This is a genomic window from Halomonas sp. AOP43-D1-4, assembly GCF_052446175.1.
Taxonomy (GTDB): domain Bacteria; phylum Pseudomonadota; class Gammaproteobacteria; order Pseudomonadales; family Halomonadaceae; genus Vreelandella; species Vreelandella citrativorans.
Map to the genome: position 1 here is coordinate 57,173 of NZ_JBQSVY010000010.1, position 51,323 is coordinate 108,495.

Below are 51,323 nucleotides of genomic sequence, written 5' to 3' on the forward strand. Positions count from 1 at the left end.
TTCGGCATCGTCCAGGCGAATCAGTACTTGCCCCTGTTCAACCTGGGCGCCATCCTCAAAATTGATCTCGGCCACAATATCGGTAACCGTCGCAGAAAGCGTAACGCTCTCATCGGCACGCAGGGTGCCCAAGGCTTCCAGTGGGTCAGACCACGTCATTATTTCTGCGCGGCTGCCAATTACAGAAGGTGCAGGCTGCGCTGCGGTTTGCCCTTGGGCGGGGCTTGAGAGTAAAACAAAGAGCAAAACAAGCAAATACGGTCGGGCATACGCGGACATAGGTTTCTCGGTATCAGGCGTGGGGGTAACCCTGGTTAGCACTCTTATATGATGTCATGAAACGTGAAGAAACATTTTCTCTTGGTCTTGAACTGTTAAAATGCGGGTCTTCTCCCCCCAAGAGCAATTCTCTATGGTTTATGATGTCGTGGTTATCGGCGCCGGTGCTGCAGGCCTAATGTGCGCTGCACAGGCTGGCTATGCAGGCCGACGCGTGCTGGTACTCGACCACGCCAACAAGGCAGGTAAGAAGATACTGATGTCCGGCGGTGGCCGCTGCAACTTTACCAATCTTGGCACCACACCTCAGCATTTTTACTCTGAAAATCCGTATTTTTGTATTTCCGCGCTTAAGCGCTATCGGCCGGAACACTTTGTAGAACTGGTTGACCGGCATGGCGTCGAGTACGTGGAAAAAGCCCCTGGACAGCTATTCTGTGCAACGTCGGCTAAAGAGATTGTGCGAGTGCTATGGACAGAGTGCGAGTGGGCGGGTGTGGAAATAGCGCTAAACACCCAGATCAATAAAGTCGCCAGGCAAGGCGACGCCATGCGCCTGATGACATCCATGGGGAGCATTGATGCTGGGATTGTAGTGGTGGCGAGCGGTGGCTTGTCGATTCCCACGATGGGCGCCACCGGGTTTGGTTATGAGCTGGCACGCCAGTTTGGCTTGGACGTGTTACCTACTCGACCTGGGCTAGTGCCTTTTGCCCTGAGTGATTTCTGGAAGGAGCGCAGTGCTGCGCTTTCCGGACTCAGCTTGCCTGTCGCGGTGAGCTGTGCAGGGCGGCGGTTTGTTGAGCCGATGCTGTTCACGCACCGGGGCTTGTCGGGCCCCTCTATGCTACAGATATCCAGCGTATGGCAACCCGGCTCATCCATAGAAATTGATACATTGCCGGGCGAGGATGCCGCCGCGTCACTGCGTGAGGCGCGTCAAACAACGCCCAAACGTCAGCTATCCACCTGGTTGGGAGAGCGCTTTCCCAAACGCTTTGCTCAGGCACTTTTAGAGTGGTACCCAGACTCGAATCAGGCAGCGCCGCTTGCTCAATACAGTAACGATGAAGTAGATCAATGGGCCTATCGGCTTAACCAATGGCAGCTTAAACCAGCGGGCACTGAAGGGTGGCGTACGGCAGAGGTAACCATGGGCGGGGTCAATACAGACGCTATCTCATCGAAATCGTTTGAGGTAAAAGATGTGCCTCAACTGCGCTTTATAGGAGAAGTGCTGGACGTGACTGGTGAGCTTGGAGGGTATAACTTTCAGTGGGCGTGGGCGAGTGGGGTTGCTTGTGGGCAAGCTTGCTAGGCCGCATGTGCGGCCCGGCAATTAAGTAACAACGTTAGAAAGCAGCTTCAGTTTGCGAAATAGCATATAGCCTGCAAGCGCTTTTCTACCGGCTGCCATTACTCCGCCCGGTCTGCGTACAAATTTGTAGGCGAGCAGACCGCCAGCGGCGTAAAGCGGTAACTTGATGCTGCGCCACTTTTGATCAAGTGGGGAGGCCGAACGCTGTAGATAGTCGCTGCATACCAGAATATCAATGCGCTGCTGCTCAAGCTGTGCAAGTAATGCTGCTTTGCGCTCAGCACGGCTTATACGCTTAGAGCGGTTGGGCGGCTTAACGCTCTTGTTGGTTTGCTTCATCGCCTTTCACCTCAAGCAGAGCACGATCAGCCGCTAGTTGTTTAAGCGTTTCTTTTAAAAACGTATGCCGTTTGGCCTGACGAATAGCAATGGCTGCCAATAATAAACTGGCTGCTATTAGGACTCCCGCGCTGACACCAATCGCCAGCAGCCTGTAAGAGTCCCAAAAAACCACGATGACTAGCGCGGTAAGCGTTATTACACCCAGCAATAAAAGTAATAAGCTGGCGCCGGTCAAAAGAAACAGGGTGACTAAACGAGCGCGCTCTTCTTCGAGTTCTAAAACCGCCAAACGCAGTCGGGTTTCACTGTTAGCAACCAGTGACCTTACCAAGCGCTTGGCGGCAGAAAATACGCGTTGGGTTGGCCCCAAAGACATTAGCGGCGTCCGAGCAGCATACCTACCAATAGACCGACGGCCGCGCCGATACCGATGCTGGACCACGGGTTTTCGCGTACATAACGATCACAGCAGTCAACTTGATTTGAAAGCGTTTCACGGGTTTCATCATAAATTCGCTCGCCGCGAGCTTCCAGGCGTTCACGAGCATTTTTAAGGCGGCTTTCAGCACGGGCGCGAAGGTCGTGCATTTCGCTGCTGGCATCCTTGGACGTTGCGTTAACCAGTTCTTCTATGGTGTCGCTTAAGTGGCGCAGATCTTCTTTCCACTGGTCAGCGCGGTGCTCAGTATCGAATTGACGCTTAGCCATTTTGTCTTCCTTTGACGAATGAATGAAATAATTAATCTATATCAGCATAGCAGCCGACACATGATAGACAAGGCCATTTTTTAGCGGTTCAAACCCGTCGCACTAAACAGGGGATTTAAACTAAAACCAATGCTTAGACGGTTAACACGATCATCGTAGTCAATCATGCTTTCACCATAGCCATAGTAATACTGGATGTGCCCGCGCAGGTTGCCAAACGTAGGCCAGCTGTAGTCAATTTGAGTGCCGTAGTTACCTGCGCCCGGGTTGCCTCGAAATAACGCGCTGATTTCATGATTGTTATTGAGCCGCTTGGCAATATGGATATCGCCATAGCCCATATAACGTTCAATATCAGGATTATCATCATTACTGGCAGACTCAGGAACGCGCCAAAAAGGAGCGAATGTCACTGCCCAATCGCCACGTTGGAATGTGCTTTCCAGGTAGACGCGGTTCCAACTGCGCGAGAGAGGGTCTGAGCGGCCATTCGATTGGTGATTAAATGCAACGCGATTGCGTGTATTTACCCAGCCAAGCGCATCCCAGGCGTTATCGAAGTCGATAAACAGCTCGGGTTCGTAATTGGTTTCTCTAAACGGGGAGGAGGCATCGGTATTGTAAGCCTGCCACCAGCTGCGCTGGGTATAGCCAAAATAGAGATCCCCTGCATCGCCGAAAACACCTTCTACCAGGTTGGCTTTAACGCTTAATTGGAACTTGATTTCGTAGCGATCCGCGTCTGAATCAGTGGTGATTTCCCGAAAATTCTCAGCATTCGGTTTTGCGTTATAGCTGACAGGGAACAAATAGTTAAGGCGGTGTGTGGTGATCGAAAAGGGATTGCGTGTTGATTCTTGCTCAAGCAGCCGGCGTTCGATGATATCTTCACGAGCGGCGACTTCGGGTGGTTGCTTTACCGTCACTTTTGCAGGCGTGTCGCCAAGTGCTGTCTGGTTATTTAGTTGTTGTTGAAGCTGGTAGAGTTCACTCTTGAGCTCACGAATACGCGCTTCAATTTCTTCCTGGGAGTCGGCTAAGGCAGGGCTACTGTACGTTACTGTGCTTAGCAAGGCTATTACGCTTGCATACAGCAGTTTTCGGGTGACCATTTTTCGGGTGACCATTGAAGCGACTCGCAAATAATAAAGGGGAAGGATCAATTATCAGAGTCGTTTCTATACATGCCAAGAGAGTAAGTCAACCTCTTCGTTGCGCAGGTCAATGGAACCCCTGACAATGTCTGGTATTTAATTTTTACCACTATCAATTTTTTCTGAGGGTATATCAACCGTGGTTAGATGTATCTGTAATTATACCTTGAAGGTGCTCTTGGCGCTTTATTTGATGACGGTGTGCGTTAGCGTTCAGGGCGCCTTTGACGTTGATCAAGTACCCTCACAAGAGACAATAGCGGAGCGCTTGGCAGCGTTCGATTCAGTAGACGGTGAGCTAACCGCGCAGCAGGTTAGCGAGCAGACCAATTTAAGGGCCGCGCTGGAAATTTACCAACGTTTGGATGCTAATGATGAACGTTTAAAGGTACTTAATCAGCGGGTTGATGAGGCGCCTGAACAGTTGTACCAGTTAGAGCTTGCGTTGGGTGAGGTGGAGGAGAGTTTTCAGCAGTTAACTGCCCAAACATTCGCCGATATGTCGTTGGACGATTTAACGTCACAGCAGGCAGATGCTGTCCTTGAACTGCAGCAGCTGCAAGGGGAATTGACCGATGTGAACTCGCAGTTACTGGCCTCGATTACGTTACCCGAGCGAGCCCAGCAGGCAATCTCCAATGCCCTGCAACGTGCTGAAACGCTACGCCGTGAGTACGACGATCGCGAAGCGCTATTAACGGATAGCCAGCTCTCACTCTCAAAGGATGCGCAGCTCATACAGCTTGGCTTGGCACGTCTCTTGGCGGAACGAGATGCCGCTTATAACCAACGAGAGTTAAGTGTTAACAGTCGATTGCGTGAACTCGCGCAACAACGGCGCGACCTCTTTTCGTTGCAAATTGATTACCAGGAAAAGCGCTTGGGTTTACTTGAGAGTGCCATTGATCTTCAGCGTACCCTTGAGTCTGAGCAAGTGGCGGCCGAAGCCATCGTGGATAATTCGCTTTTGGCTGAGGGCAACCCTGTCATACTTGATGCCCAGCAAGTTAATCAACGCATAAGCCAGGAACTGCTGCAGGCAACTGACCGCAGCAACACTATCTTGCGTGAAAATTTTGAGGCGCAGCGTGATCTGGACTATGTACTCCAATTGCAGCGTAGCCTCAATGAACAGATCGATGCCATGCGTGGGAGTCATTTGTTATCACTTATTTTAAATGAGCAGCGCCAATCATTGCCTACGCCAGTTCCGCATCGACATTTGCAGGATGAAATTGCGGATCTTCGATTGAGACAGTTTGATTTAACCCGTCAGAGTGACCAGTTGCGCCACGGCAGACGGTTAGCCATTCAGCGCGTGGAGGAGGCAGGCCTTGAGGCAACCCCAAGTGTGATCGACGCATTGAACCAGATTTATAGAGAGCGTCGTGAGCTGGTAGAGCAGTTGGAGCAATCCTACAGCAGCCTTTTAAGTTCTGCGATTGAGCTACAGCTTAATCAGAAGCAGCTGCTCACCACGACACGCGAGCTACGTACCACCATTTATGAGCAGTTATTTTGGGTCGCTAACAGTCAGCCTGTGGATATTAACTGGCTGCGCCAATTGCCCAACAACATTCGCCTGGAGTGGCGAGAAGGCGAGTGGCGAGTCATTTTTTCAAACCACTGGCAGGCGCTTTCCTGGAAAATAGTGTTTGGGCTGCCATGGATGCTACTTGGCCTGTTGCTCATCGGGTTACGCGCGCGGATAAAAGAGCGCTTGGCGACTATCCATTCTCAGATTGGTCGTTTAAAAAGCGATACTCAGTTACACACACCAAAAGCAGTGCTGTTAAACGCGCTATTGGCTATTCCGGGGCCGTTGATGCTAGCCGGTGTTGGAGTAGGGCTTCGCGAAACAGACGATGCATTAACCCACAGTATTGCGCCTGCGTTAATGCAGCTCGCGTTAAGCTGGGGGGTGGTCGCGTGGGGGCGACGTTTGCTCGCACCTGATGGCGTTGCCGAACGGCACTTTACCTGGCCTGCTCGTTATAACGCCCAGATTCGTAAGCTATTACGTTGGCTGGGGTTTGCGCTGGTGCCGGTGATAGCGATTGCGACAATATCGGGGCAGGTGCAAGCACCTCTAGCCTTGCGTCCTATTGCACTGGGCCTGATGGTCGCGGGGCTGTTAGCCATGAGCTGGTGGCTAACGAAGCTGATTTTGGCACATGTTCCTTTTTTTGGGCTTCGCTTATTCCGTTTGGTGTTGGGACTCGCCATGGCTGCCATCCCGCTCGTATTGGTGGGCTTGATCGTGTGGGGGTATGAATACACCGCACTGCGTTTGGCGGGGCGGTTTGCGATCACGCTTTATTTATTGGGGCTGTGGGTGGTTGTTGAGGCGACGGTAGTGCGTAGTTTGGCTGTGGCCGCCAGACGCTTGGCTTACCGACGAGCGCTTGCCCGACGTGCTCAAGCGCAGGAGGAAGCTGAAGGGGGGGTGGAGGTGGTGGAAGAGCCGCCGCTGGATATGGAGAAAATCAATACTCAGTCGCTACGCCTCTCCAAGCTGATTTTATTAATCGGCTTCAGCTTACTTTTATATCTTGTCTGGTCGGATCTTTTATCCGTGGTGGGATATCTGGATCACGTTTCCCTGTGGGATTCTGGCGATGAAGATTTGATTGGCAGTGAACTGTCTGTCACGGATGTTATTACCGCGCTGCTGGTGGTCGCGGTCACCTTTATTATGGCGCGTAACCTGCCTGGCCTTTTAGAGGTAATGGTCTTGTCTCGCTTGGCGCTAAAACAGGGCAGTGCCTATGCCATCAGTTCGTTGCTCTCGTATGCGATTGTGGGTACGGGCATGCTGATTGCGTTGGCCACTCTGGGCGTTTCCTGGGACAAGTTACAGTGGCTGGTGGCGGCGCTCAGTGTGGGGCTGGGCTTTGGGTTACAGGAAATCTTTGCCAACTTCATTTCAGGTTTGATTATCCTGTTCGAACGGCCTATCCGCATTGGGGATACGATTACGCTGGGCAACTTGCACGGGACCGTGAACCGCATAAGGATACGAGCGACAACCGTTACTGACTTCGATCGCAAAGAAATTATTATTCCCAATAAAACCTTTGTGACGGATCAGCTTATTAACTGGTCTCTTTCAGATAACGTGACCAGGGTCGTGCTGACGTATGGCGTTGCGCATAACTCGGACCTGGCCAAAGTGCATCAGCTTTTACGCCAGGCGGCAGATGAAAACGAGCGGGTGTTGATTGACCCGGAGCCTCAGGTGTTCTGTTTGAGCTATGGCAACCATAGCTTCAATTTTGAGTTGCGCATTTTTGTTGATGACATCAAGGAGCGCTTGCCTGCGACGGATGAAATCAATTGTCGGGTAAATGAGCTGTTTCAAAAAGCAGGTGTTCGTGTGGCGTTTGAGCAGATGGATGTATGGCTGCACCGTGACCGGGGGGAGTCGGTCAAAGTGCAGTCAATTAATAAGTTACCGCCGTCTACGCATAGTTAGGCGTATGTCAGGGGGGCAGGCTTAAGGGCATGAAGAAGAAACTCCCGATTACCGTCTCCTCCGGTAATCGGGCTCTCTTGCCAGTGCTGCACCGCTAACCCACAAGCGTCACAGGCCTTGCGAATCTTTTCTTCCACTGTGTGGTAGTCGGCCGCGCGTCGAACGATGCCCCGCTTATCCAGCGCTCCAGGGGTGAGTTCAAACTGAGGTTTAACCAGCGAAATTAGCTCTCCTCCTGTTGGCAGCAGTGCGGCGATCTCCGGCAAAATCAGCGTCTGAGAAATAAAGGAGACGTCCATCACTGCGGTATCAATAGGAGTCGCGGTAATCGCTTCTTGCAGTGCTACGGATGAACTCATGTGCCTGGCGTTAAGGCCTTCGAGGCACGTAACACGCGGGTGGGTACGTAGCGATTCCGCGAGCTGGCTATGGCCAACTTCTACGCCAATCACGTGGCGTGCGCCAAAGTGCAACGCGCAATCGGTAAAGCCCCCCGTGGACTGTCCTACATCCAAAATGACATGGTCATCCAAGCGCTTATTTAAAACCGTTAATACGCTTTCAAGTTTTAAACCGGCGCGAGAGACATAACGCTCCTCAGGGTCGTCGTCGACCAATAGCGGTGTATCCTCAGGCCACTTTTCAGAGGGTTTGGTAAGCACGCGCGAAGGCGCCTCTAAACGCACACGCCCATGGCGAATAAGCCGCTGGGCACGTGTACGCGAACTGGCTAACCCTTGGCTGACCAGTAGTTGATCGAGTCTTAACATTGATGACATGGTTAATTAAACGCGTGGCTATAACGGGTTAAGTGGCGAGTGAGACCCTTCAAGGGCCTGTAACTCGGTACCGGGCAAGCGAGAGGCTCCCCAACTGCGATATAAAGACTGTTTGACGCTATCAAGCTCGTCATTCGTTACCTGCGGTACTCACAATAGCGCCATTATGAGGCGTCACAATGACCCCTTGTCCCGGTGGTCAGGGGGATTATACATAGAAGTCGAGGTCTTCCTGTCATTTTAGAAGGTCACGCAGGGTATGAGCATCATCGCCTTTAAAATAAATCAGCCCCCAGTGAGTGCCAAAGGCGGTGCGGATAACGGGTGCCCCAGGCGGCCTGCTTTATCGTGGGCCTCTTCTTTTGCATGACCGTTACTCCTGTAGGGCGAGAGTATTCCCGTTCGCTCTCTTCACCCTACACGACGCCCGCTATATCGGCTAATGAGTAGATCGTAGAGTGGGCAGTTAGCGTTTATTAACGCATTGAGTCAGGTCAGCTAAGGCTCTGCTGATAGGGTTATGGTACGCTAGGCCGGAAAATTTTATGTTCATAGGGCAAGAGGGATAGGCCAAAATGGCGGCCAAGCCGATTTATCGAGTAGTGGTTCACCAACAGGGTGAAATTTGGGATTTATACGTTCGAGAAATATTTCAAAGCGAACTCTGGGGCTTTATTGAAGTCGAGGAGTTTGTCTTTGACGACGCGTCACGGGTAGTTGTTGATCCTGCAACTGAAAAATTGCAGCGAACCTTCGAGGGTGTCAAACGTAGCTACCTGCCTCTTAATGCGATTGTGCGTATTGATGAGGTGGAGCGTGAAGGCCCTTTGAAGGCAGTAAAAAGCGATGCCCGCGTTGCTGAGTTTCCTCGTCCCTTCCCCCTACCACCACGTAGCGAAGGATAAGCGCTCAAGACAGGCGCGACGCTGTAAGCGCTGGTGGCCTCGTCCGCTATGCAGCGTTTTTTTAATCAGGACATGACGTTATGCAAGCAGATAAATTTCGTTTCTCTTATATCGCGGCCGGTGTTTTATTAAGTGTGGCCAGCGCACAAGCAATGGCACAAACCGACGGTCAAGCGTGGGTGAGCGATGAGTTGAGCACTTACGTGCGCAGCGGGCCTACGGATGGATACCGCATTATTGGCACTTTAAATGCCGGTGAGCAGGTAGAGGTACTGGAAGAGAGCGGTGATTACACCCGGGTGCGTGGCCAAAGCGGCGACACCGTGTGGGTATTGACGAACGAAATCCAGGAAACGCCTAGTGCTCGCGAGCAGTTGCCGGTGCTCCAGGCCCGGGTCGATGAGCTCACCGCAGAGCTTGATGGTATTAACGATACCTGGGAGCAGCGCACCTCCTCGATGACAGAGACGCTTGAACTGCGCGAGCAGCGCATTGCTGACCTTGAAACGCGCAATAACGAGCTTGATAACGAGGCCGAGCAGTCGCGCCAGCAGGTACGCGCGCTTCAGGCTCGGTTGGATACCCAGGAAGAAGACCTGTTAATGCGCTACTTCATGTATGGCGGCGGTGTGGCGGGTGCCGGGTTGTTAGTGGGGCTTATCGTTCCGCACTTGCCGCGTCGGCGTAAAAAGCGTGATCGCTGGTTCTAGGTTCCGGGTTTTAAGCTCCAGGTTTTAAACTCCAGGTTTTAAGTTCCAGGTTCTCAGCATCAGGACCCGTTTTTTAGGTTCTGGATTCAAGGGTAAAAGGGCGTCTAATGAGCACTTCCTGGCGGCAGCGCTGGCAAGAAGGTCGGATTGGTTTTCATCTGTCTCAGCCGCATCCAGCGCTGCTTGAGTACTGGCCCACATTGGGCGTTGAGCAGGGCACTAAAGTGCTGGTGCCCTTGTGTGGTAAAAGCCTGGACATGCGTTGGCTGGCTGATGCGGGGCATCCGGTGCTAGGCATTGAGTTGGCGCCTGAGGCAATAGCGCAATTCCTGGCCCAACGCCAGACGCCTGTATCGCGCTATACCCAAGCAGGGTTTGAAATATCACGTCAAGGTAGTGTGGAACTCTGGTGTGGGGATTTTTTTCATTTGCACATACGCCAAGCTGCCGAAGTAGGCGCGTTTTATGATCGTGCAGCACTGATTGCGTTACCGCCTGCCACGCGCGAGCGCTATGCATTCCACTTGGCCCAGCTGGTTCCGCCCGGAGCCGCTGGGCTGTTGGTGAGCATAACGCATGAGGATGAGGGCGCGGGTCCGCCGTATAGCGTGCCTGACCAGGAAGTGACTCAACTGTTCACACCCAATTTTCGCGTCACGCTGCTTGAGCAAGGAAGCCCCGATGAACGGGGCCGAACAGAGTCTGTCTGGTCATTAGAGCGGCGCGGGCCACACAAATAGCGTACCGGCGCGCTCAATATATATCAGCGGGCGAGTAGCTGACCAAGCTCTGGGTCGTTGAAGGCCCGGTTAAGGCCGTCGCTGAGCAGATCATTCAGCATACGTGTATTAGCATCTTCACCCGGCCTAACGGCATAGCCTTGTGTGCGGCGCGAGGTGTAGGTGCCGGTATACGTGGTGCCTTTATTCTGGGCGATGGCCCGGAAAACGCCCTCAATACGCGCCTCGTCTACCAAAGGCTGACCGCTGTCGCCACGCCCATACTGTAGGCTAACAAGCTCCAGGGTAAGGGTAGGTCGGCCTTGGGCCTGCTCGGTGGTGGGGTTAAAGCCCATATCGTGAACCGCGCGCTCGGCTTCTGCTTGCAGTTGGGGAATCAGTTCATGGCTGCTAACGGTAATCTGAGCCGTTGACATGCTGCCGCCAGCCCTTGTACCAATAACCTCGCTTTCTCGAGCATCAACGGCGACGACCGTGACGTGTTGGCCTGACCCGGCTTGCGGCACGTTCGTACTACGCTCCGGGCTAAGCTGAAGGTATTGAGGCCCTGAGCAGCCTGCTAACCAGAGGCCTGCCAACAGCACTCCTGAAAGACGTAAAAACTGGCGCCGAAGCATATTTTATTCCCCGCAGTAACGGTTTGTTCCAAGAACTGGTTCTAATAACCTGTTTCAGATAGTTTGTTTCAAAGCGCTTGTTTCAAAGAGCTAGTCTCAAATAGAGCTCTTTGAATAACTATGCCGCTGTTATGCGCAAAACGCCAGCAGGATAAAGGGTGGGCGCTGTTGGCTAGTTAAGCGGCTCGTGCCTGTTTTGCTGAGTCCGTTACCCCGTCTTTAAAACGGTGCCACTGGCGCGGGTGGGCATAAAGGCGTTGCCCGCGCTTCATCGCTAAACGTTCAAAATCCGCATGACGCACGGTCGCAAGCCAGGGCTTCTCCAGCCAGTCAGCTTCCAGCTCAACACGCACTTCGGCACCTACGGGGGAGATCGCCGTTATCACTACCGGTAGATGGCAGGTGTCGCTTGGCTGTTCTGCCAGGCGTACCTCGTGAGGGCGCAAAAGCAGTTCTTCGCTACCTTCGGGTAGGTCAACGTGCAAATAGGCATCGCCGCAGGTCAAAATGCCGTTACGAACGCTGCCTTCCAAGTGGTTGACGTCACCCAAAAACTCGAAGACAAAGCGATTTTTTGGCGAATGATAGAGTGTGTCCGGAGCATCAATTTGCTCAATGCGCCCATTGCTCATTACCACGACTCGGTCGGAAAGCTCCAGTGCTTCTTCCTGGTCATGGGTAACAAAAACGCTGGTAAAGTTCAGCTCGCTGTGTAGGCGACGAAGCCAGCGGCGTAAGTCCTGGCGTACCTTGGCATCCAGCGCGCCAAACGGTTCATCAAGTAGCAGTACGTCGGGTTTTACCGCTAACGCACGGGCGAGAGAAACACGCTGCTGTTGGCCGCCTGAAAGCTGGGCGGGGTAACGCTTGGCCAGGTGTTCAAGCTGAACCATTTCAAGCAGGCGAAACACGCGTGCGCGAATTTCACCGCTGGAAGGGCGCTCTTTTTTGGCCATCACCGTCAAGCCAAACGCGACGTTATCGTAAACGCTCATATGACGAAACAGCGCATAGTGCTGAAATACGAAGCCGATACGCCGGTCGCGCACATGTACATTTGTGACATCGCGTTCGCCGAACATGATTCTGGCCGACTGGGTAGCGTGGTCAGCACTTTCAAGGCCAGCAATAATCCGCAAAAGCGTGGTCTTGCCCGACCCCGAGGGCCCCAGAAGGCCGACTAATTCGCCCTCATGGATATCCAGATTGACAGGTTCAAGGGCCTGCGTGTTGCCAAAGTGTTTTGCAATATTTTCTAAGCGAATGCTCATAAGAGCGCCTCCCGGCGCGATGCGCGCCATTCCAGGCTAGCCTTGGCCGCCAGGGTAAGCAGGGCAATCAGTGCTAACAGTGCCGCGCATGCAAATGCACCAACCGCATTGTAGTCCTGGTAAAGCTGTTCAAGGTGAAGAGGAAGTGTATTGGTTTGACCACGTATCGCGCCTGAGACTACCGATACTGCGCCAAATTCACCGACGGCGCGGGCGTTGGTTAAAATAATCCCGTAAAGCAGTGCCCAGCGGATATTCGGCAGTGTGACCCGCCAAAAGGTTACCCACCCTTTGGCTCCTAGCGTGGCGGCTGCCTCTTCCTCACGCGAGCCCTGCGCCTGCATCAGCGGAATCAGCTCGCGGGCAACGAAGGGGCAGGTAACAAACACGGTCACCATCAAAATTCCAGGCCAGGCAAACATCAGCTGAATATCATGGCCATCCAGCCAACTGCCGATCCACCCATTGCGGCCGTAAAGCAGCAGGTAAATAAGCCCGGCAACAACAGGGGAAACGGCAAAGGGGATATCAATCAAGGTTTGCAGAATGCGTCGACCTGGAAAGCTAAACCGCGTAACAAGCCACGCCAGGGCCACGCCAAACACCAGGCAAATAGGAATGGTGAGCAGGGCGATGACCAGCGTTAGACCAATCGCATGCAGGGTAAAGTAATTGCTTACATTGACCCAGAAAGTCGCAACGCCCTGAGAAAAGGCCTGAGCGAAAATGGCGACAAGCGGCAGCAATAAAAACAGCGCCGAAAGGATTAACGCCGCGCCAATTAGCAGGCGCTTGACGCCCGGTGCATCACCAATTCTACGCATTATCCCTTACCTCCATGCAGGCGGCGGACAAAACGGCCTTGCCAAATGTTGATGGCAAGCAGCAGCGCGAGCGAAACAAACAGCACTACGGAGGCCACTGCGGAGGCGCCTGCGTAGTCATACTCCTGCAGCTTGACGAAAATCATTAACGCGGTAATTTCCGTTTCGTAGGGCATATTGCCTGCGATAAAGATAATCGCGCCAAATTCGCCAAGCGAGCGCACAAACGCAAGGCCTGTTCCTGTCACCAGAGCGGGCCATAAGTGCGGCATGATCACCCGGCGAAAGGCCACCCAGTCGGTTGCGCCCAGTGACATGGCGGCTTCGTCAACCTCAGCGGGTAAGTCTTCCAGTACGGGCTGCACGGTGCGTACCACAAACGGGATACTGGTAAATGCCATGGCCAGCGCGATACCGACCCAGGTGTAGGCCACTTGAAGGCCCAAAGGCTCAAGCAGGCGCCCCATCCAGCCACTGCTGGCATAGAGAGTGGCCAGCGTAATGCCCGCCACCGCTGTGGGGAGAGCAAACGGCAGGTCCATTAAAGCATCCAGCAGTCGCTTGCCGGGAAACTCGTAGCGCACCAATACCCATGCGAGTAGCAGACCGAAGACCGCATTAATTAATGCCGCCACCGCCGCTGCGCCCATAGTGACCATATAGCTTGCGACCACTCGGCCTTCGGTAATAATTGACCAGTATTGGGCAAGGCTTAGTTCGGCAAGCTGCCCGAAAAGCCCAGTGATAGGTAGTACCAGCACCAGCGAGATAAACAGCACGCTGATACCCATTGAAAGGCCAAAACCCGGCAGCACTCGCGTGCTGCCGGTTAGTCGTAAAGCGCGTTGATTCATAATGTTTTGATAACGACTGACGTCCTGTTAACGGCGCTGTAGTTGATCGAGCAGCGCGCCACCCTCGAAGTGTGTTTCCATTACTTCGTCCCAGCTACCAAATACGTCTTCTACGCTGAACAGCTCAGTTTCCGGGAAGTGGTCGGAAAGCTCTTCAACCACGGTTTCGTTATGTACGCGATAGTTAAAGTTCGCCAGCTGTCGCTGGGCATCTTCAGTGTAGAGATACTCAAGGTATCCCTGCGCTAAATCGGTATTGCCGTTGCGCTCAGCATTTTCAGTAACGACCGCGACGGGGAATTCGGCTAAAACACTCATGGGAGGAACGACCACTTCGTAGTCGTCGCTGCCATACTCTTGGCGAATATTATTCACTTCGGATTCAAAACTGATCAGCACATCACCGATACCGCGCTCTATAAAGCTGGTGGTCGCGCCGCGGCCACCAGTGTCAAAAACGGCCACATTGCCCAAGAACGTGCGCATAAAGTCTTGGATCTGCTCTTCATCACCGTCAAATTCCTTGTCGGCGAATCCCCATGCCGCTAAATAGGTGTAGCGCGCATTACCGGACGTTTTGGGGTTAGGGAAGACGACTTGAACATCTTCTTTTACCAGGTCATCCCAGTTTTCAATGCCTTTGGGATTGTCCTTGCGAACCAGAAAGGCCGTCGTGGAGTAGTAAGGCGATGCATTGTTATCCAACGCGCTCTGCCAATCCTCATTCGCCAAGCCAGCATCCGCCAGTACCTGAACGTCGGTTACCTGGTTAAATGTGACGACGTCTGCTCGCAGACCCTGCAGGATGGCACGCGCCTGAGCAGAAGAGCCGCCGTGGGACTGGTTAACGCTGATTTGTTCGTCATTCTGTTCTTGCCACCAAGCGATAAACTCAGGGTTGATCGCGCTAAATAGCTCGCGCCCAATATCGTAGGAGGAGTTAAGCATTTCGCGCTCTTGTGCCATGGCAGGGCTAGCGATGCTAGCGCCTAGTGTAATGGCAAGCAGGCTGCGACGGAAAAAGAGTGGCAGAGACATGGCAAGCTCCTTCTTTAAGCGGTAAACGATATGGATCGTAATTGGCATAAGATTAAACCTGACATTGTGGAATTACAATTGCGATTGTTATTCTTTTTAGAAATAACGGTGTGCTTGATTGATAAAGGGGCAGACACATGGTTGGAAATGATTAACTGCAATGGGTAGCCAAAACCGCGCCGTTTTTTCAATTGCTCTGTTAAAATGCCCGTTTTCCAGGGGCTTCACCAGGTTGTCGCTGCGCCACCTGGTAATCCCTCATTTCAATGGCTAGTCAGGAGTGCCCATGACCGCTGCGCATGATTTTTTAATTGCCCCTTCTATTCTCTCCGCTGATTTTGCACGCCTGGGGGAGGAGGTGGATAACGTGCTGGCCGCGGGCGCTGATATTGTCCACTTTGATGTAATGGACAACCATTACGTGCCGAACCTGACGATTGGTCCCATGGTATGTAAAGCATTGCGACATCATGGTGTAACGGCGCCTATTGATGTCCATTTGATGGTGAAGCCGGTTGATCGCATGATTAGCGATTTTATTGAGGCAGGGGCCAGCTATATTACGTTTCACCCAGAAGCGTCTGAGCATGTCGACCGCTCGCTTCAGTTGATTCGTGATGGTGGTTGCAAAGCAGGGCTGGTATTTAATCCGGCAACGCCGCTCTCTTATCTTGATTATGTGATGGATAAGGTCGATATGGTGCTTCTAATGAGCGTTAACCCAGGGTTTGGTGGCCAGTCGTTTATTCCTGGCACACTGGATAAATTGCGCGAGGCGCGTGCTCGTATTGATGCATCCGGTAAATCGATTCGTTTGGAAATTGATGGCGGCGTAAAAGCCGACAATATTGCCGAGATCGCAGCGGCAGGGGCGGATACCTTTGTGGCGGGCTCCGCTATTTTTAACGCGCATCAGGCCAGCGACCCACACGGCTATGACTCGGTTATCAAGAAAATGCGTGCGGCGCTGGCCAAGGTTTAAGACGCTTAATGTAGCTTCATGCGAGGCCTGAGGTAGCGGTTAATCTTATCGACTAGCCACGTAAGCCCGGTTTTCGGGACGCCATGGATCGACACTTGATGCATGCGATAAAGCGATGCGTAGCACTGGCGAGCAAACCAGCCTTCTAAAAAGAGGCCGCGCGACGCTGAGCTGCGCATCAGATTACCCACCGCGTCGTAGCGTGCCAGCGAAACAAGCGAGCCGTGGTCGCGGTAGTGAAATTCGTTAAGTGCTTTGCCTTCCAGCAAATGGTTGATATTTTTGGCTAGCAGTTTCGCCTGCTGATGAGCCGCTTGAGCGCGTGGAGGTACGGTGCCATCTTCACCCTGCGGGCAGCTGGCGCAATCACCCAAGGCAAAAATGCTGGGGTCATCAACACTCTGCAGTGTTTTTTCAACGTTAATCTGATTTTTCTTGTTGGTTGAAAGCCCCAGTTTGGTTAAAAACTCGGGGGCTTTAATGCCTGCCGCCCATACGTTTAAGTCGGTTTCAATGGTGTCGCCGTCGGCTGTAATGAGTTGGTTGGCGTGGGCTTCTTTAATCGCCGTGCCGATATGCACCGTTACGCCCATTTTTTCCAGTTCTTGTTGCACGGTCTGGCTAATGCGTTCGGAAAGGCCAGGCAGAAGTCGAGGGGCCGCTTCAAGGATATGCACGCTAATTTGCTGATGGTCCAGTGCGGTTACCCCGTAAGCGTTAAGTAAGCGCGAAGCGTCGAAAAGCTCGGCAGCAAGCTCAACCCCTGTGGCGCCTCCACCCACAATGCCGATGGTCAGCACGGTATGCTGACGTAATGAGGGATCGGTATAGCGCAAAAACGTATTGATCATCTCCCGTTGAAACAGCTTGGCCTGCTGGGGAGAGTCGATGAAGTGGCAGTGCTCGGCCACCCCTTGAGTACCAAAGTCGTTGGAAACGCTGCCCAAGGCAAGCACCAGGAAGTCGTATTTTAGCGTGCGCTCGGGGAGCACTTCATTGCCGTCTTCATCATAAATAGGCGATAAGTGTAGTACTTTCTGTTCGCGATCCAGGCCATGCAGTGAGCCGCGTTGGTAGCGGTAGAAATGCGCAGATGAATGCCCGCGATAATCCACCTCATCCATGCTGGAGTTTAAAACCCCCGTCGCTAACTCATGAAGCAGCGGTTTCCATACATGGGTTGCATTGCGGTCAAGCAATACAATTTCAGCGCGCTTGCGTTTTCCTAACGTATGTCCTAACCGAGTCGCAAGCGCTAAACCGCCTGCGCCGCCACCGACAATAACAATCCTGGGTATGGCCATTGGTTTCTCCTTGGCTAATCTGGCTTTAGCATAGAAGCTTCTCTCTCTTCTGACTAATGCGCTAGCGCCATGGACGCAGTAAGATGCTGAGCAATTTGGCTGGTTAAGACATTGAAAATGGTAGGCGTGTCATTGCCAATGCCTACATAAGTCAGCGTTAAGGGAGCAGGGCAGTGCACTCAATACTCGCGGGAAAACGATTAGTCGCGTTCGATTTAGACGGCACGCTGGTTGATTCCGTACCTGACTTGGCCGTTGCGGTGCAGAAAACGTTAGGTGAGCTTAATTTGCCCACACCTGATGGTGTTCAGGTGCGCGACTGGGTGGGCAATGGTGCGCCGATCCTGGTGGAGCGTGCACTTACCTGGGCGTTGGGCCGGTCTCCTGAGGAAGCGCTTCAAGCGCGCGCCTTTGATGCTTTTATGGCGTATTACGGTGCGGCACCGAATGCGTTAACGACGCTCTATCCCGGTGTAAAAACAGCACTTGAAGGGCTGCATGGCGCGGGCTTTACGCTGGTGCTTATCACCAATAAGCCAGAGCGGTTTATTGTGCCCATTCTTGATCACTTCGGGATTCGTCATTGGTTTACGCTATGGGTAGGAGGAGACACCTTGGCGGAGAAGAAGCCTTCCCCCTTACCCCTTTTACATGCCGCGCAGGCGTGCCAGTTTTCGCCAAGTGAGTGTCTAATGGTCGGCGATTCTCGTCACGATATTGCCGCGGGCAAGGCTGCCGGGTTTGCCACCCTCGCACTGCCTTATGGCTATAACCATGGCGATCCTATTGAACTCAGCCAGCCTGATTGTGTGATGGCGTCGCTGCTGGCGCTTGTCACTTAAGATTGACTGACTGAAAAAAGACTATTCCGGGCGAGCGCCACCTAATGCACCATGAATAAGCTCGGCGTTATAGTGCAGCATGGTGGGGTAGTCATCGGCTTGATCGTCTTGTGAGCTAAATGAGTCAACATGGAGTGGGCCAGCCAATGAGATGCCGGTGGCGCGTGACAACGCATCCATGTGGATACAGGAAACAGTGCTTTCATAAAATAGTGCCGGGGGGCGTGTTTTGGCCAGGCGTTCGTTCATCTCGGCCATTGCCCGGGCGCTACCCTGTGTTTCGTTATTCAGCCCCCAAATAGCGTCGTACTCAAAACCATAGGCGTGCGCAAAGTACCTAAATCCGGCCTCGCTGGTTACCAGGGAGCGGTTCGTTTTGGGGATACCTTCCAGGCGCTCGTTGATGGCCTGGTCTAACGTATCCAGCGCGCGATAGGTGTCCTCCGCACGGGCATAAAACGCCTCCGCTTTTTCGGGGTAGTGCTCGGCCAGCGTTTCAGCAATCACCTTGATGTAGGCGGCCGCACCTTTCGGGTCCATCCACATATGCGGGTCATTTGTGCCTTGGTACTGCCCTGTAATAATAGGGAGCGGCGCAAAGTCAGCATTTTCAGCCACGGCCTTTAGGGTAAGCGAATCATTTGCGATGGCCTCTACATGGCGTAGCCAAGGCTCTAGCCCAAAGCCGTTATAAAACATGATGTCGGCTTCTTCGATGGACAGCACATTGGGCGGCGTCAGTTCCCACGTATGGACATCCTCACCGGGGGGAACGATAACGTTTACGTCAATATCTTCGCCGGCAATGCGCTTGACCAGGTCTTCAAGTATGGAAAAAGAAGCGATAACGTTGAGTGTCGAAGCGCCTGCTAGCGGTGACACACTTACCAAAATTCCTAGCAAGAGCGTGCTTACCCAGCTCACTTGCTTTTGCATTTCACGCTCCCACTCGTTTGAAGGCTCAAGATAATAAAGACTGCTACGCTCTGTGGCTAGTTCCTCCCGGCTAAAAAAAATGGATATAAGTTGTTGTTCTTTTTGGCGTATGCATTGTGCAAACGCAATGTCGCTAGCGGTGCGGCTGTCTTTAGATAACTAACGTTAAAAATAGAGTGCTGGCCAGTGTTACTTGACCATTACAACCGTTTTCGCGCTGTAATAGCAAAATATAGCCTTAACGGCGAAAGTTGCTAACAGTAGCAATTGGGAAGGTTGGCTGAATGTGGTCTACCCTAGAGACTGTTTTACCCAAGGAGAAAGGCAATGAGCACGTTTTATGAGGTACAGGAGCGCAACGGTGAATTTCATGTCATTGATATACGCCCCGATGACTCTCAGGCCGATAACACCTCCGTTGTCTCCTACGCTACTCGCCAGGAAGCCGAGAGCGAGGCAAAGCGCCTCAATGAAAATTCACTTGGTTAACGGTTGAGGAAATATCGTTTCGTACCCTAACAGAAAGCCCAAAGGCTTGCTGTTAGGGGCTTGTTGTATAAGGTTATACCGTGCCTGGTATTACTTCTTTTTTTTCATAAAGGGGAGAACCCTGGCCGTGGCGTCAGCGAGCTGCTGATCAAGCGGCGTATGGTCCAGGCTGATAGCGGCTCTCGCTGCGGTATAGGTGCCTTTGTACTCCTTGGCGATCTCGCTATCGGTCATGTGGTCGGGTAGCTGTTCATTTTCTCGAATAACGTCAATGATGGCCTTATCCATGGCGCACTCCTTTTGATCGCACTTTTGTTGAACATGCTGTTGAGCATATTGTTCAGCGTACTTTTCAGCATGCTTTCCTGCATATTTTCCAGCATAGCCCAGTGCGACGAAAACGTAACTGCGCGCAACTGTCGTGGCGATTAACCTCGTCTGGCGATACAATCCAGCACACTTACGTAAAATCGCTAGCAATGGCATACCTGGCTAATAGTCTGGGTAACGATACGCTGATTGCCATGCAATAATTAAGGTAATCAATAGGCTATGCCGAAAAAAGTCTTGATGTTGGATAATAATCATAACGCTCTATAGCACTGTATATAACACCACGTATTGCAGCAGATCCCCCGCACACCCCCACCTCAACTGCATATCTCTCTATACCTCTTCATGCAAATTATCCCTCGACCCGGGTAACATTCTGGGTAACACTAAAAGAACACCCATTTTTGAAGAGCGTTACCCAGGTGCCGATCTCTGACACTAAAGCGCGCAAGGCCATGCCTGCAGATAAGCCCTATCGAATACCCGATACTGATGGGCTTTATTTGGATGTACGCACGACCGGGAAAAAATATTGGCGCGTGCGGTACTTTCTTCACGGCAAGGAAAATCTTTATACACCTGGTCAGTATCCTCATGTGAGCCTAAAGGAGGCTCGGGGTATCCGCGATTGGGTTAAAAGCAATTCTGCTGCTGGCATTGATCCCAAGGTTCTACAAAAGGAAGAGCGGGAAAAAGTTAAGCGGTCACAAGAAGACTCGTTCGACGCTATCGCGCTTGAGTGGCTGGAAAAACACTCTCCCCGGTGGTCCACGCACTACGCCAAACAAGTGCGGACAGGGGTTGAGCGTGATATGCGCCCCGCCTTTGGACACAAGCACGTTACGAAGGTTACGCCAGCCGATGTGCTTATGCTTGTGCAGAAAATTGAAGAGCGTGGCGCGCCATCAATGGCAATGCTGGTACGGCAGTGGGTGGGGCAAATATACAGGTATGCCGCAACGACCCTGCGCGCCGATCATGATCCATCAGCACCGCTGAGAGGGGCTGTTCAGAGGCCGCCGGTTAAGCACAGCACATCGCTAAGCGCTGCCGACTTAGCCACCCTGGCAAAGCAGGTTGATGACAGGGCGGGTTGGCGCATCAATGTAATCGCCATGCACGTGTTAATGAGAACAATGCTACGCACTGGTGAGCTACGGCAAGGCCGCTGGGAAGAGATAGACTTTATGCGGTGTGAGTGGCGGATTCCAGCCGAGCGCATGAAAATGCGACGCCCCCATGTGGTGCCTCTATCGAAGCAAGTCATAGTGCTGCTGCAGGAGTTGCATCGGTACACTGGGCATGGCGAGTTACTGTTCCCTTCGTATCGGCATCCCGCTAAGCCAATGAATAAAACGACTATCAACATGGCTCTTTCACGCATGGGGTGGGGTGGAAAGTTCAGCGGGCACGGCTTTAGATCCACAGCGTCAACGCTGCTTAACGAGCATGGCTGGCGCGGTGATTTGATTGAAAAGCAGCTGGCGCACATGCCAGGGGATCAAGTGCGCGCAGCATATAACCATGCGGACTACATGAAAGAGCGGCGAGAAATGCTGCAATGGTATAGCGATTTTATAGATGCACTCATGCAAGACGCAGCCGCGCCTCCTGTGCCTGAGCGTATGCACGCATGATCCACGCATCTACCTCTTCATCCAGCCACCGCACGCCGCCGGTGGCCATTTTCTTGCCTGGTGGGAATTCCCCTTCACGAATCATCGCGTAAACCTTGCTTTCACAATAGCCGACTTTCTCGGCAACCTGTTTCATTGGTAGAAGCTGTGCCATTTTAATCCCCTGTATACCGCTGTCCGTGCGGGCCGTGGCCCTGACCGTCACGCCACGCTTGCTCATTAAGTGCCGTGCTTTCGATGATTGCTTGCTGGCGCTCACGTTCGATTAGCTCCTGCACGCCGGGGTGTGCGGCAACGCGGCGCAGGTCTTCCAGTTCGTTTTGCTGGAGCTGGATGATGCTGTATGCCACGTCGGATAACTCCCACATATCCGCCGGGGTCTGGCCGTCATCGCGCACCTTGCCTAGTCCGTAGCAGTGCCCGCATGGGCGATCCTTGTTGCCCTTAATGTGGTCGTGGCCTGCACCCATACATACAGTGCAATCATTAGGCGCCACCTCGCGCCAGTTCTGCAGCCAATCCTGCCGCGTTGTCACGCTTTGCACGCTCAGACTCAGGTCGTCGTAGGCGACTAGCAACTGGCCCTCGAGCGGGCCGGTGCCCTGATATTGCTGCAGCTCGGCATATTTGCCACCGAGCTGGCGGTGGGTGTGGGTGGGCTGGGTCATGCTACGAACCTCGCTTCGGTGTAGGCTTCGATGAAGGCTTGCGCCGCTTCCGCATTGATCGCGTTGCCGTAGGCGCGCAGTCGCACCACGCGGGCGGCAGCCCCATCAACCAACGGCTGTGTGCCGGGTTCAACTGGCCGCCACTTTCCATCCCGGCAGAAGAGCCAGTCAGCATCACGCCAGAAGCCGTTAGTCGGGCAGGGCTGTCCTTGCATATCATTGCTACTCGCTGCCCTAGTGGTATCCCTGTGTCTTGCGGTCGCGGAGGTAACGTTCCTCTGCTTGCGTCGGTCGCGGTTGTTGTCGGCCATCCCGCCAGAAACATCTCGTCCTCTATCCGCGATCGAGCATTGAACATTCGGCTGGGGCTTCCGGTCGTGTGGCCGCTGTGAACTGATCGTGGCGTTCCCCACCCGCTCAGCCAAGCTGTTCGCCCCAGTAGTGAGTTTATTGGTACGTTGCTGCACTCCGTACCATCCTTCCAGTCCCTGGTCGTTGGTGTCGGCCACCCAGAAGGCGCGGTCTCGGATGTGCGGCGCACCGACGCCCGCAGACGGGAACGGGACACACCCGAAGGCGTAACCCAGGGTTTCCACGTCAGCGTGTACAAGGTCGATCCACGGCTCGACAGCTTTGCTTGCAACTTGCTCTCCAAAGATGACTGGAGGGCGATGCTCTCCGATGAGCCAGGCAAAATGTGGCCAGAGGTGCCGCTCGTCATCAAACCCGCTTCTTTTGCCTGCCGCGCTGAAAGGCTGGCACGGACAACTGCCGGTCCATACAGGAAGCTCGTCTGGCCATCCTGCTCGACGTAGAGCGTAGGACCACACGCCAACACCGGCGAAGAAGTGGCACTGTGTGTAGTTAGCGAGGTCATCGGGGGTAACATCCTCAATGGAGCGTTCATCAACATCGCCGGGTGCGATATGGCCAGCGGCAATCAGGTTGCGCAGCCACTGCGCGGCGGCGGGGTCGATTTCGTTGTAGTAGGCGGTCATTGGCTGGCCTCCTTTATCGATGCCACATAGGCAACCCACGCCTCTTTGTCACGCTCGGACGTGCTCACCGTGTCCGCACCAATTGCCCAGCGGGCTGGTTTTTCAGTGCCAGGGGCAAGAACGCAAACTGTGTCCCTGCCGAAGCCGTCGCGGTGATAGCTGGATACATCGGCGCCTGGGAACTTTGCTCTTGCTTCAGCCAGCGCCGCTAATTCCTGATCATGCTTGCGCTTTTGTTCGGCTACTTCGTCTTCATGGTGTTGCGCGTTGTAATAGATCCAATCGCCAACGATGACTGGGAGGCAGTCAGATTCAGGGTCTTCAATCTCGTCTTCGCTGATACGCTGGCCGCAGCATCCGCAACTGAGCCACCATCCTTGCTTAAGCATGGCTAGATGAGGAATGCGCCCAGTTCCAGCGTATTGGTCTGCCCATGGGGCCCGGCGACAAAAATCTATGGATTCCCACTCGACGTTTAATTCGCCAGCACCACGGCGGCGTGCTGAAGCGCTATTTGTGTCAAACACAATCACGCAGGTGGCTTCATAATCCTCTTGAACGTGATAGGCCTTAAGCTGGGCCGCTGTATTGCTCATGGCTCACCTCCAAGCATTTTGCTGGCGCTGGCAATATGGTTAAGCGGGCGCATAAGACCCCGTGAATTAGCCGCGAGTATCGCTTCTTTACGCTCCGCTGCTGCCTGTGCTCGAGCGCGTTGCTCGGCGTTGTAGCGTCGAATATCGAACGGCTCTACCAGTTCATCGCCGCGTTTGCCTTCGGCATGGCGTCGGGACAGGGTCGATACGCTGAGTTGGTGGCGCTTGGCTAGCTCGCTGAGCGTGACGCTCTCTTTTGTTTTGGGGTCGGTGGCGTAGATGGCAGTCATGCGGGCACCTGTTCTAGTTCGTCACGATGCAGGCGCGCGGTTTCCACAACGGTCATGCCGACGCGGTGGGCAACGTGCAGTTCAAGGTGAGCACCTTTCGAGGCTTCCCAGCCGGGCAGTAGGGCGATGGTGTCGCAGGTGAGCATGTCGCGTAGATCTTCACGCAGGTACTCTTCCCAGGTGAGTTCGCCCAGCTCGCTTTGCTTCTCGGCAGGGTTGACGACTTCATAGCCCAGCGCTCGCAGTTGTCCCGCTGCGCTGTTGAACGCGCCGAAGTTGAGGCCCGGCAGTCCCGTCATGGGGCCGCTGATGTAGATGCGTTTCATGACTCGGGCTCCTGCTCGGCTTCATCATCGGCTATGGCTTCAAGTACCGGCTGTTCGTAGTCCATGAGCTCGCACAATTCTTGAACGACACCCACCATGCCTTCCACTTCACGCATCGCGTTCATGCGCCAATCGTGCGCGCCGTCGTCACCGTCGTAGTCCTCAAGCTCCAATGGCGCAAAGTCGATGCCTTTGAATCGGAACTGGTGGGTAAGGCGAAACGACATCGCCGCCGGCGGGAAGGTCAGGCCGATCTCTTCCACTTCGAAACCGTCGCGTAGCTGGTTTAGTAGCTCGTCGTTATCGGCTAGCCATGTGCCTTTGTAGGTGACGACCTCGACCGGCTCGTTTGGGGCTAGCTTGCGACGAAGGCGAGCCATGTCGTCGGTGGCAAGACGGCCAAAGGGCAATACCTCTTCATCGGTATTGCCATTACTGCTAATCAACTGCTCAAGACGCGTGGTCACTCCGTTTTTAACGGCGCTGATGTGGATGGTGACCGTTTGCACCTTGCCTGCCAGCTTCACCAGGGTGTTCATCAGGCGCTTTACATCACCGGGCGATGTGGCATTCACGAACAGGAATTCGCTTTCGATGTGGTAGAAGGCCTGTACGTACCGCGTTTTCACAAACGCTTTCTTGCAGACTTCTACCGCGACATCGGCGTAAAGCGCGTCGTGCTCTTCCGGGGTCAGCGGCTCGCCGCGCTCCTCCTCGATCTCGGTGGCGCGCTTTGCCACGGCGGCTTGGATAGCCCCTGAGGGGATGATCTTCTCTTGGCAGCGCAAGCAGAGCGCAATGCCTGAGGGGAATTCCGCCACCAGCTCACCGGCAGCAGCCTCCACGAACGCATCACGGCGAAACTCTGTTTCTGCGATCTCGCCGTTCTCAGCGGCTTCAAGCTGCTGGCGCAGAAGCGCAACGTCAGGCAGCAGGGCTTTCAGTACGATGGCGTTTTTTAGGATGGTCATGTCTGATTCCTTAGTGATCGCGCTTGGGCGGCTGGTCGGTTTTCGCTGGCGCTGGCTTAAAAATTTGGTCGAACTGTTCTTCAAAGGTCATGGTTGGTCACATCCCGGCGTACATATATCGGTGCTCTTCATCGGCGGCGTAGTTGGGGTTGTGGTAACACCACTCGCTTTGGATGCGGTGGGGGTAGTGGTACCCATCGCAGTAACACGTCTTGTTTCGCCAGCCGCGCCCATCTGCCCACTTGTCTATTCGGAGTGAGTCGAACGCTCCGCAGCTTTTGCAGCGGATCCTGCGCTGGTATTCGTCCGGATGTTTCGCTTTTACCTGGCGGGCACCGCATGAGCGGCACCTGCAGCGACGGCGACGCCTGCCCACAGTTATGGCTTGGCCAAGTGCGTTGCGAGCAAACATAAGGCCTCCTAAAACTGAACAAGCTGCTGAATGGGCGCCGTCTCAGGCATCGCTAGCCGTGCTGGCGCTCGGTAGTCGTCGTCAATCGCTGGGCCTGCTGGGCGCATGCCGGGGCATTGCTCGGCAGCGATGCCGCGATAGTCGGGCTGGCCGGTGCGTTCGCTTAGAGGAACGCCGCGATGTTCTTCAAAGGCCCACACGGCCGCGTCGGTGCAGTAATCGGTTAGCCATTCCTCTTGGTCCTGCGCTTCGCCTTTTGAGAGGTGGCCCATGACTAGCACCGCAGCTACCAGGGCGCCTGCCCATAGGGTTTTTGATTGCTGGATGGTCATTGGGCAGCACTCCAGTAGGCTCGCGCGTCTTGCAGCATCTTTTCGAGGCGCGCTAAGGCTTTCCTGTTGGTTGCCAGCGGCGGCAGCAGCGCGGATTGAGCGAAAGGGCAAAATTGATCAACTATGCGGCTAGTAACTTGAAGGGAGACAGACCCAACCACCACCCGTAGATCAGCAACGCCGTGCTTGCTATCGCTATTTATTTCCATGGCCAGATCAGTCAGCTCATGAATACGGTTTCGCACCAGCTGCGCGGTGGTTCTCTCTACGATGTTCATGCGTACACGCTCCCCACATCGCGGCGTGAGACTGTGCGGCTAGTGCTAACGCGGGTTTGTGTGCGTGCCGGGGCACGGTGGCGCATGCCTTCGGCGTCGGGGTTAATGCCGCTGATGAGTAGGGCGAGCACAACCGGGGCGATCCAGCCGCGGCGCATGGCTTCGGCTACGGCGCCAGCGGCACGGTGTGCATTGAGGTAGTACAGAATTGCGGAGGATGTAGCGCTGATCGTGCGCGGCGAGCATCCGCGTACTTTGGCAATTTCCTTATGGGTAAGGCCTGCAGCAATACAGGCGATAACTTGAGCCTGGACGCGTGTGGGCCACTCGCTATTGCGCGGGCCAAAGCGGCACTTGAAGCCTTGGCATTCGAACTCTTGAGGTTCTGTTGTGATTTGCATGGTGTTTACCCTTGATTGCTTTAGGTAAAGTAAAGCAATGCTTTCCTTTTAAGTCAAGCGTAGCTTTATATTTTTATAAAGCCGGGTAAAGCGCACACAAAAAAGCCCGCTTTTTAGCGGGCTTGAGGGTTCGGTTATAATTTAGGTTATAAATTTCTGTCGTTTTAGCGCTGCCGCATTCGCATATCTGCGATCACCACGCCAATGATCTGGCAGTTGCCGTTAATCTCAAGGTAGGGATTGTGCCAGGCAGGGTTGAGAGCTTTTAGCATGCGCGGGCTGCCTGGTTCTTCAATTAGACGCTTGAAGGTGGCTTCGTTGCTCTCAGTCATTACTGCTACTACGTCGTCGTTGGGAAGCGCTACTTGATCGGGGTCAACAAAGATAAGCCGCCCAGGCGGGTAGTCGGGCATCATGCTTTCACCCACGACCCGTAGCACAAACGTCTGATCGCTGGCGCCCGGTGGGCGCGGGTACCAATTCGTTGTCTCTGGGTCGGTGTTGATGTCGCATACCTCGGCCCATTGGCCTGCCTGCACCCAGCTTATCTCTGGGCAAAGCCCTTTGAGGGTAGGCGCTGCTGACACTTCGATGGCGCTTACTGCGTATGGCCCTCTGGGCTCTCCAATGCTACCGCTGTAAAACCATTCAATAGGCCTGCCTGCTAACCGCGCTAATACCGATAGGTTTTCATTAGAGATCTTTCCGCTTTTCGGCCACTGGCCCACCGCTTGCGGGGATACGCCTGCAAGCTCTCCTATGTTCTGCTGCGTGTGCCCGTTTCCCTTGGCTAATTTGATCGCTTCTCTGATTCGCTCTTTAAAGCGCTCGCCCTTTTCCATGCCGCTGCCCTTTATAAGTTAAGCATTGCTTTAATTTTGACAGGGGTAGGCATAGGGGTGAAAGCAAGCTATGCTTTACAGATAAGTAAAGCTACGCTTTAGGTGATAAGCATGATCGAGAAAGCGATTGACCACTTTGGTGGGTCACGCTCTGCGCTGTGCAAGGCAATTGGTATGTCTCCCCAGTTCCTTTCACAGGTCTGCCGTGGGAAGCGTCCGCTGCCACCGCGCTATGCCGTTCTTATCGAGAAGAAAACGTTTGGAAGCGTTAAAGCCGCTGAGCTTCTCCCCGGCGTTTTCTCTCCTTCTGATGAGAAACAGTCTACAGCAGCCGCTTCCGTTGACGCATCGGTACCGCAGCCGTGAATTTCTATACAGGTGTTTGTGAGGTGTGTCTATGAGCCTTCACGCCATGCACTGGGCGCGGCAGTCTCTCAAGACGCTGCCCAGCGAGGTTAAAGCCCCAGCGCGGCTGGCGCTCATGCTGTTGGCTGATTACGCCGACGAACAGCACGCTAGCTGGCCGTCTATCAACACCATGGCGCTTGAAATGGGCTGTTCGGTGCGCAGCGTTCAGCGTGCGATTGACCTGCTTGAGCAACATGGCCTGGTACGTGTTGAAAGCCGCCAAGCGAAGAACGGCAGGCAGATGAGCAACCGGTATTTTCTGGCTGTCGCAGGGCTATTTGTAGGGTGTCAATCTGACACCCCCTCTATATCTGGCTGTGATGGGGAGGGTGACAATCTGACACCCTCCGAGGGTGCCAATTTGACAGGGGAGGGTGTCACCGGTGACAGGGGGAGGGTGTCACCCGTGTCACCCCTTGACTCTACCAATAGGACTCTACCACTAAACCCCTCTCTCACTGCGGGCGAACCTGAGCCAAACGTTTTCGAACGTGCAGCCCAGCAGGCCGACGATGGCGAACCCGCTACCGATACCGCACCACGAAAAACGGCCATGCACCTGGGCTGGGAGCCTGAGCCGGAAACCTACCGCGTTGCCTGCCTGCAGCGTGGCCTGTCAGCCGATGCCAACGTGCACGACGCGCTGATCGACTTCCGCGAGCACTTCGCCGCCAGGCCTCAACAAACCCTGACTCACGCCGATTGGACCCGCCGCTTTGCGCGCTGGGTTTCCGAAAACACCAAGCGCCAGCTAGCCCAGCAGCAGACCCCAAACAGCACCGGAGGCAACGCCCATGCAAACCGCCGCGACCGTACTCCCGCTCGCCGTCTCACAGCTCAGGAAGCCCGGGCACGCGCCGCAGGCCGAGAGCCAGCAAGCGCAGGCCAAACGTTCGAAGGGGAGTTCTACACCGGCGGTTACGTCGGCTGACGTGGACAACCTGTTCAACGTCATGGGCGAGCTGTTCGGCAACAAGTTCAGCAGCCAGTGGGGCGCGTTCGATGAAACCGGCGCCTGGTGGGCAGAGCTGCAGCACGTGACGCCGGGGCAGTTAGCGATCGGCCTACGCCGCGTACGCCAGCAGATTCAGGACGCAGCACGCCAGAGTGACGAGGTGTGGCCACCGATGCCCGTTGCGTTTGCCGCGCTGTGCCAACCCAAACCGGAAGACATGGGCCTGCCGGGTGAAGCCGATGCGTGGCGCGAAGTAACCGCCAATGCTCACCAGCCCCAGCGCCATCAGTGGAGCCACGAGGCCGTGCGCATGGCTGGGGCTGCCGTTGGTTGGTGGGAGCTGACCCACGGTGGCGGTGAGTCCCGCGCTAGCCGCATGGAGAGCCGTTTCCGCAAGGAATACACGGCGCTGGTTAACCGCGTGATGAACGGCGAGCAGCTGCAGGCCCGCACGCTGATTGGCCACGACAGCCAGTTAAACCGGGCAGAACTCGCAGAGCGCGCCAGCCGTGAAGCCGCCCAGCAGCGTGCCGAGGCGGCGGGTATGCCTGACCGTATGAATTCAGAACAAGGGCTACGCTCACTGCGTGCCGCTTTGGGAGGTCGTTAATCATGAATACCGCATTTCAACCGAGCGGCAATGAAGTGAAGCAGGCTGCGTTCAGCGATCACCGACGCAGCGGCAAGTTGAGCGTATCGCGTAGCCTGGTGCTTTCCAGCCTGGCTGGTGGGCCGCGCACGCGTAACGAGCTTGCGGTGCGTACGGGGTTGCCGCTAGCGAGCATTTGCGGCCGCTGCCGTGAGCTGCTTGATCTGGAGTACATCGAGGTAGCGGGCCTAACGGCGGATACACCGGCACGGCAAGTGCTGGCGCTGAGCGATTCGGGCCGGGCGCTGGTGCTACAAGCCGCTGAGGCACTTAAAAACAGGGAGGGTGCCAACGATGCCGCTAAGTAACGTTGAGCGTGACGTGCTGGATCTGATTTGTGACGAGCATCGGCAAACGCGCCGTGGGGCTAAAGCGCTAATTGTGCATGCAGGGATGAACGCAAAGAACAGCGAACAAAAGGCCCGCGTGACGGATGTTCTGCATGCGCTGCAAAAACGTGGCTTGGTGATGCTGATGGATGGCACGGCGTGGATTCCCACCGGTAAAGGTGTTGAAGAGATGGCTATAGATCCTGCTGACCTTGATCCGTACCACTTCGCTCATGATGAATCGCCGATAGTCAGTATTGAGCGCATCGGCGCACCGCTGCCAGACGATCTACTCAACCGATGCGCTGCCATGAACGCCGCACTGCTGGCGCAGGCAGAAACGGCCCACGCTGCCGGGGATGCTGACGCATGGCGTGATCTGGCGTGGTTGATGGAAACGGGTAGGCAGCTTGTGGCGGTTGGGGGTGAGGTATGAGCCAGCGTAATGCTCCCAAAGGCGGACTTTACGCCCGTAAATCAGCCATGCTGTGCCAGAATCGGCGCTTTGGGCTCTATCTTGATCAGCGCCGCCGGCGCGTGCATCAAGTGCCGGTGGAGAGCATGCCTGATGGTACCCACACGCCCGAGGATTGCGCGGATTTTATACGTCAATCGTGCGGTGTTGAGAGCCGTGCCGAAATCGACCACAACGATGCGGCGCGCGCCATGCTCGACCGGATTATGGCGGATTACAGCAAATGGGAGCGCATGCAGCGCCAGCAGAAAACTGAGTGGCCCGTGAGTGATGATCACCTTTATACCAGCGAACACGCAGGCAGCGGCCAATTTGGCATTTGTGCTACGTGCCATAAAGGACCTACCCCAGAAGGGCATGACGGATGCTTGGGCACGCTGCCGGGGCCCATCATGAATGCATGCTGTGGGCATGGGAATGACCGGCAGGCATACATTCAGTACTGGGGTGAGGATGGTGCCAGTGGGCGTGAGCTAAGGGGATCCGACGCAGTAGAAGAGCAGCGCCGTCTCATTGCCGAGCGGGGTGATGCATGACCACAACACGTAAACCACCTTGCAAGCCGCGCCGCGTACTCAAAACCAACAATGATGGCTCCCCGCGCAAGCGCCCGGTTGATTGGGAAGGTAACGAGCAGGCCGTGCTAATTCGCTGGCTGCTGGGCGAGAAGATGCGCGGCGAGCCTGTAGGTGATTTGTACGACGTGACCTACCACGTGCCCAACGGTGGCCAGCGGTCGAAAAGCACTGGGGCGGCAATGAAGCGCCAAGGCGTTAAATCAGGCGTTAGCGATCTGGTGGTGATGGATGCTCGCGGCGGTTGGTTTGGCCTGTATATGGAATTCAAGGCGTCGACACCGCATACCGCTGCGCTGGCACCGAGTCAGCATGATTGGCTGGCGCTGGCGCATGACAGGGGATATTGCGCTGTGTTGGCCGTGGGGCTGGAAGAGGCTAAGCGGGTGTTGAGGGAATACGCAGAACTGGTGCGAACTACCCACCACCACACAGCACGCGTGCATTTGAAAAGCGGTACCGAGTGGAGGAAGGGCTAATGGGCATGGCATTGATGAAAGAGGGGTGCATGATGCGGGATATGTACGAGCGTATGCCGATTGGTCGTTTACGTGAGATCGCTAGAGAGTCGCATGCAGACCACGACCCTGAGGCGCCGCGGATATTTGTCAGCCGGGTACTGGATATGGAGGTCGAGCGTCGGACATGGTTTGCCCATGAGAATCTGGGTTTCCAGCCATTCAGCTCAACCGCGAAACTTGGCGAGCATCCGGGTGGCGGTACCGCCGCAGCTGATCCGCTGGCAATTGCCTATGATCGCGGCATTCGTGTACACGCCGCTCATGAAGAAGCTCGGCAGTTTCTAGCGTATGCCAAGCTTAAGCCGCGCGCGCTGTTGGCTGCGCTTATACAGGCGGCTAAGACAGATCGGCGTGTTACTGGGCCTTGGGGTAAAAGCTACGATCAGATAGCCGCTGACCTAGCGCCTTATGCGCAGAGCTTGGGGTTTGCTCCTGGTGTTGGTGCTGGCATCACGCTCGTATGTTTTGAAACGGAAGCGCGGGCCATGCTGGGTAAGCGAAGGGGGTGCCATGTGCCCGGTAGCGCAGAGGAGCGGGAATTGCTGGCGCGTCGTTGGGAGCAGGCAGTAGAAGGCTGCGCGCGGATGGTGGAAACGGAGCATCAGGTGCCACTGTTCAACAAGGGGCAAGCAATAAAAAGGGCGGCGCTTGAGGCTAGGGCGCAAATGATAATGCTCGCTAAAATCGGGTAACTACCACTGTATCTGTAGCAGTCAATAACTGTATCTGTTTTTAAATGTTGCGCCTTGGGAATTGTTGATGTAGTGTTTGTATAGGCTGGCACTTAATGCAGCTAGCCGCCACATACTTAGAAGCCCTGCCGGTCACCCGGCGGGGCTTTTGCGTTTCTAGCGGTTGTGGACCACTGGCTGGTTGCCGGGCTCATATCCCGGAGAAAGCGGGTTCGATTCCCGCCACCGCTACCATTTCCCTGTCGCGTGCCACCTGGTGCGCCTTGCCCCAGTCGTGCGGGGCCTTTTACATCAAGTGACTGCCTATGCCTGCTATCACCCCCGCCCAAGCTGGCGGCGTCAACGTGTGCGCGTTTGTCGACATGCTGGCGTTTGCTGAGTTGGGCAAAGCCATGTTGGACGATCCGCGTACAGATAATGGCTACCGCATCATTGTGGGCTCTATCCCCAGCAAGCTCATTCTCATGGACGATTACGACGACCACCCGCAGCAGCTGGTGAAGATCCGTAAGGGGCTGAGCTCAACGGCAGCGGGACGCTATCAGCAGCTAAGCCGCTTCTGGCCACACTACCGCGATCAGTTGAAGCTGCCTGACTTTGGGCCGCTGAGCCAAGACCGGTGCGCTATACAGCAGATCCGCGAGCAGGGTGCGCTGGGGTTGATTCAAGAGGGCCGCATTGCTGAGGCGATCAACAGCTGCAGGAACATTTGGGCGTCGCTACCGGGTGCTGGATATGGACAGCATGAGCATTCACTAGAGCGCCTACTGTATGAGTTCAAGCGTGCCCAGGGCGAGCTGTGCGATGCAGACCAGACCTGGTATGAGCGTGCTCGATTAGAGCGCCGCAAGGCTGCGTAAACCTTCCCGGCCGCTGAGGTGGTCAACATGAAACCCAGACGCAAAGAGAAACCTGTCATGCCGAACAGAGACCCTAATAACTGGCAATGGCTGGTGGACATGATCCCGTGGGCGCTTCTTGCTGCCGCCACCTTTTCTGTAGGACTGATAAAAGCCCTGCATGATGGCGGGCCGTGGAGAAAGGCCCTGATGGTGGCCGCGATGGGCACCATCCTGTCGCTGTCACTCTATCCGGTATTTCTGTGGTTAGCGGTCTACTACTCCCTGCCTGAAGAGCATACGGAGGCCGTGGCAATGGCGCCGTGCGTATTCCTCGCTTTCATGGGCGTGGAGTGGATCCGTAACAAAGCAGACGCGCTGTACGAGGTGCTGCTGGCCTTTTTCAGGAAGTGGTTGAAATGATGGCGGCGCTCAAAGGTAGGGCGGTTGGGTTGGCCGTGGGCGGCTTGGCACTGCTTAGTGCTTACCTCTACTGGCAGCACGTCACTAGCCAGCGCGACGCCTACCGGGCTGAAGCTGAGCGCCAGCGTGAGCGCGCTGAGATCCTGCAGGAGCACCAGCAGTGGCAGCGCCAGCAGATCGAAACCCTTAGCGCTGCAATGGCCGAGCGTGACCGAACGCTTGAACGGATTGCCAGCGACATCAGCGCCAGCACATCGGCGCTTGAGCGACTAGGAGAGACGGATGCAGACGCGCGTGATTGGCTTGGTGATTGGGTCCCTGGGAGTGTTGATGACTGGGTGCGCCAGCTCCAGCGCCCCGGCGATGCCGGTGGTGTATCAGTGCCCGGCGGTGCCGCAGCACCTAACAAGTGAACTGCCAGCGCCGATGCGCGTATTGGATAGCAACAAGGGCCTGCTGTTACTGCTGGCTGAGTATGAGGCATTACGCCGCCGCGCTAACGCTGACCGCGTGAGTGTGGTTGAGATCGTTGGTGGTGGTGATCGAGCGTCTTCCGAGGAGTAGCGATGTATTCCCATTCCTTAAACAGGTACTTGATGCTGCGTAAGAAGGCTATCGCTCAAGGTATCCCCGATTGGGCCTTACTGCATGCTGATCGATGCGTAGACAAGGCCGCCTTTTGCCGTAAGCGTGCCATTGGCAAGCGTTATGCAATCAGCTATGGGCGTGCCCTTAATGAGCTCATGGCTGGTATCAATATGATGCATTCATTCCTAGGTCGTGAGGCCTACTTGGTGCGAATGCAAACGCCCAACTTGCAGGAGGTGCTGGATGCAAAACAGCAAGCCAGAGACAAGCGTCGAGACAAGCGAAAGCAGCGCGCTGATCGCAGCCCTACAAGCTCAGACGGAAGCAATCAACCGGCTGGCAGAGAGCAATCAGCAGGTGATTGATTACCTGCTAGCGCAAGAAGCCGAAGAGACCGGTGCCGACCTTGAAGGCCCCAACTACCTGGACCTCGACGACTGATGCCAGCACGTACACCAACCCCCTGCCGCGACAAGCTGTGCCGCAAGACAACGCGCCATGCTCACGGCTACTGCGATGAGCACGCCGACCAAGCTAAGGCATGGACAAGAGGCCGCGCTGGGCGTGGCCGTGGTGGTCGAGCGTGGCGCCGCATCCGTGATGCAGTCGCAGAGCGTGACCGTTACCTGTGCCAAGAGTGCAAGCGGCAGGGTAAAGCCACACCGTTTGAGTCTGTTGATCACATCGTCCCAGAGGCCGAAGGCGGCGCCACAACGAGCGCTAACCTTGAGGCACTGTGTGGGCCATGCCACACGGCGAAGACGCAGGCCGAAGCGCTACGGGCACGCCAGCGCGGCGGCTGACACAGGGGGGGCGGGGTAAAACTCTACAGCCCTCGAACGCGGACACCGCACCCTCAGGCTTATTTTTATGCGTGAGAAATAAGGAAAATTTTCTGGAGCCGGTATGGCCAATAGCAATGCCCCGGTTCGGGCGTCTGGCGGTGGGCGAAAACGCAAGACGGACATGAAACACCAAAGCTCGATTTCGCGGATCGCACCACCTCCCGAGCTAATCGACGAGAACGCCGTCCGGCTTTGGAAAAGCCAAAGCAAGATCCTGATCGAGCGCGGGACGTTCGAGCCAGAAGACGCGCCGCTGCTGCTGGCGTACTGCAACAGCTTCTCTTACATGATTACCGCCGACCTGAAAATAACCGACTGGGCAGCCGATGATGGCGGCATGGTCGTGGCCACCTCAGACGGCAGCATCAAGAAAAGCCCCTATGTGGCAGCGCGTAACGATGCCATTGCGCAGCTATCGCGCTTGGGCTCGCTGCTTGGGCTGGACCCATTGACGCGGCTGCGCATGCTCGGCGTGAGTAATAGCGACGACGGCAACGAGGACGACGACTTTAGCGAGTTTTAAAACATGGCCGCATACCCCAACGTCAACGCGGCGCAGAAGTACGCGAGAGACGTTGTAGGCGGCCGGATCCCCGCATGCATATACGTTAAGCAAGCCTGCGCCCGACACCTCAACGATGTTAAGGCCAGCAAGGCCAAGAGCTACCCCTATAAGTTTGACCGTGATTTAGCAGAGCGCGTGTGCCGCTTCATTCAGAAGATGCCGCACACCAAAGACCGTTGGGCGCGCTCAAAGCAACGCCTGGTGCTTGAGCCCTGGCAGTTGTTTCTGTTCTCGATGATTTTCGGATGGGTGCGAAAGAAGGATGGAACGCGCCGGTTCCGCGAAGCCTACATCGAGGTGCCGCGTAAGAACGGCAAATCGATCATCGCCGCCGCGTCTGGCCTCTACGCCTTCTGTGCAGATAAGGAATACGGCGCGGAAGTGTACTGCGGCGCGACCAGCGAGAAACAAGCCTGGGAAGTGTTCAAGCCCGCTCTGGCCATGGCGAAGAAGCTACCCGCCTTGCGTAAGCGCTTCGGTGTCGTGGTCTGGGCCAAGAAGCTGGAGCGTGCCGACGGCAGCAAGTTCGAGCCGGTTATCGGAGACCCCGGCGACGGCTCCAGCCCTTCGATGGCCATTATCGACGAGTACCACGAACACCCAGATTCAAACCTGTACGACACGATGATTTCGGGCATGGGGGCGCGCCTTCAGCCGCTGATACTCGCGATCACCACGGCAGGCTTTGATATAGCGGGGCCGTGTTACGCGCATCGCGAGCGCTGCATCGAAATGCTCGACGGCACGCAGCTGGACGACGAGCTGTTCGCCCTGATCTACACCATTGATGCCGATGACGACTGGACAAGCGAAGAGGCGCTGCTAAAGGCCAACCCCAATGCCGATGTGTCGGTGGGCTTAGATTGGCTAAAGAGCCAGATCGCTACCGCAGTCGCTCGCGCACGCACCGCTAACCGCATCAAGACTAAACACCTGAACGTCTGGGTCTCCGCGAAGGAAGGGTTCTTCAACATGGAGGCGTGGCGTAAATGCGCCGACATTACGCTAACGCTTGATCAGTTTCTCGGGGTCGATTGCTTTTACGGATTCGACCTTGCACGAAAGCTGGATTTAACCGGCATGGTCCGCGTCTTCGTCAAGCAGATCGATGGCAAGACTCACTACTACTGCATCGCCCCCAAGTTCTGGGTTCCAGAGGATACGGTACTCAACAACGACGACCGACGCACAGCAGAGCGGTACCAGGGCTGGGTAGAAGGTAAGCACCTTGAGAACACCGAAGGCGCAGAGATCGATTACCGCGAAGTGCTGGCGCAAGCAAAAGAAGCGCACCTTGAAGCGCCCGCCATTCAATCAGGCATTGACCCACACGGCGCCGCGAACCTATCGCACGAGTTAGACGATGCAGGCCTTAACCCAGTGACGATTCAGCAGGGTTATAAGAACCTGTCTGATGCAATGAAAGAGCTAGAGGCCGCCATCCTCACCGGCCGTTTTCATCATGATGGCCATCCGATAATGACGTGGTGTGTGGGCAATGTCGTTGCTAAGTACATGCCCGGCAACGATGACGTAATGAGGCCTATCAAGCAGGGGAATCAAAACAAGATCGATGGTGCGGTTGCACTGATCATTGCCATCGGCCGCGCAATGACTCCTCCAGAAGACGACCTTTCAGACCACCTTGAAGAACATGGCATCCGCACCCTATGAAATTTTTCTCCAAGCTATTCAGCCGCAAAAGCACGGCTATCGACACGCCCCAGGCGCTCGCTGAAGAGCTTGGCGTTACCTACGACTCCATTAGCGGGCGTCGGGTATCGGGCGGCCAAGCCATGCGGCTCTCCACGGTTTTCGGCTGCGTGCGTGTGCTGTCCGAGTCGGTCGGCATGCTGCCGTGTCGCCTAATGGAGCAAAACGGGCGGACTCGCCTGCCCGCGCAAAGCCACCCCTTGTACCGCCTACTGAACGTGGCCCCAAACGATTACATGACCTCGCAGGAGTTTTGGGAGCTGCTGATAACTTGCCTATGCCTAAGGGGCAACTTTTACGCCTACAAGGTAAAGGGTTTGGGTGATCGGGTATCTGAGTTGCTGCCACTGGATCCCGGTTCGGTGGAGCCAAAGCTAGATTCCAGCTGGAACCCGGTTTACCGAGTGACCTTTAAAGACGGTACTACCGACGTGCTCGGCCAAGACGAAGTCTGGCATGTGCGCTTGATGACGCTTGATGGACTGGTAGGGCTTAACCCGGTGGCCTATGCCCGCGAAGCCATCGCCTTGGGGCTAGATACCGAAGAGCACGGCGCGCGGCTATTTAAGAACGGAGCAGTCACAACAGGTGTTCTGCAAACAGAGCAAACGCTTAGTGATAACGCCTATAACCGCTTGAAGAAGGACTTTGAAGAACGGCATGGCGGCCTAGCCAATAACCACAAGCCCATGATTCTGGAAGGTGGTTTGCAGTGGAAGCCTATTTCGCTCAATGCCGAAGATAGCCAGTTTCTCGAAACCCGCAAATTCCAGCGTGATGAGATCTGCGCCATCTTCCGTGTGCCGCCCCATCTGGTGGCTAACATGGAGCGCGCCACGTTCTCCAACATCGAGCACCAAGGGCTCAACTTCGTTAACTACTCACTAGTGCCATACCTCACGCGCATTGAGAAGCGGGTGCAGGTCGGGCTGATGGAGCCGAAAGACCAAGGCCGTTACTACGCAAAGTTCAACACTGGCGCGCTACTACGAGGCGATTTGAAGGCCCGTTACGAAAGCTACGGGCGCGGCATTCAGTGGGGGATCCTTAGCCCCAACGACTGCCGAGAGCTAGAAGATTTAAACGATCGAGCAGGCGGCGATATTTATTTAACGCCGACCAATATGACCACGATGCCGGAGGGCGCCTCAGATGACAAAACGCCCAACAACTGATCGCAAAAAGCATGCAGACGAAAAGGCCAGGCATGAGCGTCTGAACCGTCAAGCTGTTCAAAACGGACTGATTCAGCCGAGCCGCCGTCACGACCTCGAGGACAAGCAGAAATGACTACCAAGCAACGCTTCGACGCGCCGTTAACGATTAAGGCCGTCAACGATGCCGGCGAGTTCGAGGGTTACGGCTCGGTGTTTGGCAACCAGGACAGCTACGACGATGTGGTAATGCCCGGTGCCTTCCAGGCCAGTTTGAAGCGCTGGCAGGAAAAGGACCGCATGCCCGCCATGCTGTGGCAGCACAACATGCAAGAGCCGATCGGCATCTACACCGAAATGAAGGAAGACGAGCAAGGCCTCTATGTAAAAGGCCGTTTGCTGGTAGATGACGACCCGCTGGCGCGTCGGGCACATGCCCACATGAAGGCGGGCAGCCTCACCGGTTTATCGATTGGCTTCATGCTGAAAGAGTGGGAATACGACCGCGATAAAGAAGTGTTCCTGCTGAAAGAGATCGACTTGTGGGAAGTGTCATTAGTGACATTCCCCGCCAATGACGAAGCGCGTATCTCAAATGTAAAGAACCAGCTGGCGCGAGGCGAAATGCCCCGGCCCAGCGAGCTCGAGAAAGCCCTGCGAGAAGTAGGGCTTTCCCGCTCTCAGGCCAAAGGCTTTATGTCCTCTGGCTACGGCGCCATCCAGCCGCGTGATGCGGAGGCGGAACAAGCGCTTTCCTCCCTTAAATCCCTACTAGAAAAAATGTAAGGAGCCTCCCATGGCTGTTGATGCACAAGACATTAAGCAAGTAGCTGACGAGCTCGGCAAACGCTTTGATGAGTTCAAGTCCAGCAACGACAAGCGTATTGACGCTATCGAACAGGAAAAGACAGCGCTGGCTGAGAAGACAGAATCGCTAAACGCAAAGCTCTCAGAGCTGGACGAGCTGAAAGCGGATCTCGAAAAGTCGCTAAAAACTGCTAACCGTCCAGGGCGCGCTGGTGGCGAAGCGGCCAGCGAACACAAGACCGCGTTCGAATCATTCCTTCGCAAGGGCCGCGAAGACGGATTGCGCGAGCTCGAGCAGAAAGCATTGCAAACCGGTGTAGATGATGACGGTGGCTATGCCGTGCCTGAGGAGCTGGACCGCAACGTGCTAGAGCTACTGAAGAACGAATCGCCTATGCGTCAAGTATGTAACCAGATCACGGTTAGCACACCTGACTATAAGCGACTTGTAAACCTGGGTGGCGCTGGTTCTGGCTGGGTGGGTGAAACCGCTGCGCGCCCGGTCACAGGCACGCCTACGCTGGCTCAGATTGCCGCACACATGGGCGAGATCTATGCCAACCCGCAGGCTACACAAACCAGCCTGGATGATATTTTCTTCAATGCAGAAGCCTGGCTGCAATCCGAAGTGGCGATTGAGTTCGCGGAAAAAGAAGGGGCTGCCTTCGTGCTAGGCGATGGCACCAATAAGCCGAAAGGCTATTTGGATTACCCGATGGCAGCGACGGCGGATGCAGCACGCGCCTTCGGTACGCTTCAGCAAATCATCTCAGGTACGGCCGGTGACTTTACCGGTGATGAGCTGTTAAAGCTGATCTACAGCACTAAGAAAGGGTACCGCGCTGGCGCTACCTTCATGCTCAACATGATGACGCTATTTAAAGTGCGCACCATGAAAGACGCAGATGGTAACTACCTGTGGCGCCCGGGTCTGCAGGAAGGCGAGCCGTCTCAGTTGCTAGGTTATGGCGTGACCGAAAACGAAGACATGCCCAATGCGGCTGCTGATGCGCACGCGGTGTCCTTCGGTAACTTCCAGCGCGGTTACACCATTGTGGACCGCATCGGTACCCGCGTCCTTCGCGACCCCTACACCAACAAGCCTTACGTTGGTTTCTACACCACCAAGCGGGTGGGCGGCATGCTTACCGACTCACAGGCCATCAAGGTGCTAACGCTCAGCGCAGCAGAGTAAACCGGCACTCAATCGCGGACGGTGAAAGCAATCCGCAGGCGTCCTTTAAAGGGCGCCTGCTTTGTTCAGGCTGGAGGAGCCCATGCCCACAATTAACGTAATCAAGCCATTTCCGTGGTCGCCCGATGGCAAGGAAGTTATCGACTACAGCAAAGGGGTGCATGAAGTGCCTGAGCGCTGTGCAGTCGTGGCTGTCGATCAACTCAAAGTAGCCACGCGGTTAAGCGATAAAGAAAAAGCAGAGCTTGAGAAAGAAGCCGCAGTAAAAGCAGAAGCTGCAGCTGCCGCCAAGAAAGAGGCCAATGCGGCCCTCAATGAGCCGCCCGCAAAGGCAGCTAAAGCAACCGCCAAGAAGTAAACAGCCTGCTCGGTGCCGACCATGTTAGATATTGAAATCATCAAGCAGCAGTGCCGTATCGAGCAGGATGAAACGGAAGAGGAGCCGCTGCTGGAAACCTACTCAACAGCGGCCCGCCGCCTGATCGAAAACAAGACAGGCCGGAAGCTATACGCCACCACAAATGAAATACCAGCGGACGGTGACGAAAGAGCGCTGGTTCTCGATGACGACATCACCACCGCCATGCTCTTACTGATCAATCATTGGTACGAAAATCGCGGTGCAGTCATTGTTGGCTCAATCTCTAGCGAACTACCGATGGCCGTGAATTCCCTTATTGGGCCTTATCAATATTTCAACGTGTGAGGTCCTATGAAAGCCGGCACACTCCGCCACCGCTGCACCGTCGAGCGCCCAGCCAACGAGCAAGACCCCGACAGCGGCGCCATGGTGCCGGGCTGGGAAGAAGTCGGCAAAGCCTGGATGGCCATCGAGCCGCTTAGCGTGCGTGGCTTCATCGCCGCCAACGCTGCGCAGTCAGAGGTTAAGGGGCAACTGGTGATGCGCTTCAACGCGGGCGAGCGCTTGGGCATCGATAGCACGATGCGGGTTCGCAAGGGCCGGTACATCTACAACATCGAAGGCGTGCTGCCGGATAAAGACAGCGGGCGGGAATATCTAACCCTGCCATACAGCGAGGGCGTGAATGATGGCTGACCATATCCACACTCGTGAAGATGGGCGAGGCCGCCGCTACTTTCTGCTGAATGGCAAAAGACTAGAGCGTTGCTTTTATGCAGATACAAAGCGTGGCATCGCGGACGTTTACAGCACGGATAAAGACGGAGCTGTAAAGATAGATAAGCATCGAAAGCGAGCCTTGTCTAAGCGCCTGCGCGGCACGATCGAAGTGGTTTTTTATGACTGATCCAGTTGTTCTCAACTTAGATGGCCTTGAGCCGCTACTCGCTCGCATGGATAACATCAACTTCGACCTACGGCGCAAGGGCGGCCGTTTTGCCATGCGTAAGGCGGCAAACCTGATTCGCGACAAGGCCAAGGAAAACGCGCAGAAAATTGATGACCCCGTCAGCGCCGAGGACATATCTGCCAACATTGCGGTCCGATTCTCACCGAAGGAATTCCGGCAAACCGGTGATCTGGTGTTTCGTGTGGGTGTCATGGGTGGCGCGGGGGGGAGGAGAAAGGCGGAAGCATTCTCCGGCCTACCGGGTGGCGATACCCGGCACTGGCGCCAGATTGAGTTTGGTCGGGGCGCTATCCGCGCTCAGGGTGATGGCATCCTAGCTAACCCTCAAGCCGGTGAGTTCTTTGGTAAGGAGGTCGGCCCGGCCCCGGCTCAACCGTTCATGCGCCGCTCGCTGAGCGAAAGCATCCAGGCCGCGACCGACGAATTTATCACCCAATACAACAGGTCGCTTGACCGCGCCCTGCGCAAGCAAGCCCGAGAAGCCGGAGCCTAACCCATGCCCCCTTTGTTTCGAGTCTGCGCCGCTAACGCGGGGGTCACTGCGTTGCTGGGCGTTAACCCCACCCGGCTGTTTCCGTTCGGTGACGCGCCGGAAAACGTCGCCAAGCCGTATGCCACCTACCAGGTGCTCAACGGCTTGCCCGAAAACTATCTGGATGATCCACCCGACGTGGACGACTGGGACATCCAGATCGACATATACGCCGATAGCGTCGCCGACGTTAACGCCGTATTGGGCGCGTTCCGCCGCGCTCTTGAGCCTCACTGTTATATCGAACGACTGGGTGGTACCAGCACAGAAGCGGCCACCAAATTGAAGACCACTAATTTCGACATTAGCTGGTATTACCCAACCTGAAAGCGAGGAACCCCACAATGCTGACCAAAGGCACAAGCGTATTTTTCCGCCACCCGGATTCTGGTGAGATCGTGCGCCTGAAACGCTGTACCGCGTTTAACCCCGGCGCAAGCCCAAAGACCCAGATCGACGATACCGACCTGGAAGAAACCGAAGCGATGCAGTACAGCGCCGGGCTAGCGCAGCCGGGGCAGGGCAGTCTATCGATTAACGCCGACCCTAACGAGCCATCACACCTGATTCTTCAGGAAATGGCAGAGGGCGGTTCAACACCGACGATTGACTGGTTTGTGGGTTGGAGCGACGGCCCTATCGATGAAGATGGAAAGCAAACGGCAATTCCCAGCGTTTCAGGTGACACCGTCACGTTGCCAGAGACACGCACCTGGTATACCTGCCGCGCCTATGCCTCTGACTTCCCTTTCGACTTCCAGCTTAACGCCAACGTCACCGTTGCGGGCGCGCTCCAGCGTAGCGGCCGGGGTCGCTGGATTCCCAAAACCTCCTCAGCGCCAGGTGATGACGCATGAAGCTATCTATTGAAACCCTAGCCGCCCATGGCGGCTTTGTAGCACGCAAGCCGGTAGAGAAAGGCATCAAGTGGAAGCACGAAGGCCAGGAATTCACCGCTACCGTGAACGTGCTCCCGCTTTCCTACGCCACGGCCAAAAGCGATATTCAGGCCGTGCACGCCCAGGGCGACGTGATGGCCGCCCGTATCGCCCACTGCATTGTGGGCGACGACGGCGCCCCGGTGTTCACTGTCGAAGACGTCATCGGCACTGCCGACGAAGAGCGCGGCCCGCTCAGCGTCGAACTGACCAACGAGCTGTTGCGGGTGATCTCTGACGTCAGCGGCCTGGGAAAGCGCCCGACGAGCTCGACGACGAAGACGAAGTCTGGCACGAGCTCGTCCTTGCGGGCATCGGCGGCCGGACGATCGCGGAAGCCCAAGAGCGCATCAGCTACCCCGAATACCTGAGCTGGTTAGCGTATCGCAAAAAGCGCGGCTCGCTGCACGTTGGCATGCGTGTCGAGCGTGCCGCCGCGTTGATCGTTACCCAGCAAGCCAACATGAATCGCAAGCAGGGAGTGGCTGCTTTCAAAACCAATGACTTCATGCCACACGCCGATCAGCCCGAAGTGACGATGGAGCATGCCAAGGAGGCTTGGGGCTGATTATCCATACACCCCCATTGCACGGGTTTAGAACTTCATGCAATGCCCACATAATATGCAGGCAGCTTGACGCCTGCGCCTTCTTGGGCCAACATTCCCTTGCCGCTGCAAAATCAGTGGCTCGGGTTTGGTCGCTCGATTTGAACAAGGCGCAGCATCAGCGCTTAACAGCGCTTTTTTTATGCCTGTTATGGCGGGCTGCGTGGGGACACCTTCGGGTGTGCCGGTTCCCTTGTTCACCGGTCGACCAACCTCGCGCAGTCCGCCACCATCTGAATGGTCGCAGTGTTGGCGGATTCTCACTCAAGAACGAGGATCTACATCATGGCAACACTTACCGCATCACCTATTTCTATCAATTTCCACGGCGCCCACATCCCGACATTTAATGTTGCTGGGATCGTGCGCGTTGCAATGAAGCCCATCTGTGACTCTATCGGTTTAGAGTGGCACGGCCAGCGTCAGCGAATTAAGCGTAATCCCGTGTTATCCAAGGGTGCGGTTATGATAACCGCACCTTCAAAAGGCGGCCTTCAGAAGGTTTTGACTTTGCCACTTAGTAAGCTTAATGGATGGCTGTTTGGTGTAGATGCTGCGCGTGTAAAGCCTGAAGTGCGCGACAAGCTTATTGAGTACCAAGAAGAGTGCTTCGAGGTATTAAGCGACTACTGGCAAAAAGGTGGTTCCGAGAATCCACGCTTTACCAGCATAGAGGATCGAAAGCCTCTTAATCGTGCTGTGCGCACCCTTGCCAACCTACGCAGTGCTCAAGGTGAAAGCGCCGACTACGCAGGCATGTGGAAACTGGTGAACGGTTACCTGGGGCTGGCGCATATCGAAGACGCCAGCCCTGAGCAGCTCGACCGCGCGATGATGTTTGTTCAGGACAGTATCGAGCGGGAAAGCGCCAAGATCATCGAAGGCGACTACATCAGTCGCCACGCACTGCCTGAACCAGAACCGCAACCGGCCATTCACTACCCCATGGAGGCATGGCCTGAAATAAACCCCCAGCTACGCAGCGATTGGTCGAACGAGATTCCCACGATTTACCCCAGTCGCCGCTGGGTAAAAGCACACCACCTCTATGGTGAAAGCGCCCCATCGCCCACGCTTCGCTTACTCAGTCAGCTTAAAAAGGCGGGGTTTGATGTGGGTTGCTGCGAAGCCGAAGTGCTCGCCATGCGCCACTATATTGGGGAGGGCGAGTCCCTTCGCCGCGATATGGAAAGACTGATGGGCCGCTCCAATAGCATGGCGGTCACGGCTCACTCATAAGTGACGTCAGTAAATTCGCCTAAGATAGCCTAGTCAAACTTAGCCAAGTGCGATACGTTCCCTGCTGGGTTAGCTCAGCGGGGCGTATTTGCTTCTTGACTAAAGGCAATAGCTTTCTGACCTTTCCTAATTTCATCTACAAAAGGGTAAGGGAATGAAAAAAAATATAATTTTGGCAGCTTTGCTATCGTCTTTAATTGCCGGGTGCGCTAATACAGCTAACCATAGCAATTCAAACTCAAGCTACCAGGCGTCGGACTCCTCTCCTTCTGTCACAAATGTGCGGATTGAGATTGACGAAAATCAGATAGAAGAGGCGCAGGCCGCTGTTCGAGGCGCTTTGAAAGATCCTGATTCCGCAAACTTCCGAGATGTGCACGGTATTTCTGTAGCAGAAGATGGGCCTCTTATAGCTGTGTGCGGAGAGGTGAATGCCAAAAATAGTTACGGTGGCTACATTGGTTACAATCGCTTTGCATACACCGCAGACAGGGTTTATTTATGGCAAAAAACTCGCAGAATGAACGTTGATAACTCAATAGTAGAATTCACCTGCGATCTTTAACGCCCAACACAATATTTCCATTAACCCGCTTCGGCGGGTTTTTTTACGCCTGGAGAAAAGTATGTCGGTTCGCTCGCTCGGTAGCTTGACTCTGGATATGGTGCTGAAGACCGGCAACTTTACCGGCCCCATGGATAAGGCGCAGCGAGACACGCAGCGTCAAATGCGCCAGATGGAGAAGGATGCCAAGAAGGCCGCCGCCGGTATTGCGACCATAGCCGCCGCTGGCACCGCCGCCGCCGTCGGGCTTTACGCGTATGCCAAGTCCAATATGGACACTATCGATGCAAACGCCAAGATGGCGCGCTCGCTGGACGGCACCATTGATGGCCTGCGCGCGGTCAACATGGCCGCGTCGGACTCCGGGCTGGATGGCATGGAGGCATCGCTTAATCGGATGAATCGCCGCTTGGGTGCTGTGGAAATGAGCGGCGGCCCTGCGCTAAAAACCGTGCAACGGCTAAACCTTGACCTGAAAGCCATGCAGGAAATGGATGTTGATCAGCGGCTGGGTTATATAGCTGACCGCATTCGCGATACCGGCATGTCTTCGCAAGAAGCGGCGCGCCATTTACAGCAGTTAGGGTTTGAGCAGAAAGGCGCAACCGAGTTGTTCATGAAGGGTGGGGACGCCATTCGCGGCGCCCGCCAAGAGATCGAGGACTACGGGCTTTCTGTCTCCATGGTGGATGCCGCCGCCATTGAAGAGGCCAACGATGCGATTGCCAGAATCGGCCTGTCGTCGGAAGCGATGGGCAATGTGGTAGCGGTTCGCCTGGCGCCTGCCCTCAATGATATGGCCGACTCCATTAACACGGTTACCAAGGCGTTCCACGCGGGGGATTACGATCTACAGCTTGAGGTGCTGAAAGGTATAGCGGTAGGTGTGGCAGGCGCCGCCGGGGCTTACGTTACCTACCGGGTGGTCGTGAACGCGGCTACTATCGCGCAGTGGGCGTTCAACGCCTCCATCCGCGCCAACCCCCTAGGGGCGCTGGTCACGGTGGCGGGCGCGGCCGTGGGCGCTATCTACACCTTTCGCGAAGAGCTAGGCCTGGTGTCGCCCAAGATACAGTCGGCGACTGACCGCGTTGACGACATGACCAGCGCGCTGGATGCCAACTCGGAAGCGGCCCTCAAGAACGCCAAGGCCATGCTTGAGGCTGAGCGTCAGTTTCAGCAATTCCGCCAATCCACGCTGGCATTGGCCGTTTCCAACCAGCGCGAAATCGTGCAGGAAGAGCAGCGGCAATGGGAGGCCATGGGCGGTCAACAAGCTTTTGGTATGGGGCAGCGAAGCGAATCACAACAGGCTTTGCATGATCTTCAAGTAGAGCTAATGACGACCCGTAACGCGATTGAGGCGGCGGGTGGTTCGGTCACCGAGATAGATGAAAAGCTGGCCAAGCTTGGGAAGACGACGCGCGAAACGACCCAAACCACAGAGGACCAGGCCAGCGGAAGCAAGCGAGCAAGAGACGCCATCAATGATCAAGTAGCCGCACTTCAGTTGCAGGCCTCTACGCTCGGCATGGCCGAAGACGACCTGGTGCTATACAAGCTGGCTCAAGAGGGCGCGAGCGAAGCACAGCTTGCCGCTGCTCGCACCGCGCTTGAAGCCGTGTCCGCGTATGAAGCCAGCGAACAAGCGGCTTCGGACTATGAAAGCCTTCTTCAATCCTTACGCACAACTGAGGAGCGGCTTACAGACCAAGTAGCCGCCCGCCTCGCCGTACTCGATGCCGCCAACGTCGCGGGCGAAGAGTACGCAGATGTGGCCGCCAAGATCGCTGCCGCAGGTTTTTCTGATGCCCCGGAATACGGTGGCCTGGATGCCTCCATTGGCGGCGCCTTCGGTGAGTTAAATAAAATCGACGAAGCCGAGGAAGAACTACAGGAGTGGTACGACACTCAGCTGGAAATGCTGGCGCAGTACCGTGAAGAACGTGCCGACCTTACCTCGCAATGGGACGCCCAAGAGCGCGCCCTGCACGAGGAACATCAAAACGAGCTGATGCGAATCGAGAAGGCCCGGCAGATAGCGCAGCTGGCCGCTGCCGAGAGCACCTTCGGTGATCTTGCCGGGCTGGCGAGCGCATTTGCTGGTGAGCAAAGCGGTATCTATCGCGCTCTATTCGCTACGGAAAAGGCGTTCGCAGTGGGCAAGGCATTGATGAATGTGCCGTCGTCGTACTCAAAGGCGTTTGATGCGACGGTAGGCATTCCCTATGTGGGTCCTGTGCTGGCGCCTGCTGCTGGTGCGGCTGCCGCAGCCGTTCAGGTTGGGCAAGCAGCGGCGATAGGCAATATCGGTATGGCGCACGATGGGTGGGACAGCCTGCCCGCCACGGGCTCTTACTGGCTTGAAAAAGGTGAGCGCGTTAGCACTGCTGAAACCAGCGCCAAAATGGATGACACGCTGGCACACACCGACGCGGCCTTGGCGCGAGTTGAAAGCCAGATGAATAGGCCGGGGGATAGCGGGGGCCTTAATGTCAGCATCAATAACCACACCAGCGCTAACGTTTCAGCGCGTCGCGAAGAGGGCGGCGGGTTAACAATTGACATTGTTAAGGCCTCCCTAATCGAGGATATGGCGAGCGACGGCAAGGTAACAAAAGCAGGGCAGCATTTTTTGGGGTGGGGGCGGCAGCCTCGCTAGGCGGCCTAACCTTACGGGCTCTCCTGCAAGTGCTTTTCAAGCTCTTCAACTATTTTCTTTAGACGAGGCAGTGCTGCTGCTTTAGCGGAGTTGTATAGCTCAATGCGTGAATCGACATTTGGGACACGCAAGTGGCATTGAACGTCAAAATTGGTGCCATCGTATTCATCCCAAAAAGTAACGTTTACCGGTGCCAGCGCTTCGTCTGGGTTATATGCGCCTACTGAAATTTCCATTATTGATGCTCTATTTAAGTGGATTGAGCTTATGAGACTAGCAGACAAATCTATGTATGGGGCGACCTAATGGCAGACATCAACTACCCGGAAGGCCTGCCGCGCCCGTTTCGGCAGGGCTACGGGCTGCAACACACCGACAACGTGCTGCGCACGCCACTGGGAAACGGCAGGCCGCGCAAAGAAATATTGCACGGCCCCGGACCTACCACCGCTTCTGTTCGCTTTCGTATGCGTCCGCGCTTTGCCCAGGTGTTTGAGGGCTTCTACTGGCACACGCTGAACAGTGGTGTGCTTCCGTTCAACATGCGGTTGCTGAGCCCGTTGGGTGTGCAGTGGTGTGAAAACGTAGAGTTCCTGGAACTCTATGACGGTCCTACGCCGCTGCCTGAATCGAGAGGCGGAGAAGGGCGGATATGGGAATTTAGCGTGGAGCTATTAATTCCTAAGCCTCCGATCGTGACTGCCGAGGACATGCAGTACCCAGAAGAGATTCTGTACAGCGACTTGTTTGATTACACGATGAACAAGCACTGGCCCAAGCCAATCCGCTAACCCGCTACCAACATTCTCAATTACCGCCCACGGGCGGTTTTTTGTGCCCGGAGAAAACCCTATGGCCCTACCACCCTTTGACCCTGCCAGCGAACCGTTGGGCAGCACTGACCCGCGTGTGCGAGAGGTTAATAGCAAACTGCTGGATCTCGGCATGCACTCCAAAGAGGACAAGTTTACCGACCGTTTCGGTGAAGAAAAAATGACGTGGGAGGCGATGCAGAACGAGCGCCTTGGACTGCTGATTGCCGGGGGGCAGATATTTCCAAGCGAGGCCGAAGGCCGTGCTGCCGCTGAGGACGGTTGGTATTACTACGCTGTCTCGCCAAACCCCAATGTGACGCGGTCGCTCTATCGCCGTATCTCAGCGAGTGAGAGCGAGCATATTAAAGACGATCCGTCAGCGGAGTTTGTGGAAGGTGTTGCGGCTGCATCGAATGCGGCGCTATTAATATCAGGGCGTACCAGTGACTCGGCTGGAGAGTTTTGTAACGATGATGAGCAGCATACGCTGTATTCAATCGCTGATAAAAGCGGCAACAATTTAGCTGAGTGGGGGGCGGACGGGCATCTAATAATTGTCACACGTCAAGAGTTTTACAACGATGATAACGATATTGCTCTTTACTCAATCTGCGATAAAAACCGCATCCCGATTTTATCAGTTGATTATAATCTTCAGCCGATAATCCCTTTTATGGGTGAGTTTTTTAACGATGATGTTGAAACATCTGAATATGCCTGGGTAGATAAAAACGGGTATATATATCGCGCTATGGATGCGAGCGGTAAAACGATTGTGGGCGGGGGGAGTGATGTAGATTTCGCTGAATTAAATAAAACAGATCAGATTATCGATGACGGTGCCGCGTGGATTAATCGTGAGTCAGTTTCCGTCAAGCGCGATTATTCCAGCGCTTACAAACAATCGGCAACAACTCAGTTTCCTACAACACAAAGCGTTTATGATGCGCTAGATGCTTTAATGTCTGAGTTTCCCGACTACGTTAGTTCGTTTAGCATTGGGCAGGATGGGTTAGGCGAGGAAATTATGTGCTACCGTTTCCGATCCGCTGATTATGTTGTTTTAGAGCAGGGTAATTCCTACCCGCAAGAGAGTGTCGAGCGACCTAAGATTATCGTTAGCGGGGGTCTGCACGGTATTGAGCAGCATGTTATTCCAGGCAACCAAGCGTTTTTCGAGGAATTGTGTCGCCAGTGGCGAGAGATAGACAGGCTAGATGATTTGCGATGGGGCGTAGAATTTTTATATCTACCCGTCACCAATCCTAGTGGTTTTAGTGCACGGACTCGCAGAAATCACAATAATATTGATTTAAATCGAAACTTTCCTACGCGTTGGCCTGGAACTACGGCCAGCGGCCCATCGCCAGCTTCAGAGGCTGAAACTCAGTCTTTAATGCAATTTATGTCGGAACATACAGATGCAATTGCATTTATTGACCACCATCGGATGTTTCAATTCCAAACGGGTGGCGAGCGCTTAGTGTGGGTAGGTACAGAAGGTGCGAATAATGTTGGTGTTGGTTTAAACGCGGTCAATAAAACGATTGCTGATATTAAAAGGCTGATGCCATTTGTTCCCCAAGGAAATGAGCCTGTGGGTGCTATTAGCTCTCATTTTAACGGCTCGATGGTTTTGCACGCAGAAGAAGAGTTTGGAATTCCAGGATTTTTAGTTGAAAGCCCTAGCCAGTTAGGTGGGAATATAACTCAGCTGCACGTGCATGCGCGTAACTGTCTATTTAATCTTGTTTATGAATTATTTGATAAAGAACGCATTAAACGAAGTAATAATTTTGTAATTAATGAAGCTCCTGATGAAGAGGGAAATGGCGATGACTAACTACACATTAAATCAAAACATTGAACTTGAGAACACGAATGGCTTACGTCGTGTCGTAACTACACCCGAAGGACGTGCGTTCGGCAACGTCCCTGGACGCGAGATACTACTCGATCCAGCTTATGCTGATGCATCCGCTCTGACAGCGCGCAACCGCGCTAAAGCTGCTGACCATCGGACAATCGAACCTTTCGGCGGGGGTTCTCCCGACCCTATCCGCAATTTTAACGGGCTGCCGTGGTTCGTGGGTGACACCGATCGCCGCATCGGTATTCGCACTCGTCCGCGCATCAATAAAAATGAGTGGACTGTTTTTGCAGTCGTAAAGCCTGAGCCTCGCGAAGACGGTATCAATGCAGGTTATTTAGTATCAAACGTGGGAGCTGAGGGAGAGGGTGAACTGCATC

At 55.0% G+C, this 51,323-nt stretch carries 70 protein-coding genes and 1 tRNA gene (2 of these 71 running past the window's edge); 45 read left to right on the plus strand and 26 right to left on the minus strand.

Annotation, left to right across the window (positions count from 1 at the left end; all coding sequences use genetic code 11):
• Window positions 1-279 carry the 5' portion of an efflux RND transporter periplasmic adaptor subunit gene (locus tag ACT3RQ_RS12260; RefSeq protein ID WP_441678811.1) on the minus strand. The gene continues 801 nt to the left of window position 1, outside the view, so only the first 279 of its 1,080 coding nucleotides appear in the window; the start codon lies at window positions 277-279; its stop codon lies off the left edge, out of view.
• Window positions 280-412: 133 nt separating this feature from the next.
• On the opposite strand from ACT3RQ_RS12260, the gene ACT3RQ_RS12265 reads away from it, so the two are divergent.
• Window positions 413-1,597, plus strand: a complete 1,185-nt coding sequence (locus ACT3RQ_RS12265; RefSeq protein WP_172117110.1) for an NAD(P)/FAD-dependent oxidoreductase — start codon at window positions 413-415, stop codon at window positions 1,595-1,597.
• A 21-nt stretch (window positions 1,598-1,618) separates the two neighbouring features.
• On the opposite strand, the gene ACT3RQ_RS12270 is transcribed toward ACT3RQ_RS12265, so the two are convergent.
• The 4 genes from ACT3RQ_RS12270 to ACT3RQ_RS12285 form a co-directional block, all read right to left on the minus strand.
• The gene (locus tag ACT3RQ_RS12270; RefSeq protein WP_172117109.1) at window positions 1,619-1,936 is read right to left on the minus strand and encodes a YqjK family protein; all 318 of its coding nucleotides are present in this window, start codon (window positions 1,934-1,936) and stop codon (window positions 1,619-1,621) included.
• Window positions 1,911-2,315, minus strand: a complete 405-nt coding sequence (locus ACT3RQ_RS12275) for a phage holin family protein (protein ID WP_087106740.1) — start codon at window positions 2,313-2,315, stop codon at window positions 1,911-1,913. Before ACT3RQ_RS12275 ends, ACT3RQ_RS12270 begins: the two co-directional genes overlap by 26 nt.
• Window positions 2,315-2,647 (minus strand): DUF883 family protein, encoded by a 333-nt coding sequence (locus ACT3RQ_RS12280; protein ID WP_172117107.1) that lies wholly within the window; start codon window positions 2,645-2,647, stop codon window positions 2,315-2,317. Before ACT3RQ_RS12280 ends, ACT3RQ_RS12275 begins: the two co-directional genes overlap by 1 nt.
• 80 nt (window positions 2,648-2,727) lie before the next feature.
• A complete protein-coding gene (locus tag ACT3RQ_RS12285; protein WP_444639526.1) occupies window positions 2,728-3,759 on the minus strand; it encodes a phospholipase A in 1,032 nt (343 codons plus the stop codon).
• 214 nt (window positions 3,760-3,973) lie between these two features.
• Here ACT3RQ_RS12285 and mscK point away from each other — a divergent pair, with 214 nt between their 5' ends.
• A complete protein-coding gene (gene mscK / locus ACT3RQ_RS12290; RefSeq protein ID WP_444639527.1) occupies window positions 3,974-7,276 on the plus strand; it encodes a mechanosensitive channel MscK in 3,303 nt (1,100 codons plus the stop codon).
• On the opposite strand, the gene ACT3RQ_RS12295 is transcribed toward mscK, so the two are convergent.
• Complete coding sequence (locus tag ACT3RQ_RS12295) at window positions 7,273-8,046, minus strand: TlyA family RNA methyltransferase (protein ID WP_444680565.1); 774 nt, start codon at window positions 8,044-8,046, stop codon at window positions 7,273-7,275. The genes mscK and ACT3RQ_RS12295 overlap by 4 nt on opposite strands.
• A gap of 584 nt (window positions 8,047-8,630) precedes the next feature.
• On the opposite strand from ACT3RQ_RS12295, the gene ACT3RQ_RS12300 reads away from it, so the two are divergent.
• From ACT3RQ_RS12300 to ACT3RQ_RS12310, 3 genes are all read left to right on the plus strand, one after another.
• The gene (locus ACT3RQ_RS12300; RefSeq protein ID WP_018916745.1) at window positions 8,631-8,960 is read left to right on the plus strand and encodes a DUF1820 family protein; all 330 of its coding nucleotides are present in this window, start codon (window positions 8,631-8,633) and stop codon (window positions 8,958-8,960) included.
• A gap of 80 nt (window positions 8,961-9,040) precedes the next feature.
• Window positions 9,041-9,670 carry a TIGR04211 family SH3 domain-containing protein gene (locus tag ACT3RQ_RS12305; RefSeq protein ID WP_172117106.1) on the plus strand — a complete coding sequence of 210 codons (630 nt, stop codon included), beginning with the start codon at window positions 9,041-9,043 and terminating at the stop codon, window positions 9,668-9,670.
• 107 nt (window positions 9,671-9,777) lie between these two features.
• On the plus strand, window positions 9,778-10,410 hold the full coding sequence (locus ACT3RQ_RS12310) for a thiopurine S-methyltransferase (RefSeq protein ID WP_193054952.1): 633 nt from the start codon (window positions 9,778-9,780) through the stop codon (window positions 10,408-10,410).
• A gap of 23 nt (window positions 10,411-10,433) precedes the next feature.
• On the opposite strand, the gene ACT3RQ_RS12315 is transcribed toward ACT3RQ_RS12310, so the two are convergent.
• The 5 genes from ACT3RQ_RS12315 to cysP all read right to left on the minus strand — a co-directional run bounded on the left by ACT3RQ_RS12315 (window position 10,434) and on the right by cysP (window position 15,014).
• On the minus strand, window positions 10,434-11,027 hold the full coding sequence (locus tag ACT3RQ_RS12315; RefSeq protein ID WP_444639484.1) for a YajG family lipoprotein: 594 nt from the start codon (window positions 11,025-11,027) through the stop codon (window positions 10,434-10,436).
• 176 nt (window positions 11,028-11,203) lie between these two features.
• A complete protein-coding gene (locus ACT3RQ_RS12320) occupies window positions 11,204-12,298 on the minus strand; it encodes a sulfate/molybdate ABC transporter ATP-binding protein (RefSeq protein ID WP_193054950.1) in 1,095 nt (364 codons plus the stop codon).
• The gene (gene cysW / locus ACT3RQ_RS12325) at window positions 12,295-13,122 is read right to left on the minus strand and encodes a sulfate ABC transporter permease subunit CysW (RefSeq protein ID WP_172117102.1); all 828 of its coding nucleotides are present in this window, start codon (window positions 13,120-13,122) and stop codon (window positions 12,295-12,297) included. Before cysW ends, ACT3RQ_RS12320 begins: the two co-directional genes overlap by 4 nt.
• Window positions 13,122-13,976: a sulfate ABC transporter permease subunit CysT gene (gene cysT / locus ACT3RQ_RS12330; RefSeq protein ID WP_087106725.1), complete on the minus strand. Its 855-nt coding sequence runs from the start codon at window positions 13,974-13,976 to the stop codon at window positions 13,122-13,124. The genes cysW and cysT overlap by 1 nt, the downstream gene beginning before the upstream one ends.
• Before the next feature lie 27 nt (window positions 13,977-14,003).
• Window positions 14,004-15,014: a thiosulfate ABC transporter substrate-binding protein CysP gene (gene cysP / locus ACT3RQ_RS12335; protein WP_444680566.1), complete on the minus strand. Its 1,011-nt coding sequence runs from the start codon at window positions 15,012-15,014 to the stop codon at window positions 14,004-14,006.
• Window positions 15,015-15,300: 286 nt separating this feature from the next.
• Between cysP and rpe the strand changes: the two genes are divergently transcribed.
• The gene (gene rpe, locus ACT3RQ_RS12340) at window positions 15,301-15,996 is read left to right on the plus strand and encodes a ribulose-phosphate 3-epimerase (RefSeq protein ID WP_444680567.1); all 696 of its coding nucleotides are present in this window, start codon (window positions 15,301-15,303) and stop codon (window positions 15,994-15,996) included.
• Between the two features lie 5 nt (window positions 15,997-16,001).
• Here rpe and ACT3RQ_RS12345 read toward each other — a convergent pair whose 3' ends face one another.
• Window positions 16,002-17,300, minus strand: coding sequence for an NAD(P)/FAD-dependent oxidoreductase (locus ACT3RQ_RS12345; protein ID WP_444680568.1), 1,299 nt, complete (start codon window positions 17,298-17,300; stop codon window positions 16,002-16,004).
• 173 nt (window positions 17,301-17,473) lie between these two features.
• Here ACT3RQ_RS12345 and ACT3RQ_RS12350 point away from each other — a divergent pair, with 173 nt between their 5' ends.
• Window positions 17,474-18,142, plus strand: a complete 669-nt coding sequence (locus tag ACT3RQ_RS12350) for a phosphoglycolate phosphatase (protein WP_444639486.1) — start codon at window positions 17,474-17,476, stop codon at window positions 18,140-18,142.
• A gap of 21 nt (window positions 18,143-18,163) precedes the next feature.
• Here ACT3RQ_RS12350 and ACT3RQ_RS12355 read toward each other — a convergent pair whose 3' ends face one another.
• On the minus strand, window positions 18,164-19,078 hold the full coding sequence (locus ACT3RQ_RS12355) for a metal ABC transporter solute-binding protein, Zn/Mn family (protein ID WP_444639487.1): 915 nt from the start codon (window positions 19,076-19,078) through the stop codon (window positions 18,164-18,166).
• A 327-nt stretch (window positions 19,079-19,405) separates the two neighbouring features.
• Here ACT3RQ_RS12355 and ACT3RQ_RS12360 point away from each other — a divergent pair, with 327 nt between their 5' ends.
• On the plus strand, window positions 19,406-19,567 hold the full coding sequence (locus ACT3RQ_RS12360) for a hypothetical protein (RefSeq protein ID WP_444621920.1): 162 nt from the start codon (window positions 19,406-19,408) through the stop codon (window positions 19,565-19,567).
• Window positions 19,568-19,657: 90 nt separating this feature from the next.
• On the opposite strand, the gene ACT3RQ_RS12365 is transcribed toward ACT3RQ_RS12360, so the two are convergent.
• On the minus strand, window positions 19,658-19,855 hold the full coding sequence (locus tag ACT3RQ_RS12365) for a hypothetical protein (protein WP_172117096.1): 198 nt from the start codon (window positions 19,853-19,855) through the stop codon (window positions 19,658-19,660).
• A 449-nt stretch (window positions 19,856-20,304) separates the two neighbouring features.
• Here ACT3RQ_RS12365 and ACT3RQ_RS12370 point away from each other — a divergent pair, with 449 nt between their 5' ends.
• Entirely contained in the window at window positions 20,305-21,537 is a 1,233-nt protein-coding gene (locus tag ACT3RQ_RS12370) for a tyrosine-type recombinase/integrase (RefSeq protein ID WP_444680569.1), read from the plus strand.
• On the opposite strand, the gene ACT3RQ_RS12375 is transcribed toward ACT3RQ_RS12370, so the two are convergent.
• The 7 genes from ACT3RQ_RS12375 to rdgC are packed head-to-tail and all read right to left on the minus strand — an operon-like array spanning window position 21,488 to window position 25,386.
• Entirely contained in the window at window positions 21,488-21,691 is a 204-nt protein-coding gene (locus ACT3RQ_RS12375) for a helix-turn-helix transcriptional regulator (RefSeq protein ID WP_444680570.1), read from the minus strand. The two genes, ACT3RQ_RS12370 and ACT3RQ_RS12375, sit on opposite strands and share 50 nt — an antisense overlap.
• Before the next feature lies 1 nt (window position 21,692).
• A complete protein-coding gene (locus tag ACT3RQ_RS12380) occupies window positions 21,693-22,205 on the minus strand; it encodes a hypothetical protein (RefSeq protein WP_444680571.1) in 513 nt (170 codons plus the stop codon).
• Entirely contained in the window at window positions 22,202-23,242 is a 1,041-nt protein-coding gene (locus ACT3RQ_RS12385) for a DNA cytosine methyltransferase (RefSeq protein WP_444680572.1), read from the minus strand. The genes ACT3RQ_RS12380 and ACT3RQ_RS12385 overlap by 4 nt, the downstream gene beginning before the upstream one ends.
• Entirely contained in the window at window positions 23,200-23,799 is a 600-nt protein-coding gene (locus ACT3RQ_RS12390; RefSeq protein WP_444680573.1) for a hypothetical protein, read from the minus strand. Before ACT3RQ_RS12390 ends, ACT3RQ_RS12385 begins: the two co-directional genes overlap by 43 nt.
• A complete protein-coding gene (locus ACT3RQ_RS12395; protein WP_444680574.1) occupies window positions 23,796-24,089 on the minus strand; it encodes a hypothetical protein in 294 nt (97 codons plus the stop codon). The genes ACT3RQ_RS12390 and ACT3RQ_RS12395 overlap by 4 nt, the downstream gene beginning before the upstream one ends.
• Window positions 24,086-24,415 carry a DUF4406 domain-containing protein gene (locus ACT3RQ_RS12400; protein ID WP_444680575.1) on the minus strand — a complete coding sequence of 110 codons (330 nt, stop codon included), beginning with the start codon at window positions 24,413-24,415 and terminating at the stop codon, window positions 24,086-24,088. Before ACT3RQ_RS12400 ends, ACT3RQ_RS12395 begins: the two co-directional genes overlap by 4 nt.
• Complete coding sequence (rdgC, locus tag ACT3RQ_RS12405; protein WP_444680576.1) at window positions 24,412-25,386, minus strand: recombination-associated protein RdgC; 975 nt, start codon at window positions 25,384-25,386, stop codon at window positions 24,412-24,414. Before rdgC ends, ACT3RQ_RS12400 begins: the two co-directional genes overlap by 4 nt.
• On the opposite strand from rdgC, the gene ACT3RQ_RS12410 reads away from it, so the two are divergent.
• Entirely contained in the window at window positions 25,385-25,645 is a 261-nt protein-coding gene (locus ACT3RQ_RS12410) for a hypothetical protein (RefSeq protein ID WP_444680577.1), read from the plus strand. The genes rdgC and ACT3RQ_RS12410 overlap by 2 nt on opposite strands.
• A 161-nt stretch (window positions 25,646-25,806) precedes the next feature.
• Here the strand turns inward: ACT3RQ_RS12410 and ACT3RQ_RS12415 are convergent, their stop codons facing one another.
• From ACT3RQ_RS12415 to ACT3RQ_RS12430, 4 genes are all read right to left on the minus strand, one after another.
• Window positions 25,807-26,130 carry a hypothetical protein gene (locus ACT3RQ_RS12415; protein ID WP_444680578.1) on the minus strand — a complete coding sequence of 108 codons (324 nt, stop codon included), beginning with the start codon at window positions 26,128-26,130 and terminating at the stop codon, window positions 25,807-25,809.
• Entirely contained in the window at window positions 26,127-26,408 is a 282-nt protein-coding gene (locus ACT3RQ_RS12420) for a hypothetical protein (RefSeq protein ID WP_444680579.1), read from the minus strand. Before ACT3RQ_RS12420 ends, ACT3RQ_RS12415 begins: the two co-directional genes overlap by 4 nt.
• Entirely contained in the window at window positions 26,405-26,809 is a 405-nt protein-coding gene (locus ACT3RQ_RS12425; RefSeq protein WP_444680580.1) for a LuxR C-terminal-related transcriptional regulator, read from the minus strand. Before ACT3RQ_RS12425 ends, ACT3RQ_RS12420 begins: the two co-directional genes overlap by 4 nt.
• 164 nt (window positions 26,810-26,973) lie before the next feature.
• Complete coding sequence (locus tag ACT3RQ_RS12430) at window positions 26,974-27,651, minus strand: LexA family protein (RefSeq protein WP_444680581.1); 678 nt, start codon at window positions 27,649-27,651, stop codon at window positions 26,974-26,976.
• Between the two features lie 111 nt (window positions 27,652-27,762).
• On the opposite strand from ACT3RQ_RS12430, the gene ACT3RQ_RS12435 reads away from it, so the two are divergent.
• The 32 genes from ACT3RQ_RS12435 to ACT3RQ_RS12590 all read left to right on the plus strand — a co-directional run bounded on the left by ACT3RQ_RS12435 (window position 27,763) and on the right by ACT3RQ_RS12590 (window position 48,258).
• Window positions 27,763-28,017 carry a transcriptional regulator gene (locus tag ACT3RQ_RS12435; RefSeq protein ID WP_444680582.1) on the plus strand — a complete coding sequence of 85 codons (255 nt, stop codon included), beginning with the start codon at window positions 27,763-27,765 and terminating at the stop codon, window positions 28,015-28,017.
• A 31-nt stretch (window positions 28,018-28,048) separates the two neighbouring features.
• Window positions 28,049-28,990: a helix-turn-helix domain-containing protein gene (locus ACT3RQ_RS12440; protein WP_444680583.1), complete on the plus strand. Its 942-nt coding sequence runs from the start codon at window positions 28,049-28,051 to the stop codon at window positions 28,988-28,990.
• 1 nt (window position 28,991) lies between these two features.
• Window positions 28,992-29,624 carry a replication protein P gene (locus ACT3RQ_RS12445; protein ID WP_444680584.1) on the plus strand — a complete coding sequence of 211 codons (633 nt, stop codon included), beginning with the start codon at window positions 28,992-28,994 and terminating at the stop codon, window positions 29,622-29,624.
• Window positions 29,625-29,626: 2 nt separating this feature from the next.
• The gene (locus tag ACT3RQ_RS12450; RefSeq protein WP_444680585.1) at window positions 29,627-29,971 is read left to right on the plus strand and encodes a hypothetical protein; all 345 of its coding nucleotides are present in this window, start codon (window positions 29,627-29,629) and stop codon (window positions 29,969-29,971) included.
• A complete protein-coding gene (locus ACT3RQ_RS12455) occupies window positions 29,958-30,428 on the plus strand; it encodes a hypothetical protein (RefSeq protein WP_444680586.1) in 471 nt (156 codons plus the stop codon). The genes ACT3RQ_RS12450 and ACT3RQ_RS12455 overlap by 14 nt, the downstream gene beginning before the upstream one ends.
• Window positions 30,425-31,003 carry a hypothetical protein gene (locus ACT3RQ_RS12460; protein ID WP_444680587.1) on the plus strand — a complete coding sequence of 193 codons (579 nt, stop codon included), beginning with the start codon at window positions 30,425-30,427 and terminating at the stop codon, window positions 31,001-31,003. Before ACT3RQ_RS12455 ends, ACT3RQ_RS12460 begins: the two co-directional genes overlap by 4 nt.
• Window positions 31,000-31,521 (plus strand): VRR-NUC domain-containing protein, encoded by a 522-nt coding sequence (locus ACT3RQ_RS12465; protein ID WP_444680588.1) that lies wholly within the window; start codon window positions 31,000-31,002, stop codon window positions 31,519-31,521. Before ACT3RQ_RS12460 ends, ACT3RQ_RS12465 begins: the two co-directional genes overlap by 4 nt.
• Window positions 31,521-32,255 carry a hypothetical protein gene (locus tag ACT3RQ_RS12470; RefSeq protein ID WP_444680589.1) on the plus strand — a complete coding sequence of 245 codons (735 nt, stop codon included), beginning with the start codon at window positions 31,521-31,523 and terminating at the stop codon, window positions 32,253-32,255. Before ACT3RQ_RS12465 ends, ACT3RQ_RS12470 begins: the two co-directional genes overlap by 1 nt.
• 158 nt (window positions 32,256-32,413) lie before the next feature.
• Window positions 32,414-32,489, plus strand: a tRNA-Met gene (locus ACT3RQ_RS12475).
• A gap of 71 nt (window positions 32,490-32,560) precedes the next feature.
• Window positions 32,561-33,115 carry a glycoside hydrolase family 24 protein gene (locus ACT3RQ_RS12480; protein WP_444680590.1) on the plus strand — a complete coding sequence of 185 codons (555 nt, stop codon included), beginning with the start codon at window positions 32,561-32,563 and terminating at the stop codon, window positions 33,113-33,115.
• 27 nt (window positions 33,116-33,142) lie between these two features.
• Window positions 33,143-33,517, plus strand: a complete 375-nt coding sequence (locus tag ACT3RQ_RS12485) for a phage holin family protein (protein ID WP_087107191.1) — start codon at window positions 33,143-33,145, stop codon at window positions 33,515-33,517.
• A complete protein-coding gene (locus ACT3RQ_RS12490) occupies window positions 33,514-33,930 on the plus strand; it encodes a hypothetical protein (RefSeq protein ID WP_444680591.1) in 417 nt (138 codons plus the stop codon). The genes ACT3RQ_RS12485 and ACT3RQ_RS12490 overlap by 4 nt, the downstream gene beginning before the upstream one ends.
• Window positions 33,931-33,943: 13 nt before the next feature.
• Entirely contained in the window at window positions 33,944-34,081 is a 138-nt protein-coding gene (locus ACT3RQ_RS12495) for a hypothetical protein (RefSeq protein WP_444680592.1), read from the plus strand.
• Between the two features lie 267 nt (window positions 34,082-34,348).
• Window positions 34,349-34,546: a hypothetical protein gene (locus ACT3RQ_RS12500; protein WP_444680593.1), complete on the plus strand. Its 198-nt coding sequence runs from the start codon at window positions 34,349-34,351 to the stop codon at window positions 34,544-34,546.
• Window positions 34,546-34,908 (plus strand): HNH endonuclease, encoded by a 363-nt coding sequence (locus tag ACT3RQ_RS12505; protein WP_444680594.1) that lies wholly within the window; start codon window positions 34,546-34,548, stop codon window positions 34,906-34,908. Before ACT3RQ_RS12500 ends, ACT3RQ_RS12505 begins: the two co-directional genes overlap by 1 nt.
• A 163-nt stretch (window positions 34,909-35,071) precedes the next feature.
• Window positions 35,072-35,473 carry a phage terminase small subunit P27 family gene (locus ACT3RQ_RS12510; RefSeq protein WP_444640694.1) on the plus strand — a complete coding sequence of 134 codons (402 nt, stop codon included), beginning with the start codon at window positions 35,072-35,074 and terminating at the stop codon, window positions 35,471-35,473.
• A gap of 3 nt (window positions 35,474-35,476) precedes the next feature.
• Entirely contained in the window at window positions 35,477-37,189 is a 1,713-nt protein-coding gene (locus tag ACT3RQ_RS12515; protein WP_444640696.1) for a terminase large subunit, read from the plus strand.
• The gene (locus ACT3RQ_RS12520; RefSeq protein WP_444640698.1) at window positions 37,186-38,403 is read left to right on the plus strand and encodes a phage portal protein; all 1,218 of its coding nucleotides are present in this window, start codon (window positions 37,186-37,188) and stop codon (window positions 38,401-38,403) included. Before ACT3RQ_RS12515 ends, ACT3RQ_RS12520 begins: the two co-directional genes overlap by 4 nt.
• A 111-nt stretch (window positions 38,404-38,514) precedes the next feature.
• Window positions 38,515-39,168 (plus strand): HK97 family phage prohead protease, encoded by a 654-nt coding sequence (locus ACT3RQ_RS12525; RefSeq protein WP_444640700.1) that lies wholly within the window; start codon window positions 38,515-38,517, stop codon window positions 39,166-39,168.
• A gap of 10 nt (window positions 39,169-39,178) precedes the next feature.
• Entirely contained in the window at window positions 39,179-40,384 is a 1,206-nt protein-coding gene (locus ACT3RQ_RS12530; protein WP_444640702.1) for a phage major capsid protein, read from the plus strand.
• A gap of 82 nt (window positions 40,385-40,466) precedes the next feature.
• Window positions 40,467-40,742, plus strand: a complete 276-nt coding sequence (locus ACT3RQ_RS12535) for a hypothetical protein (RefSeq protein ID WP_444640704.1) — start codon at window positions 40,467-40,469, stop codon at window positions 40,740-40,742.
• 21 nt (window positions 40,743-40,763) lie between these two features.
• Window positions 40,764-41,090 (plus strand): head-tail connector protein, encoded by a 327-nt coding sequence (locus ACT3RQ_RS12540; RefSeq protein ID WP_444640706.1) that lies wholly within the window; start codon window positions 40,764-40,766, stop codon window positions 41,088-41,090.
• 6 nt (window positions 41,091-41,096) lie between these two features.
• On the plus strand, window positions 41,097-41,441 hold the full coding sequence (locus tag ACT3RQ_RS12545) for a phage head closure protein (RefSeq protein ID WP_444640708.1): 345 nt from the start codon (window positions 41,097-41,099) through the stop codon (window positions 41,439-41,441).
• Window positions 41,434-41,652 carry a hypothetical protein gene (locus ACT3RQ_RS12550; RefSeq protein ID WP_442351895.1) on the plus strand — a complete coding sequence of 73 codons (219 nt, stop codon included), beginning with the start codon at window positions 41,434-41,436 and terminating at the stop codon, window positions 41,650-41,652. The genes ACT3RQ_RS12545 and ACT3RQ_RS12550 overlap by 8 nt, the downstream gene beginning before the upstream one ends.
• Window positions 41,645-42,208 (plus strand): HK97-gp10 family putative phage morphogenesis protein, encoded by a 564-nt coding sequence (locus ACT3RQ_RS12555; RefSeq protein ID WP_444640711.1) that lies wholly within the window; start codon window positions 41,645-41,647, stop codon window positions 42,206-42,208. Before ACT3RQ_RS12550 ends, ACT3RQ_RS12555 begins: the two co-directional genes overlap by 8 nt.
• Before the next feature lie 3 nt (window positions 42,209-42,211).
• Window positions 42,212-42,574, plus strand: coding sequence for a tail completion protein gp17 (gene gp17 / locus ACT3RQ_RS12560; RefSeq protein WP_444640713.1), 363 nt, complete (start codon window positions 42,212-42,214; stop codon window positions 42,572-42,574).
• Window positions 42,575-42,591: 17 nt separating this feature from the next.
• Window positions 42,592-43,104 (plus strand): phage tail tube protein, encoded by a 513-nt coding sequence (locus ACT3RQ_RS12565; RefSeq protein WP_444640715.1) that lies wholly within the window; start codon window positions 42,592-42,594, stop codon window positions 43,102-43,104.
• A complete protein-coding gene (locus ACT3RQ_RS12570) occupies window positions 43,101-43,556 on the plus strand; it encodes a phage tail assembly chaperone family protein, TAC (RefSeq protein WP_444640717.1) in 456 nt (151 codons plus the stop codon). The genes ACT3RQ_RS12565 and ACT3RQ_RS12570 overlap by 4 nt, the downstream gene beginning before the upstream one ends.
• A 32-nt stretch (window positions 43,557-43,588) precedes the next feature.
• Window positions 43,589-43,753 (plus strand): hypothetical protein, encoded by a 165-nt coding sequence (locus ACT3RQ_RS12575; protein ID WP_444640748.1) that lies wholly within the window; start codon window positions 43,589-43,591, stop codon window positions 43,751-43,753.
• Window positions 43,754-44,077: 324 nt separating this feature from the next.
• On the plus strand, window positions 44,078-45,031 hold the full coding sequence (locus ACT3RQ_RS12580) for a phage antirepressor N-terminal domain-containing protein (RefSeq protein ID WP_444640719.1): 954 nt from the start codon (window positions 44,078-44,080) through the stop codon (window positions 45,029-45,031).
• Between the two features lie 154 nt (window positions 45,032-45,185).
• The gene (locus ACT3RQ_RS12585) at window positions 45,186-45,596 is read left to right on the plus strand and encodes a hypothetical protein (RefSeq protein WP_444640721.1); all 411 of its coding nucleotides are present in this window, start codon (window positions 45,186-45,188) and stop codon (window positions 45,594-45,596) included.
• Window positions 45,597-45,657: 61 nt separating this feature from the next.
• On the plus strand, window positions 45,658-48,258 hold the full coding sequence (locus ACT3RQ_RS12590; protein ID WP_444640723.1) for a hypothetical protein: 2,601 nt from the start codon (window positions 45,658-45,660) through the stop codon (window positions 48,256-48,258).
• 11 nt (window positions 48,259-48,269) lie between these two features.
• Here ACT3RQ_RS12590 and ACT3RQ_RS12595 read toward each other — a convergent pair whose 3' ends face one another.
• Window positions 48,270-48,494, minus strand: coding sequence for a hypothetical protein (locus tag ACT3RQ_RS12595; protein ID WP_444640725.1), 225 nt, complete (start codon window positions 48,492-48,494; stop codon window positions 48,270-48,272).
• A 69-nt stretch (window positions 48,495-48,563) separates the two neighbouring features.
• Between ACT3RQ_RS12595 and ACT3RQ_RS12600 the strand changes: the two genes are divergently transcribed.
• The 3 genes from ACT3RQ_RS12600 to ACT3RQ_RS12610 all read left to right on the plus strand — a co-directional run.
• Entirely contained in the window at window positions 48,564-49,049 is a 486-nt protein-coding gene (locus ACT3RQ_RS12600) for a hypothetical protein (protein WP_444640727.1), read from the plus strand.
• A 61-nt stretch (window positions 49,050-49,110) separates the two neighbouring features.
• Window positions 49,111-50,916 carry a DUF2817 domain-containing protein gene (locus tag ACT3RQ_RS12605; RefSeq protein WP_444680595.1) on the plus strand — a complete coding sequence of 602 codons (1,806 nt, stop codon included), beginning with the start codon at window positions 49,111-49,113 and terminating at the stop codon, window positions 50,914-50,916.
• On the plus strand, window positions 50,909-51,323 hold the 5' portion of the coding sequence (locus tag ACT3RQ_RS12610; RefSeq protein ID WP_444680596.1) for a hypothetical protein. Its footprint extends 365 nt past the window's final position; 415 of the gene's 780 nt are visible here — the first part of the coding sequence; its start codon is at window positions 50,909-50,911; its stop codon lies off the right edge, out of view. Before ACT3RQ_RS12605 ends, ACT3RQ_RS12610 begins: the two co-directional genes overlap by 8 nt.

Excerpts from the sequence above, each read along its gene's own strand:
- ACT3RQ_RS12570 (WP_444640717.1), top strand. The coding sequence starts at position 43,101 with ATGAAGCTATCTATTGAAACCCTAGCCGCCCATGGCGGCTTTGTAGCA.
- cysP (WP_444680566.1), bottom strand. The coding sequence starts at position 15,014 with ATGTCTCTGCCACTCTTTTTCCGTCGCAGCCTGCTTGCCATTACACTA.
- ACT3RQ_RS12315 (WP_444639484.1), bottom strand. The coding sequence starts at position 11,027 with ATGCTTCGGCGCCAGTTTTTACGTCTTTCAGGAGTGCTGTTGGCAGGC.
- ACT3RQ_RS12435 (WP_444680582.1), top strand. The coding sequence starts at position 27,763 with ATGATCGAGAAAGCGATTGACCACTTTGGTGGGTCACGCTCTGCGCTG.
- rpe (WP_444680567.1), top strand. The coding sequence starts at position 15,301 with ATGACCGCTGCGCATGATTTTTTAATTGCCCCTTCTATTCTCTCCGCT.
- ACT3RQ_RS12460 (WP_444680587.1), top strand. The coding sequence starts at position 30,425 with ATGAGCCAGCGTAATGCTCCCAAAGGCGGACTTTACGCCCGTAAATCA.
- ACT3RQ_RS12505 (WP_444680594.1), top strand. The coding sequence starts at position 34,546 with ATGCCAGCACGTACACCAACCCCCTGCCGCGACAAGCTGTGCCGCAAG.
- ACT3RQ_RS12515 (WP_444640696.1), top strand. The coding sequence starts at position 35,477 with ATGGCCGCATACCCCAACGTCAACGCGGCGCAGAAGTACGCGAGAGAC.
- ACT3RQ_RS12310 (WP_193054952.1), top strand. The coding sequence starts at position 9,778 with ATGAGCACTTCCTGGCGGCAGCGCTGGCAAGAAGGTCGGATTGGTTTT.
- ACT3RQ_RS12415 (WP_444680578.1), bottom strand. The coding sequence starts at position 26,130 with ATGACCATCCAGCAATCAAAAACCCTATGGGCAGGCGCCCTGGTAGCT.
- ACT3RQ_RS12400 (WP_444680575.1), bottom strand. The coding sequence starts at position 24,415 with ATGAAACGCATCTACATCAGCGGCCCCATGACGGGACTGCCGGGCCTC.
- ACT3RQ_RS12450 (WP_444680585.1), top strand. The coding sequence starts at position 29,627 with ATGAATACCGCATTTCAACCGAGCGGCAATGAAGTGAAGCAGGCTGCG.
- ACT3RQ_RS12305 (WP_172117106.1), top strand. The coding sequence starts at position 9,041 with ATGCAAGCAGATAAATTTCGTTTCTCTTATATCGCGGCCGGTGTTTTA.
- ACT3RQ_RS12275 (WP_087106740.1), bottom strand. The coding sequence starts at position 2,315 with ATGTCTTTGGGGCCAACCCAACGCGTATTTTCTGCCGCCAAGCGCTTG.
- ACT3RQ_RS12595 (WP_444640725.1), bottom strand. The coding sequence starts at position 48,494 with ATGGAAATTTCAGTAGGCGCATATAACCCAGACGAAGCGCTGGCACCG.
- ACT3RQ_RS12555 (WP_444640711.1), top strand. The coding sequence starts at position 41,645 with ATGACTGATCCAGTTGTTCTCAACTTAGATGGCCTTGAGCCGCTACTC.
- ACT3RQ_RS12520 (WP_444640698.1), top strand. The coding sequence starts at position 37,186 with ATGAAATTTTTCTCCAAGCTATTCAGCCGCAAAAGCACGGCTATCGAC.
- ACT3RQ_RS12600 (WP_444640727.1), top strand. The coding sequence starts at position 48,564 with ATGGCAGACATCAACTACCCGGAAGGCCTGCCGCGCCCGTTTCGGCAG.
- ACT3RQ_RS12565 (WP_444640715.1), top strand. The coding sequence starts at position 42,592 with ATGCTGACCAAAGGCACAAGCGTATTTTTCCGCCACCCGGATTCTGGT.
- ACT3RQ_RS12495 (WP_444680592.1), top strand. The coding sequence starts at position 33,944 with ATGCGCGTATTGGATAGCAACAAGGGCCTGCTGTTACTGCTGGCTGAG.
- cysT (WP_087106725.1), bottom strand. The coding sequence starts at position 13,976 with ATGAATCAACGCGCTTTACGACTAACCGGCAGCACGCGAGTGCTGCCG.
- ACT3RQ_RS12280 (WP_172117107.1), bottom strand. The coding sequence starts at position 2,647 with ATGGCTAAGCGTCAATTCGATACTGAGCACCGCGCTGACCAGTGGAAA.
- ACT3RQ_RS12440 (WP_444680583.1), top strand. The coding sequence starts at position 28,049 with ATGAGCCTTCACGCCATGCACTGGGCGCGGCAGTCTCTCAAGACGCTG.
- ACT3RQ_RS12265 (WP_172117110.1), top strand. The coding sequence starts at position 413 with ATGGTTTATGATGTCGTGGTTATCGGCGCCGGTGCTGCAGGCCTAATG.
- ACT3RQ_RS12485 (WP_087107191.1), top strand. The coding sequence starts at position 33,143 with ATGAAACCCAGACGCAAAGAGAAACCTGTCATGCCGAACAGAGACCCT.
- ACT3RQ_RS12380 (WP_444680571.1), bottom strand. The coding sequence starts at position 22,205 with ATGACCCAGCCCACCCACACCCACCGCCAGCTCGGTGGCAAATATGCC.
- ACT3RQ_RS12580 (WP_444640719.1), top strand. The coding sequence starts at position 44,078 with ATGGCAACACTTACCGCATCACCTATTTCTATCAATTTCCACGGCGCC.
- ACT3RQ_RS12285 (WP_444639526.1), bottom strand. The coding sequence starts at position 3,759 with ATGGTCACCCGAAAACTGCTGTATGCAAGCGTAATAGCCTTGCTAAGC.
- ACT3RQ_RS12525 (WP_444640700.1), top strand. The coding sequence starts at position 38,515 with ATGACTACCAAGCAACGCTTCGACGCGCCGTTAACGATTAAGGCCGTC.
- ACT3RQ_RS12300 (WP_018916745.1), top strand. The coding sequence starts at position 8,631 with ATGGCGGCCAAGCCGATTTATCGAGTAGTGGTTCACCAACAGGGTGAA.
- rdgC (WP_444680576.1), bottom strand. The coding sequence starts at position 25,386 with ATGACCATCCTAAAAAACGCCATCGTACTGAAAGCCCTGCTGCCTGAC.
- ACT3RQ_RS12355 (WP_444639487.1), bottom strand. The coding sequence starts at position 19,078 with ATGCAAAAGCAAGTGAGCTGGGTAAGCACGCTCTTGCTAGGAATTTTG.
- ACT3RQ_RS12465 (WP_444680588.1), top strand. The coding sequence starts at position 31,000 with ATGACCACAACACGTAAACCACCTTGCAAGCCGCGCCGCGTACTCAAA.
- ACT3RQ_RS12470 (WP_444680589.1), top strand. The coding sequence starts at position 31,521 with ATGGGCATGGCATTGATGAAAGAGGGGTGCATGATGCGGGATATGTAC.
- ACT3RQ_RS12410 (WP_444680577.1), top strand. The coding sequence starts at position 25,385 with ATGTCTGATTCCTTAGTGATCGCGCTTGGGCGGCTGGTCGGTTTTCGC.
- ACT3RQ_RS12425 (WP_444680580.1), bottom strand. The coding sequence starts at position 26,809 with ATGCAAATCACAACAGAACCTCAAGAGTTCGAATGCCAAGGCTTCAAG.
- ACT3RQ_RS12295 (WP_444680565.1), bottom strand. The coding sequence starts at position 8,046 with ATGTTAAGACTCGATCAACTACTGGTCAGCCAAGGGTTAGCCAGTTCG.
- ACT3RQ_RS12390 (WP_444680573.1), bottom strand. The coding sequence starts at position 23,799 with ATGAGCAATACAGCGGCCCAGCTTAAGGCCTATCACGTTCAAGAGGAT.
- ACT3RQ_RS12605 (WP_444680595.1), top strand. The coding sequence starts at position 49,111 with ATGGCCCTACCACCCTTTGACCCTGCCAGCGAACCGTTGGGCAGCACT.
- ACT3RQ_RS12360 (WP_444621920.1), top strand. The coding sequence starts at position 19,406 with ATGAGCACGTTTTATGAGGTACAGGAGCGCAACGGTGAATTTCATGTC.
- ACT3RQ_RS12375 (WP_444680570.1), bottom strand. The coding sequence starts at position 21,691 with ATGGCACAGCTTCTACCAATGAAACAGGTTGCCGAGAAAGTCGGCTAT.
- ACT3RQ_RS12535 (WP_444640704.1), top strand. The coding sequence starts at position 40,467 with ATGCCCACAATTAACGTAATCAAGCCATTTCCGTGGTCGCCCGATGGC.
- ACT3RQ_RS12345 (WP_444680568.1), bottom strand. The coding sequence starts at position 17,300 with ATGGCCATACCCAGGATTGTTATTGTCGGTGGCGGCGCAGGCGGTTTA.
- ACT3RQ_RS12500 (WP_444680593.1), top strand. The coding sequence starts at position 34,349 with ATGCAAAACAGCAAGCCAGAGACAAGCGTCGAGACAAGCGAAAGCAGC.
- ACT3RQ_RS12365 (WP_172117096.1), bottom strand. The coding sequence starts at position 19,855 with ATGGATAAGGCCATCATTGACGTTATTCGAGAAAATGAACAGCTACCC.
- ACT3RQ_RS12270 (WP_172117109.1), bottom strand. The coding sequence starts at position 1,936 with ATGAAGCAAACCAACAAGAGCGTTAAGCCGCCCAACCGCTCTAAGCGT.
- ACT3RQ_RS12530 (WP_444640702.1), top strand. The coding sequence starts at position 39,179 with ATGGCTGTTGATGCACAAGACATTAAGCAAGTAGCTGACGAGCTCGGC.
- ACT3RQ_RS12590 (WP_444640723.1), top strand. The coding sequence starts at position 45,658 with ATGTCGGTTCGCTCGCTCGGTAGCTTGACTCTGGATATGGTGCTGAAG.
- ACT3RQ_RS12585 (WP_444640721.1), top strand. The coding sequence starts at position 45,186 with ATGAAAAAAAATATAATTTTGGCAGCTTTGCTATCGTCTTTAATTGCC.
- ACT3RQ_RS12550 (WP_442351895.1), top strand. The coding sequence starts at position 41,434 with ATGGCTGACCATATCCACACTCGTGAAGATGGGCGAGGCCGCCGCTAC.
- ACT3RQ_RS12480 (WP_444680590.1), top strand. The coding sequence starts at position 32,561 with ATGCCTGCTATCACCCCCGCCCAAGCTGGCGGCGTCAACGTGTGCGCG.
- cysW (WP_172117102.1), bottom strand. The coding sequence starts at position 13,122 with ATGCGTAGAATTGGTGATGCACCGGGCGTCAAGCGCCTGCTAATTGGC.
- ACT3RQ_RS12420 (WP_444680579.1), bottom strand. The coding sequence starts at position 26,408 with ATGAACATCGTAGAGAGAACCACCGCGCAGCTGGTGCGAAACCGTATT.
- gp17 (WP_444640713.1), top strand. The coding sequence starts at position 42,212 with ATGCCCCCTTTGTTTCGAGTCTGCGCCGCTAACGCGGGGGTCACTGCG.
- ACT3RQ_RS12395 (WP_444680574.1), bottom strand. The coding sequence starts at position 24,089 with ATGACTGCCATCTACGCCACCGACCCCAAAACAAAAGAGAGCGTCACG.
- ACT3RQ_RS12455 (WP_444680586.1), top strand. The coding sequence starts at position 29,958 with ATGCCGCTAAGTAACGTTGAGCGTGACGTGCTGGATCTGATTTGTGAC.
- ACT3RQ_RS12320 (WP_193054950.1), bottom strand. The coding sequence starts at position 12,298 with ATGAGCATTCGCTTAGAAAATATTGCAAAACACTTTGGCAACACGCAG.
- ACT3RQ_RS12545 (WP_444640708.1), top strand. The coding sequence starts at position 41,097 with ATGAAAGCCGGCACACTCCGCCACCGCTGCACCGTCGAGCGCCCAGCC.
- ACT3RQ_RS12510 (WP_444640694.1), top strand. The coding sequence starts at position 35,072 with ATGAAACACCAAAGCTCGATTTCGCGGATCGCACCACCTCCCGAGCTA.
- ACT3RQ_RS12430 (WP_444680581.1), bottom strand. The coding sequence starts at position 27,651 with ATGGAAAAGGGCGAGCGCTTTAAAGAGCGAATCAGAGAAGCGATCAAA.
- ACT3RQ_RS12540 (WP_444640706.1), top strand. The coding sequence starts at position 40,764 with ATGTTAGATATTGAAATCATCAAGCAGCAGTGCCGTATCGAGCAGGAT.
- ACT3RQ_RS12490 (WP_444680591.1), top strand. The coding sequence starts at position 33,514 with ATGATGGCGGCGCTCAAAGGTAGGGCGGTTGGGTTGGCCGTGGGCGGC.